Here is a 57671-nt window from a genome sequence, read left to right as displayed (position 1 = left end):
TTGTCTACCAAAATAGAACGCACATAGTCGTTACCAAGTGAAAGGCTGTCGCCTGGAATATTCCGATAGGTTTTAAAGCGCCCCAATTGTGGGCTATAAACACATAATCCGCCGTAATTGGTACCTATCCAGATATTCCCTTCCTGATCCTGTTTTAGTTCCCATATAAATAAACCTGAAATTGAATTAGTATCGTCCGAAGGGCGAAACACTTTAAAATCATATCCATCGTATCGGTTTAATCCATCTTCGGTGCCAAACCACAAAAATCCCTGCTGATCTTGCAAAATGCACTGCACGCTGTTATGCGACAATCCCTGATCGATGTTAATGTGGCTAAACTGAACAGGCTGTTGTGCTTTGATTCCAGATAAACCAACCAGAAATAAAACAAGAAAACTACTGAAGTATTTTATTATGATAAAATAACCTGGCATAGAAGGTTTGGCATTGAATATCTATTGCGTATCAATAATTGAATAACGATTAAAAGCACTTTTTAGGATATGACGGCTAACAAACTTATGCAATTTATAATTTTATACGGCACAGAAAAAAAATCTTTCCCAAATTGAATCTCATTTTTAGGCTAAAGTGATATATATCACCATAAACGAAATTATGCAGCCTTTTATGACTGCTAATTCCATGAATATAGAAATCGACTCAAAGTTCTGCTAACCTTATCTTTAGCTGATATCTTTCATACTTAGCTGAATGCGTTTGCGCCCTTTATCTACCTCCAGCACTTTTACCTTTACATGCTGGTGCAGGCTGACAGCCTCGTTCGGATCGGAGATAAAACGATTAGCCAATTGTGAAATATGCACCAGGCCATCTTGTTTTACACCTACATCGACAAAGGCTCCAAAATTGGTAATATTGGTAACTATACCAGGCAACACCATTCCTTCTTTCAAGTCGTCGATCGAATGTACTCCAGAATCAAACTCAAAAACCTTGATAGCCGAACGGGGATCGCGCCCAGGTTTAGCAAGCTCGGCCATAATGTCTTTAAGTGTAGGCATTCCTGTTTTATCGCTGAGGTATTTTGCAAGATCAATTTTTTTTCTGAGTTCTTCCGAAGCCACCAAGTCTGTTATTTTTGCACCAAGGTCTTTGGCCATCAGATCTACAATTCCATAACTCTCCGGATGCACCGCGCTGTTGTCGAGGGGATTTTTTGCTCCCCTTATGCGCAAAAATCCTGCAGCCTGTTCATAAGCCTTGGGGCCCAGGCGGGGAACTTTTTTAAGGTCGGTGCGCGATTGAAAAGGGCCATTCTCCTTTCTGTATTCCACAATGTTCTGCGCCAATTGAGGGCCCAAACCCGAAACATAGGTTAGCAAGTGTTTACTGGCTGTATTGAGTTCAACCCCTACCGCATTGACACAACTCTCCACTACCTGGTCGAGCGATTCTTTGAGTTTAACCTGATCCACATCGTGTTGGTACTGCCCCACTCCGATGGATTTGGGGTCAATTTTTACCAGTTCAGCGAGCGGATCCATTAACCGGCGTCCGATAGAAACAGCCCCGCGCACAGTAACATCGTAATCCGGAAATTCTTCGCGTGCTACCTTCGAGGCTGAATAAACCGATGCCCCCGCTTCGCTTACCATGTAAACGAGCATATCGGTTTTAAACCTGATCGATTTTACGAGCTCTTCGGTTTCGCGGCTGGCGGTACCATTTCCAATGGCTATGGCTTCAATTTTATACTGTTCCACCAGAGTCGAAAGCTTTTGCTGAGCTTTTCCCCACTCTTTTTGTGGTGCATGCGGAAAAATGGTGGTATTGTTTAAAAGGTTTCCCTGGCTGTCGATGCATACCAGTTTGCAACCACTTCGAAAACCCGGATCTATACCTAAAATTCTTTTTTCTCCAAGTGGCGAAGCCATAAGCAATTGCTTCAGGTTTTTGCTGAATACAAGTATAGCAGCCTCATCGGCCTTTTCCTTCGATAGTGACCGAAACTCGGTTTCGATAGAGGGGCCCAACAGCCGTTTATAGGAATCGCGAATAGCCATTCTTACATGCTCTGTCACATCGTAGTATCCTTTTACAAATATTTCATCGAGTATATCAATGGCCTTTTGCTCGTCAGGTTCGATGCTAAGTTTGAGAATCCCTTCCTCTTCACCCCGCCGCATGGCCAGAAGCCTGTGCGAAGGACATCGTTTAAGTGGCTCTGCAAACTCGAAATAGTCGCTGTATTTGGCCCCTTCCTCTTCTTTTCCTTTGCTTATTTTTGAAATAATAAGTGCATCCTGATCAAATATCCTGCGGATGGCATTACGTGCCCGGTTGTTTTCGTTAACCCATTCGGCAATAATATCGCGCGCACCCTGAAGGGCCTCCTCCACTGTTTCGACCTTATCGTTCAGGAAGCTTATGGCTTTAGAGTCTATGTCGGTCTCCTGCTGCTTCATTATAATTACAGCAAGCGGTTCAAGTCCCTTTTCGCGGGCAATGGAAGCTTTGGTTTTCTTTTTTTGTTTGTAGGGCAGGTAAAGATCTTCCAGCTCGGTAATTGTTTCTGCTTTTTCAATTCTTATGCGGAGTGTATCGTCCAATTTGCCTTGTTCCTCTATCGATTGAAGGATGGCAGCCCGGCGTTTTTCGAGTTCATGCAGTCTTTTCAATTCATCTTTTACAAAGGCAACCTTTTCTTCGTCCATACTGCCTGTCATTTCCTTGCGGTAACGGCTAATAAAAGGTATGGTGGCACCTTCTTCCAGTAAGCGGATGGTATTGGCTACATGTTGCTCATTCCAGCTGGCAGCCTTGGCTACTTTGGCTACAAAATTGCTCATAGTTGGTTCTCACTTTTTTTAAGGGCCTAAATGTAATAGAAATGGAATTATTATAGCTAGCACTTATAAAAAGAAAAACCTTCTTCTTTGTCCGGGCAATGTGGCATTAGACTTAAGATGCTAAACTATAGAATATAAAAGGTAAGTATGAACAAAAGCAGCTCAAAGATGTTTGATCAGCGGATAAACCTGATTGAGCATGATTACGATCTTATCGCCTGCCAAGAACCTAAATTTTAAAGGCGAAGCCCAAACTAAAAAATACAGTTTACCGGAATATAGCGCCAAATCGGCCGAACTGATTGCTGAGCTTAAAAAATATTCGCCGGGCAATTTGCGTGAATTGATGGATATCAGCGATGGCCTGGGTGAATTGAATTTTATTCGATTTCAGAACTGGAAACCCGAGCATTCTCCCGAGAATTGCCGTCAGGCCATATTGGCATTTAACGGGGAGGTTTACAATGGATTAAAAGCTTCGACCCTTTCTCAAGAGAACCTTCTTTTTGCCCAGGAACACATACGCATTTTATCGGGACTATATGGCATCTTACGCCCACTTGACCTTATTCAACCTTATCGGCTGGAGATGGGCACCAAACTTACCGTGCATACACACAAAAACCTCTATTCTTTCTGGAATGGTATTATTTCAAGTGCTTTGCATACAGAATTGGGCAAACACAAAGAACCCTACCTTGTGAACCTTGCCTCGAACGAATATTCGAAAGCTACCCTGCCCGAAGGTTTCGGCAAGTATTTGATAACTCCTGTGTTTAAAGAAAGTAAAAGCGACGAATACAAAGTAATTACGGTGTATGCGAAAAAAGCCCGTGGGTTAATGACTCGATTTATCATCGACAATGAAATAAACAAACCATCGGAACTAAAAGATTTCGACCTCGAGGGCTATGGGTTTAGCGCAAAACTCAGCACGGCCACCGAATGGGTTTTTACACGGTAAAACCTAAAAAACGAGAAGGCTAAAAAAATTACGGTTTCCCTTATTCTACGTAAAGAACCAATCCTTTCAGGTATTCCCCTTCAGGATGGTAAATACTTACCGGGTGATCCGCAGGTTGGGTGAGTTGATGTAGAATCCGAACATTTCTGCGGGCATTGGCTGCTGCAGCAAATACCGACTTGCGAAAATTTTCCTTGGTAACCACCTGTGAACAGGAAAAAGTAAACAAAATGCCACCTGGTTTTATCTGCTCCAATGCAACCTGGTTGAGGCGTTTATAACCCTGAAGTGCATTGTTCAAAGCATTAAGCCGTTTGGCAAAAGCAGGCGGATCGAGCACAATAAGGTCGTATTGGTCTTTTGACCCATCGAGGTATTTAAAGGCATCTGCAGCAAATGCTTCATGAGCCCCATTAGTAAAGTTAAGGTCAACATTTTTATTGACCAGCTCAATTGCCTTGGCAGAACTATCGACAGAGTGCACCAATTGTGCTCCTCCCCTGAGCGCATACACCGAAAATCCTCCTGTATAACAAAACATATTGAGCACGGCCCTGTCCCTGGCATAATGTTGTAAAAGCAGTCGGTTATCGCGCTGATCGATAAAGAAACCTGTTTTCTGGCCGAGGGTCCAATCAATTTCGAAGTTTAGCCCGTTTTCTTTCACTACACAATTTTCAGAATCACCTTCAAGGTGCGTGTTGATTCCGGCAACAGGGCCTTTAAACGGCATGGTCGACTCGCTTTTATCATAAATTGTCTTCAGATCCTCGCCATATATTTCCTTGATAATCTGCACCAACCAATCGCGTAAACGATAAATGCCCACCGAATGGATTTGCATGACCACATGCCCGTCATAATAATCGATTATGAGGCCTGGAATACCGTCGCCTTCGGCATGTATAAGCCTGTAAACATTGGTGAGCGGTGAGTTCACCAGTGCGAGTTGCGACCTCAACATGTAGGCACTTAGTATTTTGTTGTACCAGAAATTGTAGTCGGGCACAATATCGTCAAAAGTAAACAAGCGCACGGCGATAGAACCTATCTGGTAATGGCCTAGGGCCAGAAACTCCTTGTTGTTATCATACACTTCTACCAAATCGCCCTCCTCAGGTTTACCGATTATGGTTTTAATGGCTCCTGAGAAAATCCAGGGGTGATACCTTCTAACCGACTGGTCCTTTCCCGATTTGAGCTCTATCTTAAACTGGCTCGTATCTGCCATGGGTTATTGTATTAGTGTTTTGTATATCTCGTGGCATACCCAGGCATCGGTGGTGGCATATTCGATTTGGGCCGGGCTCAGAATATCGGATTCCCAATTCGAAGTTTGTTGCCGCTTGCTGATGCTAAAACCCAGGATATTGGCCGAGAGTTTTTTCAGGCTGTTGTCTTCGATACCAAATCCCTTTACAAATTGCTGCAATTCAACAAAGCCAGCAGGTTTAAAATCGTGTATCTTTCTCAGGGTGGCAATATCATCATGAATAGCTACGCCTGCTTTAATGATAGAATCATTGGCCAATATCCTGACCAATTGCTTAGGAAGGCCGATTTTGTTGATACGAAAAAGGTAAGCCTCCTTGCTTGAGCAAAACTGCAACAACGAAACCTGGTGCACCTGCCCTTTCTTAAAAGAGGGTTTGGTTTCGGTATCGAATCCAAGCATTTTTTCCTGTTCAAGCCTGTCAATTACCTGATCAAATTTCTCAAGGCTATCGATGTAGTAGGTTAATCCGGTAAACTTGCCAATGGGCAAGCCAGCAATATCTTCGTTGCTTATTGCCGGTTTAAATGAAAACTCATTCCTCATCCGTATAATTTTCTTGCATGCGCGATATCAACCAATTTTTGGTATCGACATTGTTGTAATTAAAGTCCTTTGGGGCAGAGTTGGATGTTGTTTCTTTATCCAGCTCAACGATGCTGTATCGAAGGTAATGCAATGCCCTCAGCACATTTACTGTGCGTTGACCCCAATAAGCTCCAAAATTCTGCCGGCATTCCCAGATCGCATTGAGCATAATCTCTTCGCTGGCCTGTTGAAATTGCATGATAAAGTCCTTCATATCCTGGTAGATATCAGTAAGGCTTTCGGCAAGGCTCAACTGAGCCAGTTCATCATTTTCCTGCCGAAGCGGATCAAATACCTCGAAATAAGTATTGTGGTCTGCGAATTTTTCAAGAAGCAGGTCGTGGATTTGGTTGTAATCGGCTTCTGTTACAAATTTTTCGTTAAACTCTTCATAGCTGTTTTCTACTTCAGGCAAGAGTGTTCCCTTCAGGTATAACAGAGGCAGCAAGCGGTGTGCTGTTTCAACAAGGTTGGCAAGTGATTGCGCAGGAGTATTCTCGATAAATTTGCAGAATTCGTTGGCAACAGTAACAAATTCGATGGTGTTTTTTGAATAGACCAGACTGTTCAATACGTTCTGTTTTTTTGCAAAGTTAAAAGTATTTAGGCAGAAGCTTCATTGCTCTTCTGAAAAATCGATATTTTACCCAGTTCGTTGTATCTCAGCAAGTCATCTTCGAGCATGAGCCTTAAAACTACCGATAAGTTGGTACGATCTTCAGGAACCTGACTATAAAGCTCATCGGGCAATAGGGCACCTGCTTGCAAAGCGTTTATCACTTTTTGGGCAATGGCTTCTTTTACTTCGGCGCTCAATACACGGTTTTTGTTTCGGCAATAGTCGCACTGACCGCATTCTTCAGCATCAGTTTGTCCGAAATAGCCAAGCAGCAGTTTATTTCGACAGGTATCGACTGCATAAGCGTAGTGCAAAACGGCAGAGAGCCTCTTCTCATAGCGCTCTTTGCGAAGCAGATAGTTCTCGGCCGAAATAAAAACCGATTTTTCGGGCAGACGTTCCTCCAGAAATACAATTAATGCGGTGCGCTTACCTGGTATGTAATGGATAATATTCATTTTCGACAAGCGTACAAAGAATTCATAAACCATCTGGCGGGTAAGTCCGGCCCTTTTGGCAAGCAATTCTTCGTTCACAGGCACATAGTCTGAAAAAAGTCCGGTATAGGAACGAAGCACCAGTTTAATAAAAGCATCGAATTGCGAATTCTTCACCTGAAAATTATACAAATCATCGCGGTGAATAGAGAAATAGATGCGTGATGAATTTTGCATTTCACCAGTAAGCTCAATATATCCCTGTTGTTCTAATAGTTTCAAGGCATTAAAGGCCTGTATAGGATTAAACTTATAGGCAATTACAAAGCTGTGCAAATCAAAGTCGAAAGCAATTCCCTTTGCCCCACCAATAGGTACTTTCAGGTAATTGCACAGAGCCTGGTACACATTCTTTATGAAGCTCATTTCCGGAAAACTATCGGCAAGACGTTTTTTTATCTGCGCTTTGTCGTTGCTTCCTGCCAGAAGAACTGCAAAGGATTTTTTGCCATCGCGCCCTGCCCTGCCGGCTTCCTGGTAATATTCCTCGGGCGAATCGGGCAGATCGACATGCACTACAAAGCGCACATCGGGTTTATCTATACCCATGCCAAAGGCATTGGTAGCCACTATCACGCGACTTGCACCTTGCATCCAGGTTTGCTGCTTTTGAAGCCTGGTTTCGTATTTTAAGCCTGCATGAAAATAGTCCGACACAATTCCTTCGCGACGCAAATGATCTGCAATTTCTTTCGTTTTTTTCCTGCTTCGTACATACACAATACCCGAACCCTGAATTGAATTCACTACGTTTAAAAGGTCCGCAATTTTGCTCTCAGTTTGCCGCACATAAAATACCAGATTCGGTCGCGAAAAGTCGGATTGAATTACATTCTTCTCCCGGAACCGTAGTTTAAGCTGAATATCCTCTACCACTTCAGGTGTGGCGCTGGCGGTAAGTGCCAGCACAGGAACCTGTCCGGTATATTCGCGAATGCCTGCAATGGTAAGATAAGAGGGTCTGAAATCATATCCCCATTGCGAAATGCAATGTGCCTCATCGACTGCAACAAAACTCACTTTCATATGCTGCAAGCGAGAGCGGAAATTCTCGTTTGCAAGCCGCTCGGGAGAAAGGTATAGAATTTTGTATGCCCCGTACATGGCATTATCGGTCATTACCTTCATTTCGTGCGAGGAAAGTCCGGAATGAATAGCCGCAGCTTTGATTTGAAGATCCCGAAGCCTTGTAACCTGGTCGTTCATCAGGGCAATTAAAGGTGTGATAACAAGGCAGGTGCCTTCAAGCACCAAAGCCGGAACCTGAAAGGTAATGGACTTGCCACCACCGGTAGGCATGAGCACAAGTGTATCTTTCCCGGCTGCAACCGACTCGATTACAGTACGCTGAAGAGGTCTGAAATCGCTATACCCCCAGTATTGTTGCAAGATCTTGGTGTATTGGTCATTCATGCCTTGTGCCAGCTGTTAAAAAGTTTAAAAACGTACTTTGTTGCGGGGATAGTATCTTTCTTTTTTGTATTTTCGCACCATTTAACCCGAAAAATAGGCAATCTGAAGGTTTTACACCCTGTTTCAGACGGCAGGGTTAAGCCGGTAACTGAATAGCCTGAATAAATCAAAAAAAGTGCTGCATTTAAAAGCATTTTTTAATGTGTTGAAAATAACAAATAAAAAACAAATACCGCCATGTCATTTATTTCTGAAAAAATTATCTCCGAAGGCTTAACTTTCGACGATGTGTTGCTAGTTCCAGCCTATTCAGAGGTAATTCCACGCAATGTTGAATTGGTTACAAATTTCAGTCGCAACATTCAATTGAATGCACCCATTGTTTCGGCAGCCATGGATACTGTAACAGAATCGAAAATGGCAATTGCGGTGGCTCGTGAAGGTGGAATTGGTGTAATACACAAAAATATGCCCATCGAAGAGCAGGCAAAACAGGTGAAACAAGTGAAAAGGGCTGAAAATGGAATGATATGCGACCCTGTGACCATTTTTAGAGACCAAAAAGTATCTGATGCCTTAATGTTGATGAAAGAGTTTAAAATCGGAGGAATACCGGTGATTGACAAGGAGCAGAAACTTATTGGAATTGTGACCAACCGCGATTTAAGGTTCGAACTGAACCACTCCAGGCCCATTTCAGAAATAATGACCAGCAAAAACATTATCACAGCCAGACCAGAAACCAACCTCGAACAAGCTGCTGCCATCCTGCAACAGCACAAAATAGAAAAACTACCCGTGGTGGACGATACCAATTTGCTTGTAGGCCTGATTACCTATAAAGACATTACCAAAGCCAAAGACCGTCCCAACGCTTGTAAGGATAAAAAAGGACAATTGCGCGTGGCAGCAGCCATTGGCACCACTAACGATACCCTCATCCGTGCCGAAGCCCTGGTAAAAGCAGGGGTAGACGCCCTGGTTATCGATACGGCACATGGACACTCTTCGGGAGTGATTGAAGTTTTAAAAGAAGTGAAAGCAAAATTTCCGGGCATTGAGGTTATTGTAGGCAATATTGCTACTGCCGATGCAGCCATGGCCCTTGTAAAAGCCGGAGCCGACGGAGTAAAGGTAGGTATTGGACCCGGATCGATTTGTACTACCCGTGTTATTGCAGGGGTGGGCGTTCCTCAACTATCGGCGATTTTCGATGTGGCACATGCCTTAAAAGGAAGTGGTGTTCCTGTTATTGCCGATGGCGGCATACGTTATTCGGGCGACATAGTAAAAGCCATTGCAGCCGGAGCAAGCTGCATCATGGCAGGTTCGCTTTTTGCCGGAGTAGAAGAATCTCCAGGTGAAACTATTATTTACAATGGAAGAAAATACAAATCATATCGTGGCATGGGTTCTGTTGAAGCCATGCAACAGGGCTCAGGCGACAGGTATTTTCAGGATCCCGAAGCGGAAGTGACCAAACTGGTTCCTGAAGGCATTGTGGCCCGCGTGCCTTACAAAGGAACCCTTACCGAGGTTATCTTCCAGATGCTTGGTGGCCTGAGAGCAGGCATGGGATACTGTGGAGCAAAAAATATAGAGAAACTGCACGATGCAAGGTTTGTACGCATTACCAACTCGGGTATCAACGAAAGCCATCCGCATGATGTGGATATCACGCGCGAAGCACCCAACTACAGCAGGTAATAAACACCATGTAATGCGCGTTACTTCAAGCGAATGAGTTTTTTATACAAAAGGTAGATTTATTAAATAATCTGAAAGAAACTATTTAAACAAAAAATAAAGGATAATTAATAACCAACACCCAAGCCATGATGAGAGTATTTGTTTCAATCGCCTTCACAATTCTTTTTTGTACACCTGTATTTTTAAAGGCTCAAACCGACACTCTGCTTAGTATTTCAGGAAAACCATTTTCGTCGGATGAATTTTTAAGGGTTTACAACAAAAACATCGACATTACTCCCGAAGCAGATAAAAAAGACCTTGACGAATACCTCGACCTTTTTATAAATTATAAGTTGAAGGTAATTGAGGCACAGGCCAAAGGATACGATACCCTACCTAGTTTTATAAGTGAGTTTGATGGTTATCGTCGGCAACTTGCCCAACCTTACCTGGAGAATAAAAGCTACCAGGAAAAATTAATCCAGGAGGCTTTTGAACGTTCGCTCATTGAAATTGACGCTTCGCATATTTTAATAAAGTGCGATGAATTTGCTTCTCCAAAAGACACACTGAAAGCTTATGAAAAAATTGCAGCAATAAGGGCCAGAGTTTTGGGTGGCGAGCCTTTCGACCAAATTGCTTCTGCAGTATCAGACGATCCCTCGGCGGCCGAAAACAAAGGTCATCTTGGTTATTTTACAGTATTCCGCATGGTTTATCCATTCGAAACGGCTGCTTACAACACCCCGGCAGGACAAGTATCTGCCATTGCACGCACCAGTTTCGGATACCATCTTATTAAGGTCCATAACCGCCGCAACAGCAGGGGCAGTGTGAAAGTTGCCCACATCATGACCCGCATTCCTGAGGGCGCATCTGAACCAGAAAAGATGGCATCTAAAGAAAAGATTGAACGTGCCTATCAGGATTTACAAAACGGAAAACCCTGGAATGATGCCGTGAAGGAATACTCTGAAAATCCCCGATCCATCGATCGCAATGGCGAGATTGGATGGTTGCGTACCGGCCAGGCCCCGGACGAATTTCTGGATCCCTGCTTTAAGCTAAACAACGGAGAATACACCAGGCCCATCGAAACAAAAGGCGGATATCACATCGGTTACGTGCTCGCCAAATACCCAATGGAAACCTTTGAAGAATCTGAAGAAAGAATTACTAAACAGGTTGAACGCGATAACATCCGTAAAGCTACCCTTAAACAACAACAATTTTCGGAGCTTAAAAATCAATATCCTGTTACTATTTATGCGGAGAATAAAGCAGAAATATTAAGCCTGATGGATAGCTCTTTTTATCAGAAAAATTGGGATGCCACCAAAGCATCAGGTTTAACTAAAGAAATCCTGCATATTGGCGATTCAAGCTATTCGCAATACGATTTTGCCTTATACATTGGAGGCCGTAAAGCGCGAGTCAACAAAAATCAATCTTTTGAAACCAACCTTCGGATTAATTTAGAGGAATATGCCGATGCCAAATTATACGATTATGCCATGGCCAATCTCCAGCATATAAACGTGGAGTATAAAAACCTGCTGGAAGAATACCACGACGGTATCCTGCTATTTAATATTACCAACGATATGGTATGGGACCGCGCTCAAACCGATACAAGCGGTCTGGAAGCCTTCTACCAGCAAGCCAATAAATATAAATGGAATGAGCGTATTGGTGTTAATATTTACACCTACACCGACAGCAGTTTCACCGCTGCCTTACCGGCATTGCTTAAGAAGCAGCAAAAGAAAGGCGACCTGGGAATAGACTACCTGCAAACTAACCTGTGTGGCTCGGACACCATTGCTTGTATCACCCTTGAAAAAAAGATTTATGAGAAAGGTATCGATGCCATGGCCGACAAGCTTACATGGAAAAAATCCACTTATTTGGTCGAAAAAGATCAGGCTTTGAACTACTTTTTTTATGTTGCTGAAATATGGCCTGTAGCAGATAAAAAGTTAGACGAGGCTAAAGGGCTTTATATCTCCGATTACCAAAATTACCTCGAAAATGAATGGATGAAGGAATTGAGAAATAAAAACCAAATAGAAATCAACACAGCCTTGTTCGAAAAACTTAAAGCAGAAGCAAACAAATAGAGCCATGAAAAGACTACTTTACCTGCTGATTTTTGTTTTTACCCTTTTCGGTTGTTCACGTAAATCGGCCGATAAGAATGAAATTCCCGTAGCCAGAGTTTATGATAAATACCTTTATGTTTCGGACCTGAAATCATTGATACCGGAAAATCTGGCTGAGGCTGATAGCATTGCTTTGTCGCAAAACATAGTTGCACAATGGGTTAAAAAACAATTGATTCTGGCGCAAGCCAACAGCAAACTGTCCGAAGCCGATAAAAATGTCGAAAAACAACTGGATGATTACCTTACCTCGCTGCTCATTTTCCGTTACGAGCAAAAACTAATCCAACAGAGACTGGATACCAACATCACACAAGCAGCCATTGAGGCTTATTACAAAGAAAATGCCTCTAACAACATTTTAAACGAAAACCTGGCCAAAGGCATTTACCTTAAAATACCAATCAGTGCACCAGATATAAGAAATGTGCGGCAATGGTACCGCTCCGATAATCCGGAGCATATAAAAAATCTTGAGGCCTACTGCTACCAATTTGCAACAGAGGTAGAATATTTCGAAGATCAATGGGTCAGGTTCGATTCTTACCTGAATAAGCTACCACCTCTCTATAACAAGCCAAAAAGCATACTACAAACACAAAAGAACATCGAAGTTGCGGATACTGGCTATTATTATTTTTTACGCATTGTCGATTATCGGTTGGAAGGTACAGTAGCTCCGCTGGAATATGTGCAGGAGAACATAAAAAATATACTGTTGAACAAACGTAAAATACAGTTTATACAACAGCTCGAGGCAGACATCTACAACGATGCCCTGAACAAGGGAAATTTCAATATATATCAAAATGAATAAAATAAAATTCACACTCTCTTTATTAATTCTTGCCATTGGCTTGCAACTCTCGGCCCAGGCTTACATTGTCGATAAAGTTGTAGGTGTAGTAGGTAAATCAGCCATTCTCTATTCCGATGTAGAAGAACAATATCTTCAATTAATGGCACAGCGTGAAAAACCTGAGAAATGTATGATCTTTGAAGATTTGCTTGCGCAAAAATTAATGGTGAACCAGGCAGAAAAAGATAGCGTCGAAGTATCGTTTGGCGAAGTAGAAATGGAACTTGAACAGCGAATCAGCTATTTTATTCAACAAATTGGCTCTGAAGATAAACTGGTTGCATATTTTGGAAAGTCTATACTCGAAATAAAAGACGACATGCGCGAACCCATTCGCGAACAATTGCTCATGCAACGCATGCAATCGGAAATAGTAAAGGATATCACCATCACACCAAACGAGGTAAAAACCTTTTACAACAAGCTTAACAAAGACAGTTTACCCTATATCGATTCTCAGGTAGAACTAAGTCAGATATTAATCTACCCCGAGTCGGACCAGGATGCGGTTTTTACTGTGAGGGAAAAACTTCTTGGCCTGAGAGAAAGAGTATTAAATGGTGAAAGCTTTGCCACCATGGCTATTCTTTATTCCGATTGCCCTTCGGCTCCAAACGGTGGCGACATTGGCTGGGCCAATAAGGCCGACCTCGACCCTGCTTATGCCAAGGCTGCAATGGCATTAAAAAAAGACCAGGTATCGAAAATTGTCGAAAGCAGTTTTGGATACCACATCATTCAGCTGATAGATAAAACTGATGACCGTGTCAGAACCAGGCATATTCTCATGAAGCCTAAAATTTCGCCTTTGGCCAAACAAAAAGCAATCAGTCAGCTCGATAGCATAGCAAGACTGATAAGACAGGATAGCCTGAAATTTGAAATTGCTGCCCGACTATTTTCTCAAGATGACGAAACAAGAGTGAGTGGCGGAATGAAGGTAAACCCATCAACCTTAAGCACACAGTTTTTGGTAACCGACTTTGAAACCTCCGAATATTATGTCATCAGAAACCTTCAGGTTGGCGAAATATCTAAACCCTACGAAGCTACGGACGAGAAAGGAAGAACAGTGTACAAGATCGTTAAATTAAAATCGCGCACCGAACCGCATGTAGCCAACTTAAAGCTGGACTACGATTTGTTGCAAAACATGGCTTTGCAGGAAAAGCAGATAAATAGCGTAGATGAATGGATTAAAGCGAAAGCCAAAGATATTTATATACGCCTTGAGCCGCCCTATAGTAACTGCCAGTTCAGACTAGATGTTTGGAAATAAGTGAACCGAAAAGCATGTATAAATCTTTAAAAATCCTCATACTTCTTATTCTGTGCAGCCTGCCTGCCGTGCTACAAGCACAAAAAAAAGAAGCCCGTATCCAATACCGGGCCGATGTGGTAGAAGTGGATAAAAACATTGGAAAGGGGGCGCAAAGGCTGCTCAACAATGTAGAATTTATTCATGCCGGAGCAAAAATGTATTGCGACAGTGCCTATTTCTATTCTAAACAAAACACGTTCGATGCCTATCAAAACATTTTTATCAATCAGGGCGATACTGTTTTGCTCTATGGCGATTTTCTGCATTACGATGGAAACACGAAAAAAGCCACGATCACCGGCCGGGAAGTAAAACTCATCAACAAGAAAACTACGCTTTTAACCGATAAATTAGAATACGAACTCAATACAGGCGTTGCCTTTTACAAGGAAAATGGGCATACTGTAAGCGAAGAAAATACCCTGGAGAGCATCGAGGGATATTATTACACGCGTAAAAAAACTTTTGTATTCTACGATAGTGTGGTAATTGTTAACCCTGATTACACCCTTTATTCAGATACAGTTGAATACAACACCGAAACAGGAGTTGCCAGGTTTCAGGGGCCAACCAACATTATTGGTGACAGCAGCCATGTGTATGCCGAAAAGGGATGGTACGACTCGAAACTTAAACTTACCGAATTAAAAAAAAATGCCTGGGCACGTAATAAAAAACAAACCATTTATGGCGATTACATTTATTACAATCAAATCTCAGGTGAAGGTACAGCCAAACAGAATGTAAAAATTGTGGAAGAAGAAAAAAGCATTCTTCTTCTGGGAAACAATGCCCGTTACAATGAGAATACCGGTTATGCGTTTATAACCGACAGGTCTGAATTTGTGCAATTTACCAGCGAGGGCGATTCCTTGTTCCTGCATGCCGATACATTAATTTCCTACCCCGATAGCAGCGACAATCGTATTGTTTTTGCCTATTATAAGGTAAAATTCTATCGCGAAAATGTGCAGGGAAAATGCGATTCGCTTGTCTATACCTTTTCTGACTCGACTATAAGAATGTATTACCTTCCCGTTCTTTGGACAGGCAAGAATCAAGTATCGGCCGATAGGATTGATATTGTAACCAAGAATCAAAAGGTAGACAAGATGTACCTTTATCAATCGTCATTTATCACAAGCCAGGAAGACTCTCTTTACTTCAACCAGATAAAAGGGAAAAACATGGTGTGTCATTTTAACGATAACCAGTTGGATTTGATAGATGTGCTTGGAAATGGTCAAACGGTGTATTTTCCAAAAGACGAAGATGAGATAGTTGGTGTGAACCTGAGCGAATGTTCCAACATAAAGATCATGCTTACAGATGGAGAAGTTTCACGAATCAATTTTTATGTGAAGCCAATCGGAGGAATGTACCCCCTTGAACAAGCCCCTGAAAACAAACTAAGGCTGAAGGGTTTCAATTGGTTATCTGATCAGAGGCCCCAATCGCGCAGAGATATCTTTAAAACCTCTATGGATAATTAAAAAAAAAACGGGCAATCGCTGCCCGTTTCTGTTTTAATATTCGTCTTCATTAAAAAAGAAGTCATCTTTGCTGGGATAATCGGGCCATATATCCTCAATGCTTTCGTAAATCTCACCTTCATCTTCTATCTCCTGGAGGTTCTCAATTACTTCAAGCGGTGCACCCGATCGAATTGCAAAATCAATCAATTCATCTTTGCTGGCTGGCCAAGGTGCATCCTCTAATTTTGACGCTAATTCAAGAGTCCAATACATAATTTATGAGATTTTAAGGTATTCTTTAAAAAGTTGCAAATATAAAAATTAATATCTGTTATCCAACTTTGGTATCCATTTAATCTCGTCGACAGAAAAAAACACGCCTAACCAGCGCGAAAGCACAAACAAATAGTCTGATAAACGATTGAAATACACCGCGATAACCTCAGGCAAAGATTCTTGCTCCATCACATCGTAAATACGACGTTCTGTTCTTCGACATACCGTTCGGCTCACATGACATAGAGAAACAGCCGGATGCCCACCGGGTAAAATGAAGGAGTTTAATGGCGGCAGTTCATTTTCAAGTTTATCTATTTCGTTTTCAAGCTTTAGTATGCTTTTCTGGCTAAGCATGGGTAATTTGTCGAGCAAATCATCGCTTCCTGCTGCCAGAACAGACGAAGCAACCATAAGATCGTCGAGTAGGCCCAACAAAAAATCAGCAGTAGCCTTATGCTGCACAGAGTCACGTAAATAGGCCAGATGCGCAATCAATTCGTCGGCAGTACCATAGGCTTCAATGCGCACATGATTTTTTTCTACCCTTCTTCCGCCTACCAGCGCTGTAGTGCCCTTATCGCCTGTTTTAGTATATATTTTCATTCGTAAATAATTTCTTATTAAGGTCGGATGGAACTCGCATGATGAAAATTCATCCTTGTTTGTGTTTTACGAATCATGCTCTTTTCGTGCAAATATTTTTTTATTTGATAAACTCTTTGAATTCCCAATATCATGTAAATGCCAATGCATCGAATATCAGATTCACTAAAAAACAAACCACTGCTTTAAAAAATTGTTTGATTACACAGCAAAAAAAATTAAAAACACTTTTAACACTAACGTAATATTTTCAACTTTGACAAAAAACTGCATGCAATTTATTCGATTTGATTTACATCTCACTTGCTTGTTGCTTTTTTTTATGCCGATTGGTCTATTTGCTCAAAAAATAACTTTCTCCGACAGCCTTATTTGTCCCGGGGATTCTGTGCTCGTTACCATCGAGTTGGAGGGCGCCCTTTTTGGCTACTTCGACTATAGTATTAACCAAAATGGCTACCATAAGGAATTGGTTATGGGCACCAGAAGTTTTTATGCAAAAGAACCTGGCATATATAGCTTTACCCAGTTTGGTATTATCGACATAAACACCATGGATACTTTGGATGTGATAGATACCCTTATTGCATTCAACCTGCGGTGGTACGACCTGCCCAATGCCTGGCTAACCGGGGGAGGAACCTATTGTAGCAACGAAGATATTGTTCCACTTGTAGTTAATTTCAGAGGTGAAGCAAGCTGGGAACTCACCTATTTGTTAAACAATGAGCAACAGATTACTCAGGTATTTGAGGCTAATAAAAATGAAATTGTTAAAGATAGCAGCCTGGTTGTTGAACTCATTTCGCTTACCGATGAAAACTGTACTGTGAGCCTCAGTGGGACAGGCTTTTTACTTATCCATCAAATCCCGGTAGCTACCTTGAATGGTGATTCGTTATTTTGTCTGAACGACGAGTCCGTTTTTGTGGCTTCATCCAACTTGCCTTCCAGCTATATCTGGGGTACACCGGCAGCGGCATTCATCATGGAGGATTCTGTGCCCTATGATTCTTCCAATGCACTAATATGGCTGCAGGCAGGGAGCCACACACTAGGACTTACAGTACGTGACTCGCTTAACGGCTGCCTAAGTAATCGGGTAGAAATGAACATACTGGTGAACGAGCTTCCTGTTGTAAAAACCAATTACGATACGCTCATATGTTTTCCTCCTGGCCAATTGGCCTACTTACAGCCCTCAACAGTAATGGAAAACAGTTTGTATTGGCCCGAAGCCAATTACACTGGCACCACACTTGCTATCAGCGGTCCGGGAACTTATAGCTATATCGAAACCACACCCTTTGGATGCTCGAATGAAGGCGAAATAAGGGCATTGGCAGAATGCAAAGCCGAGTTGCATGTGCCGGAGGCCTTTACCCCCAACAACGATGGCATCAACGACTACCTGTTACTGTACGGGCACTATTTCAACTTAAAACTGAAAATCTTTTTTTCCACAGGGGAATTGATCATGGAACGTTACGGATCAGATCCCTGGGATGGAATGCTCAAAGATACACCTGCCCCCAATGGCATCTATTATTGGAATGCGGAATTTATGGATGAAGCGGGAGCTTATTATTCGGCCAAGGGACAATTTACACTCCTAAGATAAATGCCTCGATTATTGTTATATATTATTTTAGGTTTTGCTGCAGTGCTTGCTGAAGGACAGGAAAACCATTTTGCGCAATTTTATTCGGCACCTCAATACCTTAACCCGGCATTTGCAGGCGATGCGAAACAAGCCAGGGCTGGAAGCACTTTTCGGTTGATGAGCCCTTCTGATGAAACTAATATACTCAATTCGCTGGTGCATTTCGATTACAAAATACACCATCAACCCAATGGAATCGGTGTATTCTTTTATCAGCATACCGAAGCTCTGACCCATTTAAAACTTCAGGTAAATTATTCGCATAGCATACAATTAAACGAAAAATCGTGGGTAAAAGGCGGGTTGGCTGTTTCGTTCAATCAGCGACATACTCCCAGCCAAAGTTTGAAATATCCCGATCAATACAATAACTCTGGCTACACAGGGCAGGCCAGTGCTGAACAAAACCTAAAAGAAAATTCCTATTTCCCGGCTGTGGCTGCTGGTATAATTTTATACAACCATCAAACCTGGATGAGCCTTTCTGCCGATTATCTGAATCAGCCAAAGGAAAACTTTGCAGGAGCATCCAGTACTTACCCTACAAAACTTTGTTTTATGATGGGTAGCTTCATTCCTATTAATAAAACAAGCTCCAGGCGAAGAATAAATAAAATGGGAGATTTGAAACCTATTTCAGGAATAGGTCCGTTGGCTGGATTTACCTGGCAGAATAAATACCTGGAGGCGTCTGCTGGAATCAGCTTGTATGCAAAACCTATTTTTGTGGGAATAAACTACCGTTACCAGCATAACCTAGCTCTGGAGACTACCCAAAATGCATACAAAGCCTTGGTATGGATTGTCGGAATCAGGCAACAGGGTTATTCCTTCACTTATTCCTACGATCAGCTTATGAGATCCGTAACCTCAAATAAAAGCAAAGCACATGAGTTTTCGTTGGTTTTCTATTTCGAAGGTGCGCGACGCGATATAAAACCTGTAAAACTGGTGCCTCTGCCAGCTCAACTTTTTTATGATTAACCCTTTGGAAAACATTCTTATCGTTTGGAATTAAAAATATTTCTATATTTGTTTCTACTCTCAGTTCTCCTTCTCGCTAGTCTTTAATTTTGATAAAAACAAGTATGACAATTAATGGAGTTAGCTGTGCACCCATGCCTGGTTTTTCCCGATACGTGATTAGTCAGGATGGAAGAATATACAGAGTGGTGCCTATCAGCAAAAAAGAAGAAGAATGGCTTGCTGCCAATCCGGAAGCTAAATACCTGAAGGAAAGTAAAGTGCAAAAGTTTAAAGCCAAGCAGCAAGGTCGGTGGACCCAAGTGGGTCTTATAAACGACAAGGGAAAATTCACCACTGCCTCGGTCGAAAAACTGTTGTGCACGAGCTATGGTTTGTGGCCCTCGAAAAGAAAAAAGTTTACCATTGAATGGAACGATAACAATCCCGAAAACATACATATTAACAACCTGCGTTTGAGAGAAAGCAAACCCCGAAATGCCAAACTCACACCCGAAGATGTAAAACAGATTAAGCAGTTGTTGGCCGAAAACAAATCGCTCCGGCATATTGCGAATACGTTTGGTGTAAGCGATATGCAGATATCGCGTATAAAATCGGGCGAAAACTGGCACAAAGGCGGCAGAATCATTCCCATTCCAGAAGCGCCTTTCGAAGTAGCGGCAGGAAGAATGAGGCGCTTTGTAAGTAGTTTCGAGTTTAAAAAAGTCGACAACACCCTGCGTAAACCATTTAGCCTTAAAAAAATCAATACCCAGGGCGACCTGAAAATATCCGGCATTATTAATGGTTACCACATGTCGAAAAAGCACAAAAACATTACCCGTGCCAACATGCTGGTATACAAGCTTAACCTCTATTTTTTCACCAAAGACGTTGCAGATAAAATAAACCTTAAATCGAAATCAAGCGAAGTGAAGGAACGGCTGGAAATAGTTTAAAACAGCAGGAAGTTTTTAACCTGCTGTGGCAAACTTGCTGATATAAATATGTTGGGCAGCATACAAATAGATCGTCGATGGAATTGAAACTACCTTTTCTAGATATAAACATTAAGGATACTTTTATATCAATTGATGATATTGATAAAGGCATCGCTGAGCTAAAGAATTTGGATTTTGTTCAACTTGAATACGATGATATTAGAAAGGAGTTTTTTGATAGGTTTAAATATTTACCAGTCCTTCATGTACCTCTAGATCGAAAATTACTTGACCATTTGGCTTTGTATAGAGCTAGACCTGCCTTTCAAATTAATGAGCATCAATTAGGAGAAATAAAAACGTTTGGCGCTCCACCGATTGATATGGATATAGGTGTACAAAGAGCTAATTGGAGAAAAAGAAATGTTTTCTATGGTGCTGATAGTCCAAAGACTGCATTACTGGAGACAAAAAGATTTCAAAAAGGTGAAGATTTTTACATTGGTAAGTGGAGATTTGATACTACAAAACTTCAAGCTGAATCCTATGAATTTAGAGTTCTTTTTAATGATAAATTGTCCCAAAAAAACCAATGGCATATATTCACAAATAGTTTTCCTAAACTTCTTGACTTTTATAAAAATCAATTTGGGGAGGATTATTCAATTCAACTAGAAAGACTTCATGGCCGCTTATGTGAATTGTTCTTACATAAAGATGAAAATTTTTATCCTCTATCGGCATTTTTGGCAGATTACCAACTATTTAATAAATATAATTCTAATACCCACGTATTTTTCCCTTTTTTAATTTATCCCAGTGTTTTGGATGACCATAATTCATGCAATTTTGCGATAAATCCTAAATTCGTTGAGACTTATATGTATCTTGAGAATGTTGTTCATGTAAAAATAACAGATAAGGCTGAGATAATTGAAAAGTTAGATATTAAAAAATTTGGAGTGGTTAAGGATAACCATGTTGACTGGTATTTACCTGAATTTGATTTGCACAATACTAGGATAATTATCAAATTCATTGCCTGCACATGTGGAAGAATCGTCTGGAAAGAGGAATCTAAGAATATGAAGTTAACCGAAAATGGGTCAGACATTGACGTCTTAAAAAAGGTTAGAGAGATAATTAAATTAAACCCAGATTTGATACCTAGTTCTGCTAATTTAAGTGAGCAGAAATTTAGTGAAGTGTTTAGGGTAAAATATAGCCATTATCTTTATAATTGCGTATTGGAAATCGACGAGATAAAACATGAAAACATCCTAGTTAACTTCCAATTCGATTTTGGATTAACTAAGCATAATTCTTAATTGCGTCAGTACGACTGCCCAACAATAAATATATGTAATGCGGGGTACCTTGTTAAATTTCAATTTTAAAGCATTTAGTAAACAATATAGCGTTCTGATAGTGTAGTGCCTTGAAATCCCGCACTACGGATATTTGTGCCGTTACCGCAAATATTAACAAGACGAAACCATTAATCCGAAGTAGTATACAATTGTTTCATAAAAAAGAGAAATGAAAAAAACAAACCTGTTTTTAATTGCAATTACTTGCCTTCTATCAATAGTCTCCTGCGAAAAATCAAGCACCGACCCTGTGGTGGATTTAAATCCGAAAGAGACATTTGATACCTCTGATGCACCAATTGAATACGTGCATGAGAATTTTAGCTTTCAGGGTCCCTGGGGCTATGAAAAGGAAGCGAATGAATCGAGATATTACCCTATACTGGTATCTGGCATGTGGGGCGAAGGCGAAAGATATTATCAAACAGTAGCAAAAGATTATCCGGCATTTGTTATTGATTACCAAATGAGTTCAGAATCCGATGGACAAGTTCTTGCACAATGGATAAGAAGTGCAATAAATGCAGGATACCGGATAGATTCGAATCGGATTTATCTGACGGGGTTTTCTTACGGTGGTTCCAGCAGTTACCCTTTGGCAAAGGGTATGGTTGCCGAAGGAATGTATTTTGCAGCAATAATACGTGTTGCAGGTCAAAGTCAATCTGATTTGGGAAATGAAATTGCACAGCAAACTGCAGTTTGGTACCATATAGGACTTTCAGATACTGAAACCAGAGTACAAGTTGCCCGAGATGCATTAGAATACATGCGGAATTATGAATGTAATAATAATGCCATAGAAACAAATACTTCTGATAACAAAACAGGTTATGAAAGAACCACAGTAACACTTACCCGCTCTGGTTATCAGATGTTTAATTATAGCGAGTATACCAATATGGGGCATACCCCTGACCCCTGTTATACTGATGAAACCCTACTAAATTGGCTTTTCAACCATTCATTGAAATATCGATAAGTTATAGTTTTACATTGAATTATATTAAAGTTGTGTCAGTTTAAACGAGAAATTGCAAACAGAACCATTTGATTATAGGAATGAAAGGTTTGATTAAAGACATTAAGGAATCACTTGAGGGATTTGCTGATGATAAGCGGATTGAATTTGCGAAAACGTCATATCCGACAAAAATGCAAGTTATCGGAGTCACTGTTCCCAATTTAAAGTTAGTTCTCAAAGAATTATGCAAACAGACTAAATCTTTTAAAAACCAGGAAAAATTAGATTTAATAAAACAACTTATTGACGAGGATGTATTTGAATTACAACAAATAGCATTTGAATATTTACAGACAGAAAAGAATCTTTATAAAGCGCTCACAGAGAATTTCATTGAAAGCATTGAGAAAAATCTGGACAATTGGCTTTCCGTTGACTATTTTGGAGCCATAGTGGTTGGATGTGCCTGGAGGGAGAATCTGATTAGCACAGAAAAAGTTAAAGGCTATTTGACTTCTAACGATTTTTGGATTAGGCGAATAGCTGTTGTGGCGACCGTTTCTTTAAATCAAAAGGCAAGAGGTGGACATGGTGATAGCAAAAGGACAGTTGAAATTTGTCGGTTAGTTGTTGACGACCATAATGATATGATTGTAAAAGCACTTTCCTGGGCTTTACGTGAATTGGCAAAAATCGACAACGAATCTGTCATTGAATTCATTGAGGAATACAAAGATAGAGTGCATAAAAAGGTATTAAGAGAAGTTAGAAATAAATTGGAAACCGGATTGAAGAATTAAGAGAAGCTGAACAAACAATATCCTATTTAGAAAATAGGTGTTTACCTTAATTAAAGCGCATAGCCCCGCACGAGGGTTTGTGTAGGTTAAGAGGTTCGAAGCAGCAACCCTCAGGCTTTCATATACCCTAACTCCTAAAATCTTATCCGGTAATGCCCTGGGGTAAGAAGTTCCCCTTTTATTACAATTCCCAGTTCAAATAAATCGAGCGTAACTGTCTGGTTGGCAATGGTCTCTTTCCAGGTCCTGCGCATGGCATCTGTTTGGTAAATTCCTTCCACAACAATAAACCCCTTTTTCACTTTGCTTTCAGCAAAAGCTAGATCTGAAATAGTTTTTTCAAGGTTATCGCTACAGGGCAAAATCACCAGTTCTGCATTGGGAATCAAGGCAAGCTTGGCATCTGAAATATCCTCAATCCGGTTTAGCTCTATGGCTGCATTTACACTGGAAAATCCATTCGCCAACTCCTCAAACATGGATTCATTGATAAGTGAAAACAAAGTGCCTTGGTTTAAGGCTGCCAATAAAACCCTCGATACCTGTGTTGACTTTTCATTGAGGTCAACCACAATGGCTGGTTGATAATAATGTGCCATTCGGTAAATTAATCTCAGGTACTTGCGCGAAAGGAGCCTGTTCGCTTCAGATTGATGACCTAAAGTCAGTTTAATAGGTAAACTCCCCAATTTTCCCTTGCCATAGACAACATTTCTAACAAAATCATACACAACAGGAGAATGCACGCCGTGACCCTTATAATAGCCAGCCGTTAGAAAATGCCAAAGGCGGAATCCAAAAACGATAAATGCATTAATAATTCCCGATATCATAGCTGTTCAAAGATACAGTTTTAACATTGAGTATTTATTTCGATATTTAATGCGCTAATACACCACTGGGCATGCCGGCATTCATCGATACCGAAATTAAATATTTAAAAGGCGTGGGGCCTAAAAGAGCCGAATTGCTGGAGGTGGAACTGGGGGTGAAAACCATCGCCGATCTGCTTTACAATTTTCCTTTCAAATACATCGACCGTTCGCGGTTTTATAGCATACAGGAACTCAACGAGGCCAGCGCCCATGTGCAAATAAGAGGTACCATCAGGCATTTTAAAACAGAAGGAGGCAAATACCATAAGCGTCTGGTAGCCACTTTTTACGATACAACAGGCGAGCTTGACCTGGTTTGGTTTCAGGGGCATAGCTGGGTTTTAAAAAGCTTGAACCCGGGAGCAGAATATGTTGTTTTTGGCAAGCCGGCTCTCTTCCAAAGACGATTAACCATTGCGCATCCTGAAATAGAACCGGTAGCTAAATATTCCGAAGGGAATCAATCACCTTTTATTCCTCAATACCGCACCAGCGAAAAACTCAAAACGAGTTACCTTAATTCGAAGGCTATTCAGAACCTTGTGCAAACTGTATTCTCCCTGCCAAATTTCGATGTGCAGGAAACTCTACCGGAATATTTTGTGCAACAGCATCGCCTGATGAATCTGGGAAAAGCATTAAGGGTATTGCACTTTCCGAACAATACCCGTGAGCTTCAACTGGCCGAATACCGCATTAAATTCGAGGAGCTTTTTTACATTCAACTGAACATTTTAAAACTCAAAACAGGGCGCGATAACAGTTTAAAAGGCTTTGTTTTTAAGCAGGTAGGCGAATTCTTTAATCGCTTCTACCACGAAAAACTTCCCTTCCAACTCACAGGGGCACAGAAAAGAGTTTTAAAGGAAATTCGACACGATACCAACACCGGAAAGCAGATGAACAGGCTTTTACAAGGTGATGTTGGCAGTGGTAAAACCCTTGTTGCGCTCATGAGCATGCTACTTGCCATCGACAATGGCTTTCAGGCCTGCCTCATGGCTCCAACCGAAATTCTGGCTACACAACATCTGCATACTTTGCAACGTCTTACCGAGGGACTTGGAATTCACATTGATCTGCTCACCGGTTCGACAAAAAAGAAGAAAAGAGATATTATTCTTTCCGAATTATCGAGCGGCAGACTGCACATGGTAATTGGCACGCATGCACTTATCGAAGATCCGGTAATCTTCGGTAACCTTGGTTTGGTTGTAATTGACGAACAACACCGTTTTGGAGTAGAACAAAGAGCACGGCTCTGGCAAAAAAACGAGAAGGTACCCCATGTATTGGTAATGACTGCCACTCCCATACCACGCACACTGGCCATGACCCTCTATGGCGATTTGGATGTATCGGTAATTGATGAGCTACCTCCCGGTCGTAAGCCTATTACAACCTTTCACTATTTCGATACAAAACGTCTTAGTATGCTGGGTTTTCTGAGAGATCAAATCGATCGTGGACGGCAAGTGTACATTGTGTATCCACTCATCAGAGAATCGGAAAGCCTCGATCTGAAAGACCTTCAAATGGGCTTTGATGGCATGGTGCAAGTGTTTCCTGCACCCCAATACAATGTAATTTGCGTGCATGGAAAAATGAAACCTCAGGAGAAAGAGAATGCCATGAAAGCTTTCAAAGAAGGTCAGGCTCATATGCTGATGGCTACCACTGTAATAGAAGTTGGAGTAGATGTACCCAATGCCACCGTGATGGTAATAGAAAGTGCCGAGAGATTTGGTCTCTCTCAACTGCATCAACTACGCGGAAGAGTAGGAAGAGGCGCTGACCAAAGCTATTGCCTGCTGATGAGCTCGCACAAGCTTACGCACGAAGCCAGGAAAAGGCTCGAGGTAATGACAGCCACCAACGACGGCTTTGAAATTGCCGAAGCTGACCTGAAGCTTCGTGGTCCGGGTGACCTGGAAGGTACACAACAAAGCGGTTTGCCCTTTAATCTCCGCAAGGCTAATCTGGCGCACGATGGCCGGCTTTTGCAGATGGTAAGAGACCTTGCCCAGGAACTCCTCGACCAGGACCCTTTGCTGAGCGACTCAAAAAACAAAGTTCTCAATGATACTCTCCGGAAACTGCGCACCACTCCGACCGACTGGAGCCTGATTTCTTGATATTTCTGGCAGGCTTTGGTGGGTGTATTCCGTTGAAAATCGGAATGGCAGGTATATGTAACTTTTTCTTTATAAAATAAATTTCAAATACTGTTGCTTCGTATATCCTTAATATTTTAATTTGCTATTCTAATTCTACTTTAACAGATTAAACAAAACCCTTGTAAACATTGATATTTCAAGGAAATTCAGTATCTTCAATGCACAGAAAAACAGGCTTATCGTTCCGAAAAATGTTTAATACAACGTAAAAATAATAATCGATATGGAAAAACACTGACCTCTGTAATAGAGCGAGTTAGTGTTCACCTTAATGATTATCAGCATGTATTTTGTAATTCAACAAAGAAGTTCTTTGACAAAGCACAGCAATATTCATTAGGAATAATACAAAGTCAGATGCGCAATATTGAAAGAATAAGCGAAGATTTGGGAGCTAACTACCATCAAATGCAGCACTTTATAACTGAGTCTAACTGGGATCATCGAGTTTTGATAAATCAAGTAGCCCAGGAAGTAAGCCAGGTTTTACCCAAAAGAAAACTTACAGGATTGATTATTGATGAAAGTGGTTGGGTAAAAAAAGGCGACCATAGCGTAGGCGTTGGACATCAATATTGTGGGAATGTAGGGAAACTATCAAATAGTCAGGTTGCGGTATTTGCTTGTTTAAGTAATGGGGATTTTGCATCAATGGTTGATGCCCGACTATACCTTCCCAAGGCTTGGTGTGACGACAAGACAAGATGCGAAAAAGCAGGCGTTCCTGTAAAGCACCGAACATTTAAAACTAAGCTCGAACTGGCATTAGAAATTATTCGCCAGCAAGTAACCAATGGCATCATCTTCGATTTTATTGGAGGCGATGGTTATTATGGTAACGATGTGGATTTTGCCAGCAGCATAGATTTGCTTGGTTATCTGTACATGCTGGATATCCATAAAGACCAAAAAATATATTTGGAACGTCCTGACTTGGCTATTCCCGAGCGAAAAAGCAATAAGGGTCGTGAACCCAAGAAATTAAAAGCAACTACAGACGAATTAAGTGTATCAAAATATTTACAGACTTTAAATGACGAAAATTGGCAGCGTATTAGTGTTCGTAATACAGCCAAAGGAGTTCTTGTAGCTGACTATCATTTTATAAAGCTTTGGATAATCAATAACAGTAAAATGCAAGTAGAGCAAAGGTTACTGGTTATCCGTAAAACGAAAACCAAAGAAGGCAAGGACGAAATAAAATATTCTTTTACCAATGCTAATCTTGAACAATACACTAAGAAAGCTATAGCCTATATGCAAGCACAACGGTACTTTGTAGAACATTGCATAAAAGAATCAAAACAGATACTCGGGCTAGACCAGTTTCAGACACGAAAATGGCTTGCATGGCAACACCAGGTTGCATTAAACTTTTTGGTCTCGTCATTTATTTTAAAAGAAAAATTGCATTGCTTTGATGATTTACCTTTACTATCGGCTCGTGATATTAAAGAATTTATCACTTTTAAACTTTATAAACAGATGACCGAAGAACAAATGATTGATAGAATTTATGACCGGCATTTAAAACGACAGCGTGATATAAATTACTCATATTCAAAATTGTAAATCTGTTAAAGTAGAACTAAATAGTTTTAGTTTAATCATTAGAATCAGAAACCTTCAGGTTATTTCCCCTATTTATTTGCGGGTGTTTGGATTTTCAAATATCTTCATGCATACTTCAGACAAGAGCGCACCAACTTTTAGGATAGCTGCAATAAAAAATGCCTACCAGACAGAAAGCATGATGCGAGATAGGGTAGAGGAACTACGCAAAATAAAGGGGGTAAGAGAATTTGATTGAAAAATAATTAACTTCAAATTTTTAGTCAGTAAGTAGCATTTGAAAAATTAGGAGGTTGTTTAAAGAAGGAATTTTAACCCACTTCTTGTTATTTGTAACAAAAAAAAATTAAATCTCGTAATAAACAAAAACTTTAAAATTATGAAAAAAGTAACTTATTTAATGATGTTAGTGTTATCGGTAGCTTTTTTAACAATTAGCTGCGAGAAAGATGAACCTGTTACCCCCGAACAAAAACTTACCCTTGAGGAACAATATCCCGATTGGGCTAACCTTGTGTGGGTTTCTACCAATGGATTTACTGGGGAAAATGTGTTGCCAAAACTTAGTATTACCATCGTTGGTAATGTGGTGACTGTTACATACACCTATAAAACAAGTGACGATAGAATTGTGAATGATTGGCGTAATTACGATGAAATGGTTGTGAATGAAGATGGTACGTATGTTATTGGCTATTCTAATGATGGTACGTATGTAAAAAACGGAAAATTCTTCACGTTAGTAAGTAATGTTGGATATAATTATGGTACTCACACTTTTGTCTTAGAGTCTAAATAACAACTCGGTTTTTCATAAAAAAGGGTGTTCAGCAATTGAGCACCCTTTTTTTGTTTTTAAATAATGCCTAATTCTTCTAAAAACCCAATACAATCAGCATTACCAAAACCCTTATAAAAATAAGTATCGGGGTCGGTATTTGGGTTTGTGTTATCCCCATTAAGTTTCCCACCATTATAAGGACATTCGGTATTACCATTTCTGTATTCAGTACCTGTTAAATCACCACCATTAGTAGGTAATTTAAATCCTTTATTCGTTTCAGTCTTCATTCTATTAATATCTGCGATTGGTACATGAATAATATCAGTCCAATGAATATCATTACGGGCAAATAAATTGGTATTTACAACACCTGCTGCGATAGGGATACCATCTAACATTGAATTTGTAAAATCACAAACCTCGGAATATAAAACCGATAAATTACAATCTAGTTTCACTTATGCTATAAGTGAAATACATTCAATATCAACGCAACCCCCTACTGGTAAGTATTTTAATTGGTAGGGGGTTTTCTTGTTATTATTATTCGTTTCAACCCTGATTTTGTTAACAACTTGTTTTTACTTTAAAACCCTATGGGCGTATATTGAAATGCAAGTATTGCTTAAGAAGCAATCAAACAAAAATTATAAAAACTACTGTATGAAATATCCAATAAAAAACAGCTTGATCGTCGGCATGCTGGCGCTCATTCTTCATACTTCTTTTGCTATAGAAATTAAACTTCCGGTATTTAACGATTTGAGCAAGAGCGAACAAGATTCGATGCGAAACTATTTCGAAATTTACCAACAGTATCTCGATCGCCAACCGGCAATAAGTGAAAGCATGGCCCAGAAAATGATTGTGCTTGGCGATGAAACAGCCAATGAGGCTCTCCTTGCTTTTGGGTATATGAACAGTGGCGTGGCCCTGACCAATATGCACAACTATTCCGAGGCTTCCATGAACCTGAGTATGGCAATTGAAAAATACAAAAAGTTGAACATGGAGCGTGAGCTGGCACATGTCCATAACATGAAATCGCTGGTATTTAAATCGCAGTCGAAATTTGATGATGCCACAAGTTTAGTGCAGGAAGCCTTAAGAATTTACCAGTCCTTGTCGGACAAACAAGGAATTTCTGATTGCTTGCACTATCTGGGAGGTATTGCCTGGCAACAAGGAAAAAATACCGAAGCACTTAAATATTACCAGCAAGCACTTGAGCTTCGAAAACAATACAGTAACTGGGGCGATATGGCAGCCACGCTTAAAAACATAGCTCTGGTTTACATCGACCTTGCCGAATATACTCAATCGAAAGACCACCTGAACCGGGCCCTGGATATCTATAAAATCAACAACGACACCCTTAATATTGCAAACACCCTTAATTTAATAGGTTCCGGCTATTGGCGTAACAACCAATACGAAAAAGCCTTAGAGTATTACAAGCAGGCCTATACACTAAGAATGCTTTACGGCAACCCGGAAGAACTAGCCAAGTCCACTGAAAATATTGCCAATGCCTACAAAAATCTTGGAAATACCGATAGCGCATATGTTTATTACAATTATAGTCTCGAAACATACAAAGCCCTGGGTTATCCTGAACAAACGGCCTCTATTTACAATAAACTTGGCAGCTTGTACCTGGGCATCAACGACTTTTCAGCTGCATTTAACTTTTACAACGATGCCCTGAGCCTGAAATCCAGTGCCGGAAATTCGACTGTGTTCATTGAAACCTTCAAAAACATTGGCAATATCTATTCATCTGCTGGTATGTACCAAAAGGCTCTTGAAGTTTACCTTAGTGCGCTGGAAATGGAAAAAACACTTGGTAACGACAATAAAGTAGCCTATACCCTCGACCTGATCGGAGCCTTGTATAAAAACTCGAAAGACTACGACCAGGCGCTCGAATATTATAACCAGAGCCTTCAATTGAGCAAAGCTGCCGGCAATAAAAAACAGACTTCTATTGTTCTGAACAATATCGGAAGCCTCTACCTCGAACAAAAAGACTCAGAGAAAGCGCTTAGCTATTATAACCAATCGCTTAAAATAGGGGAAGAACTAAATGACAAATGGCGGATTGCCAACCAACTCAACAACATCGGAAACATTTATTTGGAAAAAAAGAATCTGGCGCACGCCAAAGAGAATTTCTCAAAAGCACTCGTACTTAACAAGGAAATTAAAAACCGCTTTGGCGAGGCTTTGTGTGCCCGTAAGTTGGGCGAAATTTACTTACAACAAAACCAGCTTTCGCAAGCCGCGAGTTTATTCGAATCGTCGCTTAAAATCGGGATTGAACTAAACCATAAGATACTTCAGAAATTTGCTTATGAAAACCTTTACAAGTATTATGAAAAAACCGGCGACAACAAAAATGCCCTGAAAAATTATGTGAAGTTTTCTGAAATCAACTACGTGCTCCTGGAAGAAAACAACAACAAGAATTTTTACGAACTGCAATTGCGCAACGAAATCGAAAATCGGGAAAAAAGCCTCGCAGGATATGAAATAGAACTTCAAAAATCAAAAGAACAAATTGAATCACTGCAACAAGAGCTGGAAGTAAAAGGCAAGAGATTGTTTTGGATGAGCATTTTTATTATTGCTTTGGCATTTATCCTGGCAGGTTATAAATTTTTCAATCGAAGAAAGGTCTAAAACCTATAGTTGGAAAATGAAAAAAGCCTGGAGCAATGCTACAGGCTTTTTCGTTTTTATACCCTGATTTTAATAAGCAAAAATCGGATAGTTACTCATAAGTTTATTCACTCTTTTTGCAACAGCTTCAATGGTTTTTTCATCGTCGATATGTAAGATTACCTCATCGATCATGTCTACAATCTGTGGAATGATATCTTCCTTTATGCCACGTGTGGTAATGGCAGCAGTGCCTACTCTAAAGCCTGAGGTTTGAAACGGTGAGCGACTATCGAAAGGTACCATGTTTTTGTTAATGGTAATATCAGCCTTTACCAGGCTATTCTCTACTTGCTTTCCGGTAATGTCCGAAACTTTGGTACGCAGGTCAATTAACATCGAATGGTTCTCGGTTCCACCGGATATCACTTTGTATCCTCTGTCGATAAAGGCCTTAGCCATGGCCGAGGCATTTTTAATAACCTGCTGACCATATGCGAGAAACGAATCATCCAACGCCTCGCCAAAAGCAACTGCTTTTGCTGCTATTACATGCTCCAGGGGACCACCTTGAATACCTGGGAAAACGGCACTATCGAGCAATTGGGTCATGGTTTTTAATTCACCTTTTGGCGTTGCCAGTCCCCACGGATTTTCGAAATCCTGTGCTATTAATATCAAACCACCCCGTGGTCCGCGTAAGGTTTTATGGGTAGTTGTTGTAACAATATGGCAATGAGGGAAAGGATTATTGAGCAGTTTCTTTGCAATGAGACCAGCCGGATGGGCAATATCGGCCATAAGCAAGGCACCCACACTGTCGGCAATAGCGCGCATACGTGCATAATCCCAGTCGCGCGAATAAGCCGAGGCACCTGCAATAATCAGTTTTGGTTTTTCAGCCTTGGCTACAGCTTCCATTTGGTCGTAATCAACCCGGCCTGTTTCTTCATTTACTTTATAGGAAACCGGACGGTAGAGCATTCCCGAGGAATTGACTGGAGAGCCATGCGACAAATGACCACCGTGGGAAAGGTCGAAACCCAGAAAAGTGTCTCCTGGTTTTAGCACAGTAAGCAAAACAGCCATGTTAGCCTGAGCGCCGGAATGCGGCTGCACATTAGCCCATGAAGCACCAAACAGTTTTTTTGCCCGCTCAATGGCAAGGGTCTCAGATTCGTCTACAACCTGACAACCGCCATAATAGCGCTTACCGGGGTACCCTTCGGCATATTTGTTGGTGAGGCAGGAACCCATAGCCTCCATAACCTGGTCACTCACAAAGTTTTCTGAAGCAATCAGTTCAATGCCTTGCAATTGACGCTGCTTTTCGCGTTGAATGATGTCAAAAATTAGTTTATCCCTTTCCATCGAATAGTATTTTAAGTTGAAATATAAGGCTGTAAAAATACGTTTTTGAATCAGCATTTAAAAACTGATTTTTTCTTTTCACCCTAGCAACAGATTTTGCTTTTAATTGCCAATATTTACGAAGTTTGAAAAAAAAATCAAACATCGCCTGTGATTTCGATGAGCCTGTTGCGGTAGGCAGAAAAAAGCTTCGATTTTGAGATAAAACCCACATACACCCCGTTTCGCAGCACGGGAAGATTCCAGGTATCGGTAGTTTCAAACTTCAGCATTACATCGTCCATAGCTTCATTTACCTCCACTACGGCTGGTGGACGAAACATCAGGTCGCGCACCGATGCAGAATCGTATAAATCGGAATTAAATATCAGGTGGCGGATATCGTCGAGCAGCACCACCCCTATAAGCATTCCCTGATCGACCACTGGAAAAATATTCCGCCTTGAGCGGGCAATGGATTCAATTAAATCGCGCAGTTTTGCCTGTGGATGAATTACTTCAAAATCGGTCTCGATGAGTTTTTCCATTTTAATAAGCGTAAGCACTGCCTGGTCCTTATGATGAGTAATAAGCTCCTTGCGTTCAGCCAATCGTTTATGATAAATAGAATGGGGTTCGAAATAAATAATCGTGATATACGCGATGGTAGAGGTAATGAGCAATGGAATAAAGAGTTCGTAGCCTCCTGTAATTTCTGCAATTAGAAAAACTGCAGTGAGGGGAGCATGCATCACTCCTGCCATCAAGCCTGCCATGCCAACCACCGCGAAGTTACGCTCAGAAACCTGAATAAAACTAAACAAATTAATAACCCTTGCTACAAGATAACCTGCTATTCCGCCCATAAAAAGCGTGGGGGCAAAAATACCTCCTACTCCTCCGGCACCAGTGGTAATGGCTGTGGCAGCAACTTTAAAAATAAGTATCAGAGCCAGAAAGAGTACCATCACCCAAACCTGTTGTGCATGCCCATAAAAAACACTTCCATAGGTCAATTCTTCAGGGTTGCCATTCAGGAGTGCATCGAGCGAGAGATAACCTTCGCCATAGAGAGGAGGAAAGATTAATATGATTAATCCTAAAAGTACACCACCGGTTATCCATTTAGCCACGTTGTTTTTAAACCTTTTGAAGGCCCCTTCGATGTATATAATGCCACGCGTAAAATAAAGCGAAACAAAACCTGCAAAGACACCAAGAAGCATAAAATAAGGGATATTCCTCAGCATAAAAGGATGTACCAATTCAAAGGAGAAAATTTCTGCCCTTCCTAAAAGAAAATACGATACAGTAAGTCCGGTTACAGCTGAAATCAGCAAAGGAATAAGCGACCACATGGTTAGGTCAAGCATGAGTACTTCGAGGGCAAAGATTACTGCGGCAATAGGTGCTTTAAAAATTCCGGCAATGGCACCGGCAGCTCCGCAGCCGATAAGTATGGTTTTTGTTTTATAATTGAGTTTAAACAAATCGCCAAGACTTGAGCCCATAGAGGACCCCGTAAGCACAATGGGTGCTTCGAGCCCTACCGACCCTCCAAAACCTACAGTGAGCGTGCTTGCCACAAGCGACGAATAAGTGTTATGCTTGCGCAGGCTTGCCCCTTTTTTCGATATAGCAAATAAAATGCGGCTTATGCCATGTCCTATATTGTCTTTTACAAAATATTTGACAAAATACACGGTAAGTATGATGCCGATAATCGGAAATAGAAGGTATACAAAATTGATTCGGTCGATGGGCAGTTGGTTAAAAAGAAAGTTATGTGTAAAGTGTACGGTATTTTTAAGTAGCACAGCTGCAAGACTGCTAACAATGCCAATGATAAAGCTTAAGATATAAATAAACTGACGATGGGTAAGGCGTTTTTCTTTCCATGCAATAATTCTGAGAAGCCAGCTTCTGAAAGTATGTTGTAAAATGTCCATTCTTTAATGCTCCGATATGTTCTTTAGTAAATCACGATAAGCCGAAAACAACTTAGCCCGCGAAACAAACCCCAGGTATTTGCCATGTTGAATAACCACAATATTGTAGGAGCCGCTTTGTTGAAACTTCTGGGCAACTTCCTCCACACTGTCTGAGGTAAATATCACATCGTCAGGTATAAACATCATATCACGAATATACACTGTATCGTAAACCTCCTGGTTAAACATCACATGCCTTATATCGTCGAGCTTAATAAGTCCCCTGAAGGTACCATCGGTTTCTACTACCGGAAAAATATTCCGATGGGCGAATTTAATCACTTCTACCAGATCTGTCATCTTTTGTTCAGGTTTTACTATGCTAAAATCAGTTTCTATCAACTCATTCACATTTAAAAGCATCAACAGGGCTTTATCTTTATGATGGGTCATAAGTTCGCCCCTCTTGGCAAGTTGTATGGCATATACTGAATGTGCATAGAACAAGCGGGAAGTGGCATAAGCGATAGTAGACACAATCATCAGGGGTACAAAAAGATCGTATCCTTTGGTGATTTCGGCAATTAAAAATATTGAAGTGAGAGGAGCATGAATCACTGCAGCAATCATTCCGGCCATTCCCACAAGTGCAAAATTACTGGCCGGTAAACTAAACCCAAGTTGAAATAATAGATGTGTAAAAAATAAACCTGCAATGGCACCTGAAAAAAGCATGGGCGCAAATATTCCTCCCACACCTCCGATGCCCACAGTTAAGGAGGTTGCCACTACCTTGAGCAGCAGAATGACAAAAAAAAGCAGTAAAACCATGAGGGCACTACTCTGATAGGACACATATGGCGTTCGCTGGAATAAAAAATCGAAGTTCCCCTGCAAACTCGAATTAATTACTTCATATCCTTCGCCATACAGCGAGGGAACCAGAAATATCAGTATACCCAACAATGTTCCCCCTAGTACTAACTTTAAATATGGATTGGATATTTTTTGAAACAAGGGTGGTAAAAACAAAAAAACTTTAATGAAGTATACTGCTACAAATCCCATAAAAACTCCAAATACAAGGTAGAAAAGCACCTGGTTAAGCTCAAAAGTACCCTGCACCACGAATGCATATAAATGGTTGTGGCCCAGAAAAAGGTAGGAAGTGAGCACCGCCGTCACAGAGCTTAACAAGAGTGGTACCATGGCCCACATGGTAAGGTCGAGCATAATAACTTCCAGGGCGAAAACAACTGCTGCCACAGGGGCTTTAAAGATAGATGCCATGGCTCCGGCACATGCACAACCCAGTAAAAGAGTCACTTGTTTGTAGTTCAGATTAAGCACACGGCCAATGTTGGAGGCTATGCCACCCCCGGCAGCAATGGTAGGTCCTTCCAACCCTACCGAACCTCCAAACCCAACTGTAATGGCACTTGAAATGACCGAAGAAAAAACGTAGTGAGAATCGATTTGTCCTTTGTTGCGGGAAATAGACTGTAAAACCAGGGGTATACCTTGTCTTATTGGTTTTCGGTTGATAGAGTGTACAAAAAAAATGGTAATCAAAATACCCGCGCTGGGTAAAATCAGGTACCAGAAAAAACTTCTTCCTACAAGTAAAACCCTCAGGTTAGTTTCGATCAGAAAAACAAAGTTTTTAACGGTTACTGCTGCCAACCCTACCGATAAACCTATCACAACAGATAAAACCATCACCATCTGCCTGTCGGTCACATGTTGCGTCCTCCAATTGTGAAAACGGTCTGGTATTTTCAAAATGCCCATGCGAAAACAAATATACCAGTTGAAGTTAAGGAATAAAATCAAAAAAATGCCAATTTTGCATGCATGGAGCTATTTACACAAAATGCCATTTGTAAGCTTTTCGGTATCAAATACCCTATCGTTCAGGGAGGCATGGTTTGGTGCAGCGGTTACAAGCTTGCAGCTGCGGTGAGCAATGCAGGCGGACTTGGATTGATAGGGGCCGGGTCCATGACACCTGCACTTCTGGAAGAACACATTGAAAAAGCGCGCAGTCAAACTCAAATGCCTTTTGGGGTGAACCTGCCTCTGATGCATAGGCAAGCTGCAGCCCATATCGAGGTAATTTTGCGACAAAAAGTTAAAATTGTGTTTACCTCGGCTGGCAACCCAGCCTCATGGACCCAGGTGCTCAAAGCCCAGGGATGCATTGTGGTGCATGTAATAGCCAATACCAAGTTTGCCCAAAAAGCCGCCGACGCCGGTGTAGATGCCATCGTAGCAGAAGGATTTGAGGCCGGAGGACACAATGGCCGTGAAGAAACATCTACTTTCTGCCTGATTCCCCTTATAAAAAAAACGATGAATCTGCCGGTTATTGCGGCAGGCGGTCTATACGATGGCCGATCGATGTTGGCAAGCTTTGCGCTTGGTGCCGAAGGGGTTCAATTGGGTAGCCGCTTTGCAGTATGCAACGAATCGTCGGCACACGAAAACTTTAAAAATTACGTTCTTAATTCTGCCGAAGGAAATACCCGCCTGCTTCTAAAACGGTTGATTCCTGTGCGGTTGATGCTCAACAGCTTTGCCAACCAGGTGATGGAAGCCGAAGCAAATGGTGCTTCAATTCACCAATTAGCCGAACTACTGGGTAGCGGCCGCTGCAAAAAAGGAGTTTTTGAGGGTGATCTGGAACAAGGCGAACTTGAAATTGGACAGGTTGCAGCATTGATTCATAAAAAAGAATCTGCTTTAGAAATTATCGATCATATTGTACACACCTACAGCGAGGCATTACAAAAACTAAAAAACAAATTGCATTGAACCACAAAACTGGTATATTGACTTTGCTATTCTGCCTATTGGCATACTCCATACTTGCACAAAGCTTTCCCGCGCCAAAAGTTCGTTATACAAGTTTTGATGTCAACACCGGGTTAATGACCATTGCCTGGGAACCCTCTGCCTCGCCAGATGCAGTGGAATACCAGGTATGGTATTATTACCCGGATAAGCCACCCGTAAACGGCGGATGGCTCGAAGTAGGAAGTACAGTTCCGGCATCTGGACCCCTATCGCTTACTTTCAATCCTGCCTTGCTCATTCAGGCTAACCCGCAGGTTCAACCGGTAGTAATTGGTGTGCAAGCTTATGATTTAGGCGGCCTTAGTCTGAATATTCTTGACGAATTCACCTTCGATAGTACCCTCTTTTTATCTGCCGAGCACGATAGCTGCCAGGCGAGCATCAACTTAACATGGAACCCATTCCGGTTTAAACAACTTACCCAACCGGGCACCCTGGAATACCACATTTACCTTTCTGAAGATAACGGCAACAGTTACCAATTAGTCGAAAGCATTTCGGCTACTGAAAATAACTACCAAATCGAAAGCATTGCCGCCAATCAGGATTACATTGTTTACGTAGCAGCCATATCGGCCAATTACCCAGGCGAAGTGTCCAATTCCAACCCAATAACTCTGAATACACCCATGTCGGTGCTTCCATCCTATATGCATGCCAACTTTGCCACCTATAAGCAAAGTTGGGTCGAACTCTCCTTCACCATAGACCCCTTGGGAGAATTGAAAACCTATAATTTGCTTCGTTCCGATGCACCAAATGGAACCTACAATGCCATCTATACATTCGAAACAAGCGAGAAAGAACTGAGCTACACCGACAAGGTCGACTTTCTTGCCGGACCTTATTACTACCAACTCGAAGCAGAAAACTTTTGCGATACCGGCATCCGTCAATCTGATAACCTGGCCAGTACTATACTTCTTAAACGCGCAGGGAGTGAACTGGAACCCGTTTTTACCTGGAATGAATATGTGAATTTTACTTCGGGTACAAGCCATTACCAAATTGAACGAAAATTTGGAGATGAACCCTGGAATCAGCTTTACAACAGCCTGAATACGGAATTTACCGATACCGATCTGGCTTCGCAGGTAGAAAACAACCAGCCTTCCAGGGTATGCTACCAACTTACAGCCATTGAAAATTCGGGTTCTAATTCCAGCCTGTCGAACCCTGTATGTTACGATTTACCGGTTAATATTCGTTTCGAATACGATGCTTTTATTCCTGGCTCAGCAGAAAACAGCAGTTTTGGCCCTACCATCGATTTTATACCTGATGAGTATGAATTTAAAATAATCGATCGCAGCGGAAGGTTGGTATTCGAAAGCAAAGATCCTTCTCAAAGCCGATGGGATGGATTAATTGATGGCAAACTTGCCCCACCTGGTACTTACCAATGTATAGTACAATATCGTATTGGCGATGGTTCGCGCCGAACCCTTCGTGGAGCCGTTGCAGTAGTTTATTAAATCATACCGAAATGAAGCGAAATTCATTAATTTTACAGGCACATTTCGGTACAGGAGGTACCAGTAAGTATGTTCGAAAATTTTCAGATAGAAGAAAAAAGTATTACCAGTTCATTCGAAGAACTTCTTAGCATCAGCAGTAACCGATGCTCGCCGGAAGGCATTGAAATGATAAAAAAGGCCTTTAAGCTGGCATACGAAGCCCATAAAGGCATGTACCGCAAGTCGGGCGAACCTTATATTTTGCACCCTTTAGAAGTATCGAAAATAGTAAGCAGAGACATTGGTCTGGGTGCAAAATCCATTACATGTGCCTTGCTGCACGATGTAGTGGAAGATACCGACTATACCCTCGAAGACATCAGTCGGCTTTTTGGTGAAAAAATTGCCTCCATTATCGATGGCCTTACAAAAATATCAGACGTTTTTGATAACAAATCGTCCTTGCAGGCCGAAAATTTTAGAAAAATGCTACTTACCCTTTCAGACGATGTAAGGGTGATACTCATTAAAATTGCCGATAGGCTGCACAATATGCGAACCCTTAGCAGCCTTGCGCCCTACAAGCAAATGAAGATATCGGGCGAAACCATTTACCTTTATGCCCCACTCGCTCACAGATTAGGCTTGTATACCATAAAAACAGAGTTGGAAGACCTCAGTCTTCTACACCGGTACCCCGAAGTGTACAATGAACTCTCGGCCAAGCTCGAAGCAAATAGCCAGGAACGCGAGGCCTTCCTCGAAGAGTTTAAAAAACCAATTGACGAACGGCTTAAAACTTATGGACTGAAGTACGAAATCACCGGAAGGCATAAATCGATTTATTCCATTTGGCAAAAAATGCAAAATAAAAATGTGCCATTTGAAGAAATATTCGACCTGATGGCTATCCGCATTGTGTTTGACCCGGATCCGTATTCGGAACTACCCGAAAAAACCCAATGCTGGAATATCTATTCGCTTATCACCGATATTTTTATGCCCAAACCCGAACGCATACGCGACTGGGTTAGTACACCCAAAGCGAATGGTTACGAAGCCCTGCATGCCACGGTAATGGGACCAAAAGGGAATTGGGTTGAGGTTCAGATACGTTCGCGGCGTATGGATGATATTGCTGAAAGAGGTTTTGCCGCGCACTGGAAATACAAACACAACGAAGACCAGGAATCTGAGCTGGATAAATGGATCAAGCAAATTCGTGAGTTATTGGAGGATCCCAATTCCAATGCCCTCGAGTTTCTCGACGATTTTAAATTGAATCTCTTTGCTTCCGAGATATTTATTTTTACTCCAAAAGGAGAGATAAAAACTCTGCCATCCAATTCAAACGCCCTCGACTTTGCTTACCATATTCACTCGAAAATAGGCCACAAAGCCATTGGCGCTAAAGTGAACCACAAACTCGTACCACTATATTACAACCTAAAAAGTGGCGACCAGGTTGAAATTATCACCTCCGATAAAGTTCAGCCTCGCATGGAATGGCTTAACAGAGTGAATACAGCCAAAGCCAAATCTACCATCAAATCCCAGCTAAAGGGCGAAATAAAAAACAGGCTTGAAATAGGCAAACAAATGCTCGAGGAAAAGCTCCTGAGCATGAAGTTAAAACCAAGCCACCGGATATTCCGGAAATTGCTCCCCAACTACGAAGTAACCTCGAAAGACGAACTCTACAGCCAGATTGCAACAGGCATTATCAACCTCGATGATTTAAAGAAAGTACTGAAGCAGAACACTAAAAATAAGTGGATTAACTATTGGGGATTCTCCTTTATTGGAAAATCAAAACTCAACGAGTTAAAAGACGATGGCTCAGAAACTTCTGACGACCTGCCTGAAACAACCTCTGAAGCTTTTAAAAAGCATGATACCCTGGTGTTGGGTGATTCCAGCACAAATACCGATATCAATTACACCATAGCCCGATGTTGTAAACCTATTCCTGGCGACGATGTAATAGGCTTTATAAATGATTTCAATCAGGTGGTGATACACAAAACCAAATGCATTGAGGCAGTTAAAGCCTCCGCCAGCCAGGTATCGAGGGTAACCAATGTTAAATGGACCTCGCACAAACTGTATTCATTTTTGGTAAAAATTGCCTTGGCTGGTACCGACCGTTTTGGGGTTTACAACGACATAACCACTGTCATTACCAAACAACTCAATGTGAACACCCGCAATATAAACCTCGAAAGCCACGATGGCATCTGGGAAGGTACCATTTCGCTCTACGTTCATGATACAAAAGACCTCAACAACCTCATCATGAACCTCGGTAAAATTAAAGGGGTGAACAGTGTAAAACGTGTCGAAAAGAACTAAATGCTACTCTTCAGCTTCGGCTCAAAAAAACTTCTTCTGAAAACCAAACCTTATTTATTACGAATCTAAATTAGAAGCTCCTATTTCAAAAAAAATAGTATATTTGAGCGCTATTTTTAATTAGTCTAAATTATGATATCCGCAGAAACCAGGGATACCGTAAAAAAAATATTTACCGATTATTTAGAGAAAAAAGGACACCGGAAGACTCCCGAACGGTATGCTATTCTCGATGAGATATACTCGCGCGAAGGTCATTTCGACATTGAAACACTGTATATTTTTATGAAAAATAAAAATTACAGAGTTAGCCGCGCCACCTTGTACAATACCATTGAATTATTACTCGATTGTAACCTGGTTGTCAAACACCAGTTTGGTAAAAACATTGCCCAGTTCGAGAAAGCCTACCGCTGCATACAGCACGACCACCTGATAAACATCGACAATGGCGAAGTAATAGAATTTTGCGACCCCCGCATGCAGGAAATTATCCGCACAGCCTGCGAGTTAAATGGCTTTGAACTCTCACACCATTCGCTCTATATCTACGGAAAAAAAAGGCCAGATACGAAGTTTTAAGCTCCTCTGAAAATAGTTTTCGTCAATTATTAACAGCAGTAAAACATGCTCAGATTTTTACTACCTTGCCTTGCTTTTTGGGCATTTCCAATTGGCCAATTACGTTAAACCCTTCTCGAATATTTTGCTTCAATAATTAAGATGCAAATATCAGAAAACATAAGTGGGGCTTGATTAACACCAAAATTAAAACAATTAATAGATGAAAGTTGATGTATTGCTAGGTCTACAATGGGGCGACGAGGGCAAAGGTAAAATTGTGGATGTGCTCACCCCAAAATACGATGTAATTGCACGTTTTCAGGGTGGACCCAATGCCGGGCATACCCTCGAATTCAATAATATCAAACACGTATTGCATACCATCCCATCGGGTATTTTCCGTCAGGACCAGATTAACATAATAGGTAACGGAGTTGTGATCGACCCAAATATCTTCCGGCAGGAAATCGAAGAACTGAAAGCAATTGGTGTAGACATCAGCAAGCAGTTGTATATCTCGAAAAAAGCTCACCTGATCATGCCCTCGCATCGTATACTCGATGCTGCTTCGGAAGCATCAAAAGGAAAATCCAAAATAGGGTCAACCCTCAAGGGAATAGGCCCTACCTACATGGACAAAACAGGGCGTAACGGCCTGAGAGTTGGCGATGCTGTATCGGTCAATTTTATGGAGAAATACAACGTGCTGCTGAACAAGCACAAAGCGCTGCTGAAACAATACGATTTTGAATACAACGTAGCTGAATACGAAAAAAACTGGTTCGAAGGCATTGAGGTATTAAAACAGTTTAAGATCATCGACAGTGAACAGTTTTTGAATAAATTAATCGCCGAAGGCAAAAGTGTGCTGGCAGAAGGAGCGCAGGGTACCATGCTCGACATCGATTTTGGTTCCTATCCCTTTGTAACCTCCTCAAGTACTATCTGCGCCGGAGCATGCACAGGCTTAGGGGTAGCCCCAAACCGAATTGGCGAAGTATTCGGCATTTTTAAGGCTTACTGCACCCGTGTTGGAAGCGGTCCCTTCCCTACCGAATTGCACGACGAAACCGGCGAGATGTTAAGGTCGAAAGGAAAAGAATTTGGTGCTACCACAGGCAGACCCCGACGCTGTGGTTGGCTGGATATGCCAGCTCTGAAGTATGCCATTATGCTCAATGGTGTAACCAAACTAATAATGATGAAAGCCGATGTGCTTGCCGATTTTGATACGATTAAGGTGGCAACTGCATATAAAATTGGAGGTTCGGCAACACATGAATTCCCTTATGAGCTGGAAGAAGTGAGCGGATGTGAATTTGAAGAACTTCCAGGATGGAAAGAAGATGATATTCGCGATATAACCACAAAAGAAGCCATCCCGGCTACATTAAAAAATTACATCGAATACATCGAAAAACACACAGGTGTGCCAGTATACATTATTTCACTAGGCCCCAACCGCAACCAGACAATTTACCTTTAGCACCTAAAACCTTCAATATACAGCAATCGGGCAGCAACTGATGAAACAGAAGCTGCCCGATTTATTTTAAGCGCAAAGATTTAAAAACAATCTATCCGGCATACAACCTGTTACGGCGTTCGATAAGGTCTTCGTCTGAGATGTAATCGTCATACTCCATTTTCTTATCGATAATGCCATTGGGTGTAAGTTCAATAATTCGGTTACACACAGTATGAATAAACTCATGGTCATGCGAGGCCATCAGCACGTTGCCAGGGTAACGGGTAAGTGAGTTGTTGAAGGCTTGTATCGATTCCAGATCGAGGTGGTTGGTAGGTGTATCAAGCATAATCAGGTTTGCATTCGTAAGCATCATACGGGCAATCATGCAACGTACTTTTTCGCCACCTGAGAGGACGTTTACTTTTTTATACACCTCTTCGCCGGAAAACAACATTTTACCCAGATAACCTCTTAAAAAGAGTTCGCTGGTATCACTCGAAAACTGAGCTAACCAATCGATAAGTGTTTTATCGGAGTTAAAAAACTCGGAATTATCAATTGGCAGGTATGCTGTGGTAATGGTAACACCCCATTCAAAACTACCTGTATCGGGTTTAATCTTTTTGTTGAGAATTTCAAACAAGCTTGTCATAGCCCTGGGATCGCGCGAAAGAAAGACCACCTTTTCGTCTTTTTCAACCGTAAAGCTCAAGTCTTTAAACAATATCTTTCCATCAATGCTGGCACTTAAATCCCTCACTTCAAGAATATTGTTTCCTGGAGCCCTGTCGGGGGTAAAAATGATGCCAGGATATTTACGCGAAGAAGGCTGAATTTCTTCAATATTCAGCTTCTCAATCATTTTTTTACGGCTTGTAGTTTGTTTCGATTTAGCCACATTGGCACTAAAACGTGCAATAAACTCCAGCAATTCTTTACGCTTCTCCTCAGCCTTTTTATTCTGATTGGCCTGTTGACGAAGTGCCAGCTGGCTTGACTGATACCAGAAACTATAGTTGCCTGCAAACTGTTTAACTTTTCCAAAATCAATATCTACTGTATTGGTACACACCGAATCGAGAAAGTGACGGTCGTGCGAAACAACAAGTACCGTATTTTCGCAGTTCGAAAGGTAGTTTTCCAGCCACGAAACTGTATCAAGGTCAAGGTCATTGGTAGGCTCATCGAGCAATAAATTATCGGGATTTCCAAAAAGTGCCTGAGCCAGCAGAACCCTAACTTTTTCTTTTCCGCTAAGGTCTTTCATGAGGGTGTAGTGCAGGTCTTCCTTCACTCCCAATCCGCTTAATAGCATGGCTGCATCACTTTCAGCATTCCAACCGTTCATTTCGCCAAATTTTTCTTCCAAATCAGCAGCTTTCACACCATCTGCTTCAGAAAAATCACTTTTTGCATAAATGGCTTCTTTCTCCTGCATGATCTTCCAAAGTGGCTGATGCCCCATTAAAACTGTATTGATTACTGTGCACTCATCAAACTCGAAGTGATCTTGTTTTAATACCGACAAGCGTTCGCCTGAACCAAGACTAACACTGCCCCTGGTAGGGTCGAGTGCACCGGATAAAATGCGCAGTAAGGTTGATTTTCCAGCCCCATTGGCACCGATAATGCCATAACAGTTGCCGGGAGTAAATTTGAGGTTAACATCCTGAAAAAGAAATTTCTTTCCAAACTGGATACCTAGATTTGAAACCGTAATCATGATAGAAATAAGCTGAGTTAATTTGACCCTGAGAAACGAGGCGCAAATGTAGTGATTTTTTTAAGGCAAAAAACGCCCTGTTTGCATCTTCCGAAAATTTAAGTAAGAATTATTTTCAGATTACTAAAATGAATACAAATCAATAATTTAGCTCGTCTTTTTTCGCATAAGGCTTACGTTACCACTATTGATAAGGAAAACAAACACCAGGGCTACAGCACCTAAAACAATGTATACCAGGTTGGTGGTTGTATGGGCTATAAAAGCAAATATATCGGCCTGGCTTTCAGCCACACCATATCCTTTTGCAAGAGTAAGACTAACCATAAAATGCCAGGGACCAATGCCGCCTTGCACGGGAACCAACATGGCAAGACCACCCATCAGAAAAGTAAGCATACCGGCTCTTATGCTTAATCCTGCAGTAGGTTCGAAAGCCAGAAAAACGACGTACAACATCGCCAGCCACATCAGAAAAATGAATATGGTATGCCCAAGAAATTCCCATTTTTTATCGAGCCTTGAGATTGAATCAACACCTTCGAGGAATTTTATCCACAGTGACTCTTTGTTTTCAGCCTGAGCCTCCTTTTTTCTTTTATGGTAACGACGAAGGTACCAGACTGCCACTGCACCAAATGCCATGATTACAAGAAGAATTAACAGATTGCGAAAAGAAAACAATCCATAAAAACTTTCTTTTAAAGCCGGGTAAGCATCGGCTATTTTATTCAACACGCCCAGGTTTGTGGCAAAAATGAGCACAGCAAGTATACCCAGCATCAATACATCGGCTAAGCGCTCAATAATCATTGTGCCAACGAGTTTGGCAAAAGGTACTTTGTCGGTGCTGGCCACTACCGAACACCGGGCAACCTCGCCTGCACGCGGAATGAATAAATTGACCAGGTAAAGTACATAACATGACAGGAATACATTGACAAAACGAGGGGTATGCCCAATGGAATTAATGAGTAACTGCCAGCGCCGGGCTCGCGACAAAAGCGAAAGCACGCTAAAAACAAGCGACAATGCAATCCACCAGTAATTTACTTCCCTGAAGGCATCGACTATTTCACTTACATCGTATTTACGATAGATAAGCCAAAAAATAAACACCCCAACAGCCAGGAAGAACAGATATTTAACTACAGTTATAATAGTGCTTCGCATGAATTCTTTATAATTCGATTATAAGCTGCAAAACTAATCTTTTATCTCTATTCAAGCGGATATTTAAATCCTGAATTTAAAAGTATTGAGTATTTTTAGAATCCTTAACAAATAGAGTATGCCAAACTATATCCCTTATATCTTCCTTCTCTGCTCGCTGAGCAATGCATTGTTCAGCCAGGGAACAGTGCAAAACCTTTATATGGAAAGCCAAGTGCTGCAGCAGCAGGTAAATTATTCGGTTTATCTGCCTGAAGGGTATTCAAACGAGAATCAATATCCGGTAATTTATTTGTTTCATGGGTTTGGTGGAGCCGAAACCGATTGGGTAAATCAATACCGGCTGAAAGAAACTGCAGACAGTTTGATTGCATGCAAAAAAATTCCAGCCTTTGTTGCAATAATGCCATTCGGCTTTAAAAGCTACTACATCAATAACTACAATAACGAGTTTTGTTACGAAACTTTTTTTACAAAAGAGTTTTTGCCTTTTACTGATTCGGTGTATTCCTTTTCAGATAATTTTTCTGATAGAGCCCTGGGTGGTTTGTCGATGGGCGGTTTTGGTGCAGTGGTGCTTACCATCAAACACCCCGAACTGTTTGGTACCTGCATTAGCCTGAGTGGGGCACTTCGAAGCCCTGAACACTTTATAGCACTCTCACCGGTAAGGTATCATGCCTATTTCAGTCAGGTTTATGGGCCCTCGCTGTTGGGCAACGAACGGATTACTCCACATTGGAAAATGAATAGCCCCTACTATTTAATCGATTCTTTAAAAGCCCCAGGACTGAGAGCCATTGAATGGTACATCGATTGTGGATACCAGGACGATCTTTTACCGGCTAACAATGCATTTATTACTTTATTGCGAGAATATCAGATACCTGCCAGTTACATTGTCAGGCAGGGAGACCATAACTACCATTATTGGACCGAAGAGCTGATTTATGCACTTCAATGCTGGGGAAATAAATTAAAATGGGAACCTTGATATGACCTTCCTTAAATACTGGTTCGCTTTTTAGTGTTTTTTTTTCGAAGCTCCTCAAGCAATTCATTTACATTCTCGAGTGGTACTAATCCAATCACCTGTTCCGGATCTTCCATCATCTCGTCCCATGTCATTTTATCAACCTTTTTATACAGTTCATGATCTGTCTCAGGAGCTGAAATAAAATTCTTCTTCAATGTAATTACTCCCAGGCCAAAGTCTGTTTCAAGCACTCTAACCCGCAAAGTATCGAGGTATTTTGTGCGCAGGTATACCATGGATTTGAACACATCGCCACACAAGCCTTCGATCTGCCTTTTGTTACTTTTAGTGATTTCTTTTACAGCAAAGGCAGCCTCCTTGTTGGGTGGGAAACAATTGTGCACGATAATTACACCATCCGGACTAAGATATTGAAGAGCATTAAGTGCAACTTTCAGGGAAGCTTCGAAGGAGTGTTTACTATGGATAAATACCACATCGAGGGTTTTCAATTTTTTAATACTGGTCTTGTGTGTGATGAAAAAATTCTCGCTTGTTTCTTGAAAATAATGAGCAAACCAGTTATGCGGATTTAATAACAAGCATTTTACTTTAAAACCAATAGGAATGATGAATTTCGGATCGACGGCATACTTTTTTTTGCAACGAATGGTTAAGAAATTTCGTCCGTTACCAGTGCCAAGTTCAAGGTAAGTTTTAGCACTTTTCGTATCTATAAGCTTCTGTATAAACTGGGTTCGGTTCATGCTCTCACGCCTAGTTTATTATAAAAAGAACATTGGATATGCCTTGCAAACTTAAACCAATTCTCTATACAAAACAAACCATTCACAAAGTTCCAATTTTTACTTTAGCTTTCTCACTATACAAATCAACATAGCACGAAATGCGTATATTTGGACAAATTTTTATGTCATGCTAAAGCAGATCATAGGCCTTTATCAACTCATTACCGGACTTTTTGGGTTTATCTTTGTGCTGGCAAGTGCCCTGTTAAACCAAAATCTTGCGATGATGCGTCTGGTGCAGGGTCAGGTTTTTGCAGGGGTAATTTTGTTTGGGCTTTTAGCTTGGACCGGATGGGGAGTTTTGAACTCAACCAACAAGTCGATTGGATATTCCAAGGTATTGCAGTCCTTACAGATATTTTCCTTTTCGATTTCCGGCACCCTGTATAAATTCTCGGCAGGCGCCTTTATAAGTTTTGGCTATGCAAATGGTGGCTTAATTAAACATTTTAGTCTGATGCCCATTGATTTTGCACTGGCCTCTGGAACAGATAATTCTTTCAGTCTGGTAATTTACCTTGTACCTTTGCTTATTTTGATTGCCCTTATCAAGATAAAATAGATGAAACTGAAAAGGCTAAATATAACGACCGAAAATTGGATTAAAATCCTTCTTGCAAGCCTAATCATGCTCACCATTGGTGTGTCGCTTCAATCGTACCTGGCTGGTTATCATCAAACTCCGGAAGGAATGCACAGCCAGATTAACAATTACCTGATTTTTAAAACCTCCTCACAACACTTGTTTCATGGGTTGGATATTTACACGCTTCACCCGGCTGACCATTACGATTATTACAAATACAGTCCTGCATTTGCCTTTTTTATGGCACCTTTTTCCCTCCTCCCCGATTGGTTGGGCGTAATTGCCTGGAACCTGCTTAACCTGTTAGTTTTGGTAGCAGGGTTAAGAAGTCTGCCCTCACTTTCAACCCGCCAAACCATATTTATACTGCTGCTGGGCATTTTTGAACTAGTTGGTTCTCTAATGAATGAGCAGAGCAATGCCCTGATGACCGGGCTGATGCTGCTGGGCATTGCCAATCTCGAAAAAGGGAACCCAGCCCTGGCCATGCTCTTCCTGATGTTTTCGGTATACATAAAAATATTTTCGCTTGTTGTTTTTATGGTGATTCTATTTTATCCGAAGAAGGTACAGAGTTTCTTTTATGGCATTTTATGGTTTTTGGTTTTTGCATTTGTGCCTATGTTAGCTACCGGTTGGAATGGACTGATTGACCAGTACACAAGTTGGTATCAATTGCTGCAAATGGATTTTGACAATTCGGTAGGTTATTCGCTACTGGGTGTGATGCACACATGGTTTGGGTACAATGGTTCTCGTGGGCTGGTTTTTTTACTTGGAGTATTGCTTATGGTTCTGCCTTTAATTAAGTTATCGTCGTATAAGGAAAGAAGCTTCAGGTATGCTGTTTTTTCTGCTTTGCTCATCTGGGTAATTATTTTCAACCACAAAGCCGAATCGCCCACATTTATTATTGCCCTCACAGGAATCGGACTTTACTTTGCTATTCAAAAATCAGGAATGCTGAACAAAATACTCATTGCAAGTGTACTTATTTTTTCTTCGTTGGTCTATTCCGACCTCACACCTGCTGTTTGGAGAAATGAACTCTTTCACCCCTATTTTATCAAAGCTGTGCCTTGTATCCTGGTTTGGGCAAAGATAATTTACGAAGTAATGACCAACCGTCTGCAATCGCTAAAGGCATAACCACAGGCTCCAACGTATCAATAGCACATTTACTTTCCTGATTAAATCGAAGTAAAAATTTTATGATTTTTTAAAGTCATCAATTTGAATATAACTTATTTTCGGTCGCAAATGCTATTCGATACTTTTAAGAAGATTATAAACCGAACCCAATTAACTAACTACTAATCATGAGGCACCCTTCTTTTTTCGTTTCAAGCCTATGCATTGCCTTATTCCCTACAATGCTTCTTCTTTCTTCGTGCACGCAAAAAGAAGTGAAGATAGCCATACTTCATACCAACGATATGCATGGTGAACTTGAGAACTTTAGTCGTTTGGCGTATTTAAAAGATAGTCTTGCTGCCTGTTACGACACTGTTATTTTAGTAAGTGCCGGCGACATGTTTAGCGGAAACCCCTATGTCGATTACCACAGTGCTAAAGGCTATCCGATTGTTGACCTGATGAATAAAACAGGATACGCGCTGGCTACTCTTGGAAACCATGAATTCGATTACGGACAGCAGATTTTAGCCCAAAGAATTATGCAGGCAGAGTTTCCGATTCTAGCGGCCAACATAATCGACAGCAGCCAGATATTCCAATCCTTTCCTGCTTCCTGCACACTTTCATTCAAAGGTATTCCACTTGTATTTGCAGGACTCATTGAGACAGGCAACCAGGGTAAACCCTCCACACATCCAGACAGGGTAAAAGGGCTCGAATTTGTCGATCCGTTTGAAGCTGCGCCATCGCTATACAGCAAGAAAGTAGAAAATGGTGCGCTCATTGCATTAACCCATCTGGGTTACGAAACCGACAGCATGATTGCCATGCAACACCCATCAATAGATGTGTTGATAGGAGGGCATTCGCATACCCTCATCGACAGCCTCAGGCTAATTAACCAGGTGCTCATAGCCCAAGCCGGACACGATTTGCACTATGCCGGCTTAGTGGAGTTAAGTTTCAGTAAGAATCGCCTGGTAAATAAAAATTATAAGATCATTGCACTCGCCAAGATCAAAGGTCAAGATCCTGAAATAGAACTTGAAATTGAGAACTACAGGCATAATATTTACCTCGATGAAGTGCTCGCTACTAACTTACAACCCATCCGGAACCGATTTGAAATGGGCTGTTTATTTACGGATGCCCAACGCCATATCCATCAACTCGATTTTGCATTTCAAAATTACTGGGGGCTTCGAATCAATTCGCTTCCAACAGGCAATATCACCCGTAAGAATATCCTGGAAATGGATCCCTTTGGCAACGAACTGATTGTTCTGAAAATGACTTCAGACGAAATAGAAGACCTTATCAGGTATTCCTATTCGTTTATGAAGCAAATAGACCTTTTTATTTCAGGTGGAAGCTACAGGGTGCTTGTAAACAGAGATAATTCGGTAAGTAAGGTAGAAGTATTCGATTTAAACAACCAACCAGTAAAAGGTAAAAAGTATCGAGTTGGCATCAACAGTTACATTTTGTCATCGTACGTTTTTGAGCATGCCGATACGGGTACCTCTACCAGAACCACCACGGCCGAAAACCTGATGAACTACCTGCTTAAAACCGGCAAGGTAGATTATACTGGATGTAACCGCACAAGCACATTGCCGCTACAATAGTATTGACAATCAAGGAATCGTATGAATGAAGCTTCCCGCAGCAAGCTGACGGGGTATCTGCAAAGTATTTTATTTTATTCGCCCCTTTCGTCTATGCCATGAAACAAGGCCAATCCGCCAGTAGAGGTTTCCTTGTAAAGACTGGGTAAATCTTTCCCTGTTTGGTTCATGGTAGCCACTACTTTATCGAAACCAATGAGGTGCCTTCCATCAGAAAGCATAGCATAATCTTTATGGTTCAATGCCCGGGCAGCAGCAAAGGCATTCCGCTCAATACAGGGTATTTGCACCAACCCAAAAACCGGATCGCAGGTAAGGCCAAGATGGTGCTCTAAACCCATTTCAGCAGCATATTCAATCTGAAAAATACTGCCACCGTGCAATTGGGTCAGTGCGCCCGAAGCCATCGCACAGGCAGTGCCTACTTCGCCCTGGCAACCTACTTCGGCTCCCGAAATGGAGGCATTGGTTTTTACCAGGTTGCCGATAATGCCTGCCGTAGCCATAGCCTTGAGAATTTTACTGTCGAAGGTTTTATAGTTTTTCTGGTGATAATACAAAATAGCAGGCATAACACCACAGGCACCACAGGTTGGAGCTGTCACAATTTTACCTCCCGAGGCATTTTCTTCCGAAACAGCCAAGGCATATGCGTAAAGCATGCTTCGACGTCGAATATAGTCTTTAAAGTTTTGTGCCTTCAGGTATACACTCCCGGCTTTGCGTGGCAGCTTAAGTTTACCTGGCAATGCACCTTCAGAATCCAAGCCCCTGGCAATAGAGTCTTTCATCACCTCCCAGGCGTCGCGCAGGTAATCCCATAAATCGCTATCCTCATATTTCTCTGCATACTCCCATATGCTCTTGCCATTTTCGTAGCACCATTCCAGAATTTTCTCCATCGACCGGAGCGGGTAAATCATCTTCTCTTCGAGCCGTGTATCGTCGTCGATAATGTTACCACCCCCTACACTGTAAGCCACCCACTCCTGCAGCAAGTTTTCCTGCTTATCAAACGCTTTAAAGCGCATGGCATTGGAATGCTTTTTAAGAAACTCATTGGGCTTACCCTCGATAGCTAGCTTCTTACCTGCAAAAATTTCTTCGATTGTTTGAAAGGTCAAATGACCAAGCCCTGTAGCAGCAAGGCTGCCATAAAGACTAACTTCGAAACGCGCTGCCTGGGAGTTTTTTGTCAGAAACTGTTTGGCTGCCAATCGTGGCCCCATAGTATGGCTGCTCGATGGGCCATGCCCGGTTTTATATATCGCTTTAATCGATTCCATCGGATAGGCTTTTAAACGAAGCTAGCATAGACAGGAATGAAAAACACTGATTTTTACAGTGTCATTACCTATTTTTATATTTTTGAGAAAATAGCAACCAACCGAGCCAGTATTTATTGGGAAATGCGAAGCCTATTTTAGCAAATTATCCAAGGTTTCAATGAGTTTCTCCCCTCGCAGGTGCATGGCTATTACTTTTCCTTCACGATCGATCAGGTAATTAAATGGGATGTATTTCACTCCGTACATCATAGCAGCCTGGCTGTCGAATGCTCCTGTGGCATGTACACCAATCCAGGTCATTTGGTCCTGTGCCATTGCTTCTTTCCATTTGGTAGTATCGTTGTCAATAGACACACCATATATTTCAAATCCTTTGTCCTGAAATTGCTCATAGGCTGCCCGTAAAAATGGACTTTCCCTGCGGCAGGGACCACACCACGAAGCCCAGAAATCGATTAACACATATTTACCCGCAAGTGAAGAAAGGTTCACCATGTTACCGCTCGCATCTGGCAAACTTAATTCAACGGACTGGCTTCCTATGCCCAGGTCCTTACTTAGCTCCAGATACTCCTTTACATTTACACCATATTTACTTGTCTGCATATCAGCCGATAGGCTGGCATAAAGAGCCTCACCCTCGGTGTGGTTCAAGCTTCGGACAACCCGCTTGGCAAGGTAAGCAGAATAAATATAATCGGGAAACTGCCGGATATACTTCACTTTTTCCTTGTCTTCGAGTGCGAGAAGTGAATCGAACTGGGCATCGAGCTTTTCGGCCAAGGCAATATCATCCGGATTATAGATGGCTTCGAGACGGGCAAGTTCGTTGTAGATGTATTTTACCTGCGCAAGATAAATATCTTCCTGCCGCTGCATTTCAGAACCAGAAACTATGGCATCGTTGAGCTTCGCAATATCACCCGAAATAGAAATAAGGTTGTTTTCGACCCAAAAAGCTTTATATCTCACATCGCCAGCTGGTCGCTTTACAATTACATAATAGAGCGATGGTTCTGCCACTGTTCCTGTAAATTCAAACTTACTCTTTTCTGAAGTAGTGGAATCGATATAAGTTTTACTGCTATTGTCATATAGATAAACTATTTCACTGGGTTTCAAACCCTGTATTTCGCCTTCGATTTTAAAACCCTCTGTGGTAGATTTGCACGATAACAACAAAGAGAAAAAAAGCAGGCTTAACAAAGAATATGTTTTCATCCGTAAATAATTATTTAATAGGGTCGGATGGAACTCGCATGATGAATTTTCATCCTTGTTTGTGTTTAACGAATCATGCTCGTTTCATAAAAAATGGTGAATTAGATTTTTATCAAATATAGCACATTTCCGAATGAAAGGGATTGGAATATCAAAGTTATGCCTTGATAAAATAACCCTTTCCATAGTAAATAAAATCCATCAGCAGGGTAATTTTTTAATCACAGGTTTTAATTTGTAAGCAGAATGTGTATATTTAAAATGTACTTTCACATAATGTGAGTGAATCAGCAAGCAGAATAAACGGAAGATACGTTTTCAGATAGTACAAAGTTGATTAGTGAAAAGGCAAGAGAACCATGAAACCTGATATCGAAAATAAAAGTCTGAACGATTTAAGCTCACAGAACGAACAGCGAAGAATAAGGCTGAGCAATTCCATCAGTATTATTTCAGGCTTTTCATTAGCTGGTTTTATTGTTTATTACAGCCTTATCGATTTTGAGTTAATGCTCCAACGGAATCTGATGCTGGCAATATTTACCATCCTAAGCCTGACTCCCGTTTTATTGAACAGGCTGAAATTGCATCATTTGGCAAAGTTTTATGTGGCTTCTTTTGATACCCTAATCATGCTTCTATTGATTTTAAAAAAAGGTGGAACTGAAAACGGTTCTCACATCCTTTTTTTGCTGTTTGCCATTATTCCCATTTATATCTGGTCGGTAAAAGAAAAATACCTGATCATTCTTTTTTATCTGCTTAACCTCTTTTTGTTTGTTTTTTTTCATTTTTTCGAATTCTCAACAAAACCCGACAATACACTCCCCGATGAATTTAATGCCATCACCATTGGCTTTACCATACTGATAAGCTATATAGGAGCTACAATCTCTATAATTATCTTTCACCGGCTGGCAGAGAAAAAAGAATACCAACTTCAGCAAACCAACTTTCAGATTGAACAGCAAAAAACTGAATTGCTTCAACTAAACCAGCAACTGGCCCAGCAACTGGAAGAACTTCGCCTTCAACAAAACGAAATAAATAATTCGAACCTCATTAAAGGAAAAATTTACTCGGTGATAGCCCACGACCTCAGAAGCCCCATTACCAGTATGAATGCCCTCCTGAAATTAATGATGAATGATACATCAGACATTCCAAAAGATCAACTGGAATCCTACATTTCAAGTTTGTTCAGCACATCGCAAAATACCTCTGTTTTGCTCGAGAACCTTCTGGAATGGTCGCGAGCACAAACAGGTCACCTGAAGGTTTGTCCAGAATACCTTAACCTTTATTCCATGGTCGAAGAAGCATTTCAATTCAATGAATTTCTGCGCGATAAAAAACAAATCGAGCTGTACAACACGCTCCATAAAGAAATACAGGTTTTTGCCGACAAACACCTCCTCTCAATCGTCTTACGCAACCTTATCTCGAATGCACTTAAATTTACACCCCGAAAAGGAAAAGTAAGTATACATTGTACCGACAAAAACAACAACGAAATCGAACTAAGCATTACAGACACAGGTACGGGGATGACCGGGGAAGAAATCAGCAGGCTTTTCAGGGTAGAAAAGGGATTGTTAAAACTTGGAACCGAAAAAGAAAAAGGCACCGGATTGGGATTGGTAATCTGTAAAGAGTTTATCGAGAAAAACAATGGAGTTATCCATATCAAAAGTATTCCTGGCAAGGGCAGTACAATGAGCTTTACCTTGCCTGTTAAGGGAAACCTTTAATAAAGGATATTGGCTCAATTTGATTTCAAATCGGGTTGGGATAAAAATTAAAACTGGTTTATTCTAATCAAACACCTTTACATGAAGTACTTAAGTATAGTTTTTTGTCTGCTCGCGCTGAGCCCTGTTTTTGGCCAAACCAGTATAAACAGTGCGTTTGAACTAAGCGTACAAGCACTGAAGGAGGGCGATTGGCATACTGGACTTGAGGTAACAAGTAATTTGTTAAAATCCTATCCAGAGAATGAGAATCTGCATTACAACAAAGGACTGGCCTTGTTTCAACTGGGCGACATGGAGGGGGCATGCGAGAGTTTTACTGAGGCAAACAGACTTGGTTATAAGGTAAACAAAGGACTGCTTAACTATTATTGCAACGAAGACTATAAGTACGATCTGCTAAAAAAACATTTTTACACAAAAGTACCCCTTGATTCTGAAAATTCCTACCGGCCCTATTATACCAGAAAGGATACCCTGCGAGGCGCACTAAGACCTGAGCGTACTTGTTTTGATGTGACTTACTATAAGCTACAAATAAGAATTTTGCCTCCGAGTAGAAGTATTAGAGGCTACAATGAAATTCACTTTAGAATACTCAACCCTTCCCGGCGTATCCAGCTCGACTTGTTCGAGAATATGGTGATCGACAGCATTGTGTATGGCAAAAAAAAGTTGGGTTTTTCCCGCGAATACGATGCTATATGGATCGAATTCCCCAATGAATTGAAACTTGCTTCCAACCATAAAATTCGTGTCTACTATCATGGGAAGCCTCGCATAGCGCCCAAACCACCGTGGGATGGTGGGTTTGTCTGGAAGCGCGACAGCTTATTCAATTACTTTGTTGGGGTAGCCTGCGAACATCTTGGCGCCAGTGTGTGGTGGCCCACTAAAGACCATCTGACCGACCGGCCCGACTCAATGGCTATTCATATCGAAGTACCCGACAAATACCAGGCAGTATGCAACGGCACACTACGGCAAGTGGTCGATGCCGGAGATGGCTATACCCGATACGAATGGTTTGTGCAGTACCCCATTAACAATTATAACGCCACTTTTTACATGGGTCGTTTTGCTGAGTTTACCGATACCATATTGAGTCTGAATGATACTTTGGTGGCCCGTTACCATGTTTTGCCAAAGAACCTCGAAATTGCAAAAGCACATTTTACGCAGGCACGTGAGGTAGTTGATTTTTATAACCGTGCATTCGGCCCATTTCCCTTCTGGAAAGACAATTTTCGCATGATAGAAGCCCCTTACGAAGGAATGGAGCACCAAACCGCCATTGCCTATGGCAATGCCTATAGCAACGAAAAAAATGCTTCGGCCTATTTGTGCAAATCCTATGACTACATTATTGTGCACGAAGCTGCCCACGAGTGGTGGGGTAATTCGGTTACTGCAGGTGATATGGCCGATGCCTGGATACACGAAGGCTTTGCCACCTATGCCGAATATCTGTTTCTGGAAGAAAAACTGGGGTATACCGAAGCCGAAAAAGAATTGCAGCATCATATTCAAGGAATATTTAATTTCTGGCCCATGGTGCAAAACCGAGGTGTTAACGAAGATGCCTTTGCCGGAGGAGATATTTATGTAAAAGGTGCCACAGTTTTACATAGCCTAAGAGCTACCATGCATAACGATTCGCTGTTTAAAGCCCTTATCAAAGATTTTTATCTGACCTACCAATCAAAGATAGTAGATACTGAAACTTTTATCCAGTTTGTCAATCATTACGCAAAAGATGATTACTCTGCTTTCTTTGCAAAATTCCTTTACGAAACCGATTTACCGGTACTGCATTATTCATACAAGCGCACCGAGCAGGGATTGTTGCTCAATTATAAGTGGACAGGCGTAGCTCCCGGCTTCAAGATGGCATTTGGCATTTACACTTCTTCTGGTAAGCAATTGAGGTTATTGGGCACTGCCGAGGCCCAGGAGGTTATGCTGAATGAAAAGGGATTTTTTAATTTTTACAATGTTTGGAGCGATTTAAGTCTGGCTCCGAAAAACTCGTTTACCTACTACAATACTAAATGCGAGTATTA

General features: G+C 41.3%; 45 protein-coding genes (2 of these 45 running past the window's edge). 27 read left to right on the top strand and 18 right to left on the bottom strand.

Annotation, left to right across the window (positions count from 1 at the left end):
* Both IPM71_13940 and IPM71_13935 read right to left on the bottom strand, forming a co-directional pair.
* Positions 1-437 carry the 5' portion of an SMP-30/gluconolactonase/LRE family protein gene (locus IPM71_13940; GenBank protein QQS50671.1) on the bottom strand. 3016 nt of this gene lie to the left of the window's left edge, so only the first 437 of its 3453 coding nucleotides appear in the window; its start codon is at positions 435-437; its stop codon lies off the left edge, out of view.
* 252 nt (positions 438-689) lie between these two features.
* Complete coding sequence (locus tag IPM71_13935) at positions 690-2816, bottom strand: RNA-binding transcriptional accessory protein (GenBank protein ID QQS50670.1); 2127 nt, start codon at positions 2814-2816, stop codon at positions 690-692.
* Between the two features lie 199 nt (positions 2817-3015).
* Here IPM71_13935 and yaaA point away from each other — a divergent pair, with 199 nt between their 5' ends.
* The gene (yaaA, locus tag IPM71_13930) at positions 3016-3780 is read left to right on the top strand and encodes a peroxide stress protein YaaA (GenBank protein QQS50669.1); all 765 of its coding nucleotides are present in this window, start codon (positions 3016-3018) and stop codon (positions 3778-3780) included.
* A 40-nt stretch (positions 3781-3820) separates the two neighbouring features.
* Here yaaA and IPM71_13925 read toward each other — a convergent pair whose 3' ends face one another.
* The 4 genes from IPM71_13925 to IPM71_13910 are packed head-to-tail and all read right to left on the bottom strand — an operon-like array spanning position 3821 to position 8170.
* The gene (locus tag IPM71_13925; protein ID QQS50668.1) at positions 3821-5011 is read right to left on the bottom strand and encodes a class I SAM-dependent rRNA methyltransferase; all 1191 of its coding nucleotides are present in this window, start codon (positions 5009-5011) and stop codon (positions 3821-3823) included.
* A 3-nt stretch (positions 5012-5014) separates the two neighbouring features.
* Positions 5015-5599 carry a 3'-5' exonuclease domain-containing protein 2 gene (locus tag IPM71_13920; GenBank protein ID QQS50667.1) on the bottom strand — a complete coding sequence of 195 codons (585 nt, stop codon included), beginning with the start codon at positions 5597-5599 and terminating at the stop codon, positions 5015-5017.
* Entirely contained in the window at positions 5589-6212 is a 624-nt protein-coding gene (locus tag IPM71_13915) for a DUF5063 domain-containing protein (GenBank protein QQS50666.1), read from the bottom strand. Before IPM71_13915 ends, IPM71_13920 begins: the two co-directional genes overlap by 11 nt.
* A gap of 32 nt (positions 6213-6244) precedes the next feature.
* A complete protein-coding gene (locus IPM71_13910; protein QQS50665.1) occupies positions 6245-8170 on the bottom strand; it encodes a RecQ family ATP-dependent DNA helicase in 1926 nt (641 codons plus the stop codon).
* Between the two features lie 237 nt (positions 8171-8407).
* Between IPM71_13910 and guaB the strand changes: the two genes are divergently transcribed.
* From guaB to IPM71_13885, 5 genes are all read left to right on the top strand, one after another.
* Complete coding sequence (gene guaB / locus IPM71_13905; protein ID QQS50664.1) at positions 8408-9877, top strand: IMP dehydrogenase; 1470 nt, start codon at positions 8408-8410, stop codon at positions 9875-9877.
* Positions 9878-10005: 128 nt separating this feature from the next.
* Positions 10006-11982 carry a peptidylprolyl isomerase gene (locus IPM71_13900; GenBank protein ID QQS50663.1) on the top strand — a complete coding sequence of 659 codons (1977 nt, stop codon included), beginning with the start codon at positions 10006-10008 and terminating at the stop codon, positions 11980-11982.
* 4 nt (positions 11983-11986) lie between these two features.
* Complete coding sequence (locus tag IPM71_13895; GenBank protein ID QQS50662.1) at positions 11987-12841, top strand: hypothetical protein; 855 nt, start codon at positions 11987-11989, stop codon at positions 12839-12841.
* Entirely contained in the window at positions 12834-14162 is a 1329-nt protein-coding gene (locus IPM71_13890) for a peptidylprolyl isomerase (GenBank protein QQS50661.1), read from the top strand. Before IPM71_13895 ends, IPM71_13890 begins: the two co-directional genes overlap by 8 nt.
* 14 nt (positions 14163-14176) lie before the next feature.
* On the top strand, positions 14177-15697 hold the full coding sequence (locus IPM71_13885; protein ID QQS50660.1) for an organic solvent tolerance protein OstA: 1521 nt from the start codon (positions 14177-14179) through the stop codon (positions 15695-15697).
* Positions 15698-15730: 33 nt separating this feature from the next.
* On the opposite strand, the gene IPM71_13880 is transcribed toward IPM71_13885, so the two are convergent.
* Positions 15731-15952, bottom strand: coding sequence for a DUF2795 domain-containing protein (locus IPM71_13880; protein ID QQS50659.1), 222 nt, complete (start codon positions 15950-15952; stop codon positions 15731-15733).
* A gap of 48 nt (positions 15953-16000) precedes the next feature.
* The gene (locus IPM71_13875) at positions 16001-16561 is read right to left on the bottom strand and encodes a cob(I)yrinic acid a,c-diamide adenosyltransferase (protein QQS50658.1); all 561 of its coding nucleotides are present in this window, start codon (positions 16559-16561) and stop codon (positions 16001-16003) included.
* Positions 16562-16832: 271 nt separating this feature from the next.
* Here IPM71_13875 and IPM71_13870 point away from each other — a divergent pair, with 271 nt between their 5' ends.
* The 6 genes from IPM71_13870 to IPM71_13845 all read left to right on the top strand — a co-directional run bounded on the left by IPM71_13870 (position 16833) and on the right by IPM71_13845 (position 23265).
* Positions 16833-18182: a gliding motility-associated C-terminal domain-containing protein gene (locus IPM71_13870; protein ID QQS50657.1), complete on the top strand. Its 1350-nt coding sequence runs from the start codon at positions 16833-16835 to the stop codon at positions 18180-18182.
* Positions 18183-19208, top strand: coding sequence for a PorP/SprF family type IX secretion system membrane protein (locus tag IPM71_13865; protein ID QQS50656.1), 1026 nt, complete (start codon positions 18183-18185; stop codon positions 19206-19208). It abuts the gene before it with no gap.
* A gap of 104 nt (positions 19209-19312) precedes the next feature.
* Positions 19313-20149 (top strand): hypothetical protein, encoded by an 837-nt coding sequence (locus IPM71_13860; protein QQS50655.1) that lies wholly within the window; start codon positions 19313-19315, stop codon positions 20147-20149.
* Positions 20150-20226: 77 nt separating this feature from the next.
* Positions 20227-21459, top strand: a complete 1233-nt coding sequence (locus IPM71_13855) for an RES domain-containing protein (protein ID QQS50654.1) — start codon at positions 20227-20229, stop codon at positions 21457-21459.
* Positions 21460-21670: 211 nt separating this feature from the next.
* Entirely contained in the window at positions 21671-22483 is an 813-nt protein-coding gene (locus IPM71_13850) for a hypothetical protein (protein ID QQS50653.1), read from the top strand.
* A gap of 80 nt (positions 22484-22563) precedes the next feature.
* Positions 22564-23265 (top strand): DNA alkylation repair protein, encoded by a 702-nt coding sequence (locus IPM71_13845; GenBank protein ID QQS50652.1) that lies wholly within the window; start codon positions 22564-22566, stop codon positions 23263-23265.
* A gap of 134 nt (positions 23266-23399) precedes the next feature.
* Here IPM71_13845 and IPM71_13840 read toward each other — a convergent pair whose 3' ends face one another.
* Positions 23400-24098 (bottom strand): hypothetical protein, encoded by a 699-nt coding sequence (locus IPM71_13840; GenBank protein QQS50651.1) that lies wholly within the window; start codon positions 24096-24098, stop codon positions 23400-23402.
* A gap of 71 nt (positions 24099-24169) precedes the next feature.
* Here IPM71_13840 and recG point away from each other — a divergent pair, with 71 nt between their 5' ends.
* The 3 genes from recG to IPM71_13825 all read left to right on the top strand — a co-directional run bounded on the left by recG (position 24170) and on the right by IPM71_13825 (position 28688).
* A complete protein-coding gene (gene recG / locus IPM71_13835) occupies positions 24170-26275 on the top strand; it encodes an ATP-dependent DNA helicase RecG (GenBank protein ID QQS50650.1) in 2106 nt (701 codons plus the stop codon).
* A 399-nt stretch (positions 26276-26674) separates the two neighbouring features.
* The gene (locus IPM71_13830) at positions 26675-27889 is read left to right on the top strand and encodes an IS701 family transposase (GenBank protein ID QQS52844.1); all 1215 of its coding nucleotides are present in this window, start codon (positions 26675-26677) and stop codon (positions 27887-27889) included.
* Positions 27890-28268: 379 nt separating this feature from the next.
* Positions 28269-28688: a hypothetical protein gene (locus IPM71_13825; GenBank protein QQS50649.1), complete on the top strand. Its 420-nt coding sequence runs from the start codon at positions 28269-28271 to the stop codon at positions 28686-28688.
* Positions 28689-28744: 56 nt separating this feature from the next.
* Here the strand turns inward: IPM71_13825 and IPM71_13820 are convergent, their stop codons facing one another.
* Complete coding sequence (locus IPM71_13820; GenBank protein QQS50648.1) at positions 28745-29071, bottom strand: hypothetical protein; 327 nt, start codon at positions 29069-29071, stop codon at positions 28745-28747.
* 265 nt (positions 29072-29336) lie between these two features.
* On the opposite strand from IPM71_13820, the gene IPM71_13815 reads away from it, so the two are divergent.
* Positions 29337-31355 carry a tetratricopeptide repeat protein gene (locus tag IPM71_13815; protein QQS50647.1) on the top strand — a complete coding sequence of 673 codons (2019 nt, stop codon included), beginning with the start codon at positions 29337-29339 and terminating at the stop codon, positions 31353-31355.
* Positions 31356-31424: 69 nt separating this feature from the next.
* Here IPM71_13815 and IPM71_13810 read toward each other — a convergent pair whose 3' ends face one another.
* The 3 genes from IPM71_13810 to IPM71_13800 form a co-directional block, all read right to left on the bottom strand.
* Positions 31425-32705: a serine hydroxymethyltransferase gene (locus IPM71_13810; GenBank protein ID QQS50646.1), complete on the bottom strand. Its 1281-nt coding sequence runs from the start codon at positions 32703-32705 to the stop codon at positions 31425-31427.
* A gap of 137 nt (positions 32706-32842) precedes the next feature.
* Positions 32843-34633, bottom strand: coding sequence for a chloride channel protein (locus IPM71_13805; GenBank protein ID QQS50645.1), 1791 nt, complete (start codon positions 34631-34633; stop codon positions 32843-32845).
* A gap of 3 nt (positions 34634-34636) precedes the next feature.
* Complete coding sequence (locus IPM71_13800; GenBank protein ID QQS50644.1) at positions 34637-36406, bottom strand: chloride channel protein; 1770 nt, start codon at positions 36404-36406, stop codon at positions 34637-34639.
* Positions 36407-36469: 63 nt separating this feature from the next.
* Between IPM71_13800 and IPM71_13795 the strand changes: the two genes are divergently transcribed.
* The 5 genes from IPM71_13795 to IPM71_13775 all read left to right on the top strand — a co-directional run bounded on the left by IPM71_13795 (position 36470) and on the right by IPM71_13775 (position 43330).
* Positions 36470-37429 carry a nitronate monooxygenase gene (locus IPM71_13795; GenBank protein QQS50643.1) on the top strand — a complete coding sequence of 320 codons (960 nt, stop codon included), beginning with the start codon at positions 36470-36472 and terminating at the stop codon, positions 37427-37429.
* Complete coding sequence (locus IPM71_13790) at positions 37426-38946, top strand: gliding motility-associated C-terminal domain-containing protein (GenBank protein QQS50642.1); 1521 nt, start codon at positions 37426-37428, stop codon at positions 38944-38946. Before IPM71_13795 ends, IPM71_13790 begins: the two co-directional genes overlap by 4 nt.
* A 69-nt stretch (positions 38947-39015) precedes the next feature.
* Positions 39016-41280, top strand: a complete 2265-nt coding sequence (locus IPM71_13785) for a bifunctional (p)ppGpp synthetase/guanosine-3',5'-bis(diphosphate) 3'-pyrophosphohydrolase (protein QQS50641.1) — start codon at positions 39016-39018, stop codon at positions 41278-41280.
* 132 nt (positions 41281-41412) lie between these two features.
* On the top strand, positions 41413-41862 hold the full coding sequence (locus IPM71_13780) for a transcriptional repressor (GenBank protein QQS50640.1): 450 nt from the start codon (positions 41413-41415) through the stop codon (positions 41860-41862).
* A 202-nt stretch (positions 41863-42064) separates the two neighbouring features.
* Positions 42065-43330 (top strand): adenylosuccinate synthase, encoded by a 1266-nt coding sequence (locus IPM71_13775; protein ID QQS50639.1) that lies wholly within the window; start codon positions 42065-42067, stop codon positions 43328-43330.
* A 91-nt stretch (positions 43331-43421) separates the two neighbouring features.
* Here IPM71_13775 and IPM71_13770 read toward each other — a convergent pair whose 3' ends face one another.
* Both IPM71_13770 and IPM71_13765 read right to left on the bottom strand, forming a co-directional pair.
* Positions 43422-45038, bottom strand: a complete 1617-nt coding sequence (locus tag IPM71_13770; GenBank protein QQS50638.1) for an ATP-binding cassette domain-containing protein — start codon at positions 45036-45038, stop codon at positions 43422-43424.
* 147 nt (positions 45039-45185) lie between these two features.
* Positions 45186-46211 carry a flippase-like domain-containing protein gene (locus tag IPM71_13765; GenBank protein QQS50637.1) on the bottom strand — a complete coding sequence of 342 codons (1026 nt, stop codon included), beginning with the start codon at positions 46209-46211 and terminating at the stop codon, positions 45186-45188.
* Between the two features lie 118 nt (positions 46212-46329).
* Between IPM71_13765 and IPM71_13760 the strand changes: the two genes are divergently transcribed.
* On the top strand, positions 46330-47205 hold the full coding sequence (locus IPM71_13760) for an esterase family protein (GenBank protein ID QQS50636.1): 876 nt from the start codon (positions 46330-46332) through the stop codon (positions 47203-47205).
* An 11-nt stretch (positions 47206-47216) separates the two neighbouring features.
* Here the strand turns inward: IPM71_13760 and IPM71_13755 are convergent, their stop codons facing one another.
* Entirely contained in the window at positions 47217-47954 is a 738-nt protein-coding gene (locus IPM71_13755) for a hypothetical protein (GenBank protein ID QQS50635.1), read from the bottom strand.
* Between the two features lie 169 nt (positions 47955-48123).
* Here IPM71_13755 and IPM71_13750 point away from each other — a divergent pair, with 169 nt between their 5' ends.
* From IPM71_13750 to IPM71_13740, 3 genes are all read left to right on the top strand, one after another.
* Complete coding sequence (locus IPM71_13750; protein ID QQS50634.1) at positions 48124-48558, top strand: hypothetical protein; 435 nt, start codon at positions 48124-48126, stop codon at positions 48556-48558.
* Positions 48559-49731: a DUF2029 domain-containing protein gene (locus IPM71_13745; GenBank protein QQS50633.1), complete on the top strand. Its 1173-nt coding sequence runs from the start codon at positions 48559-48561 to the stop codon at positions 49729-49731.
* A 257-nt stretch (positions 49732-49988) separates the two neighbouring features.
* Positions 49989-51347, top strand: a complete 1359-nt coding sequence (locus IPM71_13740) for a bifunctional metallophosphatase/5'-nucleotidase (GenBank protein QQS50632.1) — start codon at positions 49989-49991, stop codon at positions 51345-51347.
* 74 nt (positions 51348-51421) lie between these two features.
* On the opposite strand, the gene IPM71_13735 is transcribed toward IPM71_13740, so the two are convergent.
* Both IPM71_13735 and IPM71_13730 read right to left on the bottom strand, forming a co-directional pair.
* Positions 51422-52633 (bottom strand): L-serine ammonia-lyase, encoded by a 1212-nt coding sequence (locus tag IPM71_13735; protein QQS50631.1) that lies wholly within the window; start codon positions 52631-52633, stop codon positions 51422-51424.
* 132 nt (positions 52634-52765) lie between these two features.
* Positions 52766-53857 carry an AhpC/TSA family protein gene (locus IPM71_13730; protein ID QQS50630.1) on the bottom strand — a complete coding sequence of 364 codons (1092 nt, stop codon included), beginning with the start codon at positions 53855-53857 and terminating at the stop codon, positions 52766-52768.
* Between the two features lie 359 nt (positions 53858-54216).
* Here IPM71_13730 and IPM71_13725 point away from each other — a divergent pair, with 359 nt between their 5' ends.
* Both IPM71_13725 and IPM71_13720 read left to right on the top strand, forming a co-directional pair.
* On the top strand, positions 54217-55608 hold the full coding sequence (locus tag IPM71_13725) for a HAMP domain-containing histidine kinase (protein QQS50629.1): 1392 nt from the start codon (positions 54217-54219) through the stop codon (positions 55606-55608).
* 81 nt (positions 55609-55689) lie between these two features.
* A protein-coding gene (locus tag IPM71_13720; protein QQS50628.1) for a M1 family metallopeptidase crosses the window boundary here: on the top strand, positions 55690-57671 show its 5' portion. It continues 1 nt past the right edge of the window; the window shows 1982 of its 1983 coding nt (coding positions 1-1982); it begins with the start codon at positions 55690-55692; the stop codon is cut by the window's right edge — 2 of its three bases fall inside, at positions 57670-57671.

This window comes from Bacteroidota bacterium (assembly GCA_016699695.1).
Lineage (GTDB): Bacteria > Bacteroidota > Bacteroidia > Bacteroidales > UBA10428 > UBA10428.
Note: the sequence above shows the minus strand (reverse complement) of the source record. Positions and strands in the feature narration are given on the sequence as shown.

What these genes read in the sequence shown, in the direction of transcription:
- IPM71_13870 (QQS50657.1), top strand. Translation starts at nt 16,833, where the DNA reads ATGCAATTTATTCGATTTGATTTACATCTCACTTGCTTGTTGCTTTTT.
- IPM71_13925 (QQS50668.1), bottom strand. Translation starts at nt 5,011, where the DNA reads ATGGCAGATACGAGCCAGTTTAAGATAGAGCTCAAATCGGGAAAGGAC.
- IPM71_13885 (QQS50660.1), top strand. Translation starts at nt 14,177, where the DNA reads ATGTATAAATCTTTAAAAATCCTCATACTTCTTATTCTGTGCAGCCTG.
- IPM71_13935 (QQS50670.1), bottom strand. Translation starts at nt 2,816, where the DNA reads ATGAGCAATTTTGTAGCCAAAGTAGCCAAGGCTGCCAGCTGGAATGAG.
- IPM71_13845 (QQS50652.1), top strand. Translation starts at nt 22,564, where the DNA reads ATGAAAGGTTTGATTAAAGACATTAAGGAATCACTTGAGGGATTTGCT.
- IPM71_13830 (QQS52844.1), top strand. Translation starts at nt 26,675, where the DNA reads ATGCGCAATATTGAAAGAATAAGCGAAGATTTGGGAGCTAACTACCAT.
- IPM71_13920 (QQS50667.1), bottom strand. Translation starts at nt 5,599, where the DNA reads ATGAGGAATGAGTTTTCATTTAAACCGGCAATAAGCAACGAAGATATT.
- IPM71_13775 (QQS50639.1), top strand. Translation starts at nt 42,065, where the DNA reads ATGAAAGTTGATGTATTGCTAGGTCTACAATGGGGCGACGAGGGCAAA.
- yaaA (QQS50669.1), top strand. Translation starts at nt 3,016, where the DNA reads ATGATTACGATCTTATCGCCTGCCAAGAACCTAAATTTTAAAGGCGAA.
- IPM71_13795 (QQS50643.1), top strand. Translation starts at nt 36,470, where the DNA reads ATGGAGCTATTTACACAAAATGCCATTTGTAAGCTTTTCGGTATCAAA.
- IPM71_13900 (QQS50663.1), top strand. Translation starts at nt 10,006, where the DNA reads ATGATGAGAGTATTTGTTTCAATCGCCTTCACAATTCTTTTTTGTACA.
- IPM71_13750 (QQS50634.1), top strand. Translation starts at nt 48,124, where the DNA reads ATGCTAAAGCAGATCATAGGCCTTTATCAACTCATTACCGGACTTTTT.
- IPM71_13730 (QQS50630.1), bottom strand. Translation starts at nt 53,857, where the DNA reads ATGAAAACATATTCTTTGTTAAGCCTGCTTTTTTTCTCTTTGTTGTTA.
- IPM71_13780 (QQS50640.1), top strand. Translation starts at nt 41,413, where the DNA reads ATGATATCCGCAGAAACCAGGGATACCGTAAAAAAAATATTTACCGAT.
- IPM71_13760 (QQS50636.1), top strand. Translation starts at nt 46,330, where the DNA reads ATGCCAAACTATATCCCTTATATCTTCCTTCTCTGCTCGCTGAGCAAT.
- IPM71_13745 (QQS50633.1), top strand. Translation starts at nt 48,559, where the DNA reads ATGAAACTGAAAAGGCTAAATATAACGACCGAAAATTGGATTAAAATC.
- guaB (QQS50664.1), top strand. Translation starts at nt 8,408, where the DNA reads ATGTCATTTATTTCTGAAAAAATTATCTCCGAAGGCTTAACTTTCGAC.
- IPM71_13725 (QQS50629.1), top strand. Translation starts at nt 54,217, where the DNA reads ATGAAACCTGATATCGAAAATAAAAGTCTGAACGATTTAAGCTCACAG.
- IPM71_13800 (QQS50644.1), bottom strand. Translation starts at nt 36,406, where the DNA reads ATGGGCATTTTGAAAATACCAGACCGTTTTCACAATTGGAGGACGCAA.
- IPM71_13865 (QQS50656.1), top strand. Translation starts at nt 18,183, where the DNA reads ATGCCTCGATTATTGTTATATATTATTTTAGGTTTTGCTGCAGTGCTT.
- IPM71_13880 (QQS50659.1), bottom strand. Translation starts at nt 15,952, where the DNA reads ATGTATTGGACTCTTGAATTAGCGTCAAAATTAGAGGATGCACCTTGG.
- IPM71_13840 (QQS50651.1), bottom strand. Translation starts at nt 24,098, where the DNA reads ATGATATCGGGAATTATTAATGCATTTATCGTTTTTGGATTCCGCCTT.
- IPM71_13895 (QQS50662.1), top strand. Translation starts at nt 11,987, where the DNA reads ATGAAAAGACTACTTTACCTGCTGATTTTTGTTTTTACCCTTTTCGGT.
- IPM71_13735 (QQS50631.1), bottom strand. Translation starts at nt 52,633, where the DNA reads ATGGAATCGATTAAAGCGATATATAAAACCGGGCATGGCCCATCGAGC.
- IPM71_13855 (QQS50654.1), top strand. Translation starts at nt 20,227, where the DNA reads ATGGAATTGAAACTACCTTTTCTAGATATAAACATTAAGGATACTTTT.
- IPM71_13805 (QQS50645.1), bottom strand. Translation starts at nt 34,633, where the DNA reads ATGGACATTTTACAACATACTTTCAGAAGCTGGCTTCTCAGAATTATT.
- IPM71_13810 (QQS50646.1), bottom strand. Translation starts at nt 32,705, where the DNA reads ATGGAAAGGGATAAACTAATTTTTGACATCATTCAACGCGAAAAGCAG.
- IPM71_13765 (QQS50637.1), bottom strand. Translation starts at nt 46,211, where the DNA reads ATGCGAAGCACTATTATAACTGTAGTTAAATATCTGTTCTTCCTGGCT.
- IPM71_13825 (QQS50649.1), top strand. Translation starts at nt 28,269, where the DNA reads ATGAAAAAAGTAACTTATTTAATGATGTTAGTGTTATCGGTAGCTTTT.
- IPM71_13875 (QQS50658.1), bottom strand. Translation starts at nt 16,561, where the DNA reads ATGAAAATATATACTAAAACAGGCGATAAGGGCACTACAGCGCTGGTA.
- IPM71_13910 (QQS50665.1), bottom strand. Translation starts at nt 8,170, where the DNA reads ATGAATGACCAATACACCAAGATCTTGCAACAATACTGGGGGTATAGC.
- IPM71_13770 (QQS50638.1), bottom strand. Translation starts at nt 45,038, where the DNA reads ATGATTACGGTTTCAAATCTAGGTATCCAGTTTGGAAAGAAATTTCTT.
- IPM71_13820 (QQS50648.1), bottom strand. Translation starts at nt 29,071, where the DNA reads ATGTTAGATGGTATCCCTATCGCAGCAGGTGTTGTAAATACCAATTTA.
- IPM71_13755 (QQS50635.1), bottom strand. Translation starts at nt 47,954, where the DNA reads ATGAACCGAACCCAGTTTATACAGAAGCTTATAGATACGAAAAGTGCT.
- IPM71_13815 (QQS50647.1), top strand. Translation starts at nt 29,337, where the DNA reads ATGAAATATCCAATAAAAAACAGCTTGATCGTCGGCATGCTGGCGCTC.
- IPM71_13890 (QQS50661.1), top strand. Translation starts at nt 12,834, where the DNA reads ATGAATAAAATAAAATTCACACTCTCTTTATTAATTCTTGCCATTGGC.
- IPM71_13850 (QQS50653.1), top strand. Translation starts at nt 21,671, where the DNA reads ATGAAAAAAACAAACCTGTTTTTAATTGCAATTACTTGCCTTCTATCA.
- IPM71_13785 (QQS50641.1), top strand. Translation starts at nt 39,016, where the DNA reads ATGTTCGAAAATTTTCAGATAGAAGAAAAAAGTATTACCAGTTCATTC.
- IPM71_13860 (QQS50655.1), top strand. Translation starts at nt 19,313, where the DNA reads ATGACAATTAATGGAGTTAGCTGTGCACCCATGCCTGGTTTTTCCCGA.
- recG (QQS50650.1), top strand. Translation starts at nt 24,170, where the DNA reads ATGCCGGCATTCATCGATACCGAAATTAAATATTTAAAAGGCGTGGGG.